61 protein-coding genes, 1 tRNA gene and 3 pseudogenes (1 of these 65 cut by a window edge) are annotated in these 56,522 nt (G+C 69.1%); 30 read left to right on the plus strand and 35 right to left on the minus strand.

The window, feature by feature from the left end:
- Window positions 1-222: 222 nt before the first annotated feature.
- Window positions 223-447, minus strand: a complete 225-nt coding sequence (locus Pflav_RS44825) for a TM2 domain-containing protein (RefSeq protein ID WP_232070971.1) — start codon at window positions 445-447, stop codon at window positions 223-225.
- A gap of 471 nt (window positions 448-918) precedes the next feature.
- Between Pflav_RS44825 and ald the strand changes: the two genes are divergently transcribed.
- The 8 genes from ald (at window position 919) to Pflav_RS04020 (ending at window position 9,521) form a co-directional block, all read left to right on the plus strand.
- Window positions 919-2,034, plus strand: a complete 1,116-nt coding sequence (ald, locus tag Pflav_RS03985) for an alanine dehydrogenase (RefSeq protein ID WP_180201257.1) — start codon at window positions 919-921, stop codon at window positions 2,032-2,034.
- The gene (locus tag Pflav_RS03990; RefSeq protein ID WP_180201308.1) at window positions 2,031-2,960 is read left to right on the plus strand and encodes a site-specific tyrosine recombinase XerD; all 930 of its coding nucleotides are present in this window, start codon (window positions 2,031-2,033) and stop codon (window positions 2,958-2,960) included. Before ald ends, Pflav_RS03990 begins: the two co-directional genes overlap by 4 nt.
- Before the next feature lie 396 nt (window positions 2,961-3,356).
- Window positions 3,357-4,286: a ParA family protein gene (locus Pflav_RS03995; protein WP_173033815.1), complete on the plus strand. Its 930-nt coding sequence runs from the start codon at window positions 3,357-3,359 to the stop codon at window positions 4,284-4,286.
- 12 nt (window positions 4,287-4,298) lie between these two features.
- The gene (locus Pflav_RS04000) at window positions 4,299-5,447 is read left to right on the plus strand and encodes a segregation and condensation protein A (protein WP_173033817.1); all 1,149 of its coding nucleotides are present in this window, start codon (window positions 4,299-4,301) and stop codon (window positions 5,445-5,447) included.
- Between the two features lie 1,063 nt (window positions 5,448-6,510).
- On the plus strand, window positions 6,511-7,584 hold the full coding sequence (gene scpB / locus Pflav_RS04005; RefSeq protein WP_173042221.1) for an SMC-Scp complex subunit ScpB: 1,074 nt from the start codon (window positions 6,511-6,513) through the stop codon (window positions 7,582-7,584).
- Window positions 7,568-8,305, plus strand: coding sequence for a pseudouridine synthase (locus Pflav_RS04010; protein WP_173033819.1), 738 nt, complete (start codon window positions 7,568-7,570; stop codon window positions 8,303-8,305). The genes scpB and Pflav_RS04010 overlap by 17 nt, the downstream gene beginning before the upstream one ends.
- 128 nt (window positions 8,306-8,433) lie before the next feature.
- A complete protein-coding gene (locus Pflav_RS04015) occupies window positions 8,434-8,859 on the plus strand; it encodes an NUDIX domain-containing protein (RefSeq protein ID WP_269474453.1) in 426 nt (141 codons plus the stop codon).
- A gap of 458 nt (window positions 8,860-9,317) precedes the next feature.
- On the plus strand, window positions 9,318-9,521 hold the full coding sequence (locus Pflav_RS04020; RefSeq protein WP_173033823.1) for a hypothetical protein: 204 nt from the start codon (window positions 9,318-9,320) through the stop codon (window positions 9,519-9,521).
- Between the two features lie 636 nt (window positions 9,522-10,157).
- Here the strand turns inward: Pflav_RS04020 and Pflav_RS04025 are convergent.
- The 5 genes and pseudogenes from Pflav_RS04025 to Pflav_RS04045 all read right to left on the minus strand — a co-directional run bounded on the left by Pflav_RS04025 (window position 10,158) and on the right by Pflav_RS04045 (window position 13,666).
- Window positions 10,158-11,057: a TIGR03619 family F420-dependent LLM class oxidoreductase gene (locus tag Pflav_RS04025; RefSeq protein WP_173033825.1), complete on the minus strand. Its 900-nt coding sequence runs from the start codon at window positions 11,055-11,057 to the stop codon at window positions 10,158-10,160.
- Window positions 11,054-11,212, minus strand: a complete 159-nt coding sequence (locus Pflav_RS04030) for a hypothetical protein (RefSeq protein WP_173033827.1) — start codon at window positions 11,210-11,212, stop codon at window positions 11,054-11,056. The genes Pflav_RS04025 and Pflav_RS04030 overlap by 4 nt, the downstream gene beginning before the upstream one ends.
- A gap of 68 nt (window positions 11,213-11,280) precedes the next feature.
- Window positions 11,281-11,529: pseudogene (locus Pflav_RS48430) on the minus strand (deaminase); the annotation flags it as partial.
- A 4-nt stretch (window positions 11,530-11,533) separates the two neighbouring features.
- Window positions 11,534-12,555 (minus strand): annotated as a pseudogene (locus tag Pflav_RS04040) (ROK family protein).
- 10 nt (window positions 12,556-12,565) lie between these two features.
- On the minus strand, window positions 12,566-13,666 hold the full coding sequence (locus tag Pflav_RS04045; protein WP_197937929.1) for a DMT family transporter: 1,101 nt from the start codon (window positions 13,664-13,666) through the stop codon (window positions 12,566-12,568).
- A 415-nt stretch (window positions 13,667-14,081) separates the two neighbouring features.
- Here Pflav_RS04045 and cmk point away from each other — a divergent pair, with 415 nt between their 5' ends.
- From cmk to Pflav_RS48440, 5 genes are all read left to right on the plus strand, one after another.
- Entirely contained in the window at window positions 14,082-14,768 is a 687-nt protein-coding gene (gene cmk / locus Pflav_RS04050) for a (d)CMP kinase (protein ID WP_173033829.1), read from the plus strand.
- A gap of 202 nt (window positions 14,769-14,970) precedes the next feature.
- The gene (gene der, locus Pflav_RS04055) at window positions 14,971-16,350 is read left to right on the plus strand and encodes a ribosome biogenesis GTPase Der (RefSeq protein WP_173033831.1); all 1,380 of its coding nucleotides are present in this window, start codon (window positions 14,971-14,973) and stop codon (window positions 16,348-16,350) included.
- A 111-nt stretch (window positions 16,351-16,461) separates the two neighbouring features.
- Window positions 16,462-16,538: transfer RNA gene (locus Pflav_RS04060), tRNA-Pro, on the plus strand.
- A 205-nt stretch (window positions 16,539-16,743) separates the two neighbouring features.
- Window positions 16,744-16,977, plus strand: a complete 234-nt coding sequence (locus Pflav_RS48435; protein ID WP_415624372.1) for a hypothetical protein — start codon at window positions 16,744-16,746, stop codon at window positions 16,975-16,977.
- Window positions 16,974-17,390 (plus strand): hypothetical protein, encoded by a 417-nt coding sequence (locus Pflav_RS48440; RefSeq protein WP_377309614.1) that lies wholly within the window; start codon window positions 16,974-16,976, stop codon window positions 17,388-17,390. The genes Pflav_RS48435 and Pflav_RS48440 overlap by 4 nt, the downstream gene beginning before the upstream one ends.
- A gap of 29 nt (window positions 17,391-17,419) precedes the next feature.
- On the opposite strand, the gene Pflav_RS04070 is transcribed toward Pflav_RS48440, so the two are convergent.
- The 4 genes from Pflav_RS04070 to Pflav_RS04085 all read right to left on the minus strand — a co-directional run bounded on the left by Pflav_RS04070 (window position 17,420) and on the right by Pflav_RS04085 (window position 22,715).
- Window positions 17,420-18,844, minus strand: coding sequence for a sensor histidine kinase (locus Pflav_RS04070; RefSeq protein WP_173033833.1), 1,425 nt, complete (start codon window positions 18,842-18,844; stop codon window positions 17,420-17,422).
- Window positions 18,841-19,572 (minus strand): response regulator transcription factor, encoded by a 732-nt coding sequence (locus tag Pflav_RS04075; RefSeq protein ID WP_173033835.1) that lies wholly within the window; start codon window positions 19,570-19,572, stop codon window positions 18,841-18,843. Before Pflav_RS04075 ends, Pflav_RS04070 begins: the two co-directional genes overlap by 4 nt.
- Before the next feature lie 35 nt (window positions 19,573-19,607).
- The gene (locus Pflav_RS04080; protein WP_173033837.1) at window positions 19,608-21,803 is read right to left on the minus strand and encodes an MMPL family transporter; all 2,196 of its coding nucleotides are present in this window, start codon (window positions 21,801-21,803) and stop codon (window positions 19,608-19,610) included.
- A 240-nt stretch (window positions 21,804-22,043) separates the two neighbouring features.
- Window positions 22,044-22,715, minus strand: coding sequence for a TetR/AcrR family transcriptional regulator (locus tag Pflav_RS04085; RefSeq protein WP_173033840.1), 672 nt, complete (start codon window positions 22,713-22,715; stop codon window positions 22,044-22,046).
- 176 nt (window positions 22,716-22,891) lie between these two features.
- Between Pflav_RS04085 and Pflav_RS48445 the strand changes: the two are divergent.
- Window positions 22,892-23,362: pseudogene (locus Pflav_RS48445) on the plus strand (ABC transporter permease); the annotation flags it as partial.
- 141 nt (window positions 23,363-23,503) lie between these two features.
- Here Pflav_RS48445 and Pflav_RS04095 read toward each other — a convergent pair.
- Entirely contained in the window at window positions 23,504-24,148 is a 645-nt protein-coding gene (locus Pflav_RS04095) for a TetR/AcrR family transcriptional regulator (RefSeq protein ID WP_173033844.1), read from the minus strand.
- A 122-nt stretch (window positions 24,149-24,270) separates the two neighbouring features.
- Between Pflav_RS04095 and Pflav_RS04100 the strand changes: the two genes are divergently transcribed.
- From Pflav_RS04100 to Pflav_RS04110, 3 genes are all read left to right on the plus strand, one after another.
- A complete protein-coding gene (locus tag Pflav_RS04100; RefSeq protein WP_197937931.1) occupies window positions 24,271-25,650 on the plus strand; it encodes a DHA2 family efflux MFS transporter permease subunit in 1,380 nt (459 codons plus the stop codon).
- Window positions 25,647-26,549 (plus strand): SDR family NAD(P)-dependent oxidoreductase, encoded by a 903-nt coding sequence (locus Pflav_RS04105; RefSeq protein WP_197937937.1) that lies wholly within the window; start codon window positions 25,647-25,649, stop codon window positions 26,547-26,549. Before Pflav_RS04100 ends, Pflav_RS04105 begins: the two co-directional genes overlap by 4 nt.
- 64 nt (window positions 26,550-26,613) lie before the next feature.
- Window positions 26,614-27,567: a GDSL-type esterase/lipase family protein gene (locus Pflav_RS04110; RefSeq protein ID WP_173033848.1), complete on the plus strand. Its 954-nt coding sequence runs from the start codon at window positions 26,614-26,616 to the stop codon at window positions 27,565-27,567.
- Window positions 27,568-27,583: 16 nt separating this feature from the next.
- Here Pflav_RS04110 and Pflav_RS04115 read toward each other — a convergent pair whose 3' ends face one another.
- A complete protein-coding gene (locus tag Pflav_RS04115; RefSeq protein WP_197937939.1) occupies window positions 27,584-28,528 on the minus strand; it encodes an MMPL family transporter in 945 nt (314 codons plus the stop codon).
- Here Pflav_RS04115 and Pflav_RS04120 point away from each other — a divergent pair.
- A complete protein-coding gene (locus Pflav_RS04120) occupies window positions 28,485-28,913 on the plus strand; it encodes a hypothetical protein (protein WP_173033850.1) in 429 nt (142 codons plus the stop codon). The genes Pflav_RS04115 and Pflav_RS04120 overlap by 44 nt on opposite strands.
- Window positions 28,910-29,272, plus strand: coding sequence for a hypothetical protein (locus Pflav_RS04125; protein ID WP_173033852.1), 363 nt, complete (start codon window positions 28,910-28,912; stop codon window positions 29,270-29,272). The genes Pflav_RS04120 and Pflav_RS04125 overlap by 4 nt, the downstream gene beginning before the upstream one ends.
- A 272-nt stretch (window positions 29,273-29,544) precedes the next feature.
- Here the strand turns inward: Pflav_RS04125 and Pflav_RS04130 are convergent, their stop codons facing one another.
- The 3 genes from Pflav_RS04130 to Pflav_RS04140 form a co-directional block, all read right to left on the minus strand.
- Complete coding sequence (locus Pflav_RS04130; protein WP_173033854.1) at window positions 29,545-30,372, minus strand: hypothetical protein; 828 nt, start codon at window positions 30,370-30,372, stop codon at window positions 29,545-29,547.
- 329 nt (window positions 30,373-30,701) lie between these two features.
- Window positions 30,702-31,019 carry a hypothetical protein gene (locus Pflav_RS04135; protein ID WP_232070975.1) on the minus strand — a complete coding sequence of 106 codons (318 nt, stop codon included), beginning with the start codon at window positions 31,017-31,019 and terminating at the stop codon, window positions 30,702-30,704.
- 165 nt (window positions 31,020-31,184) lie between these two features.
- Window positions 31,185-31,562 (minus strand): hypothetical protein, encoded by a 378-nt coding sequence (locus Pflav_RS04140; RefSeq protein ID WP_173033858.1) that lies wholly within the window; start codon window positions 31,560-31,562, stop codon window positions 31,185-31,187.
- On the opposite strand from Pflav_RS04140, the gene Pflav_RS04145 reads away from it, so the two are divergent.
- The 3 genes from Pflav_RS04145 (at window position 31,555) to Pflav_RS04155 (ending at window position 33,124) form a co-directional block, all read left to right on the plus strand.
- Window positions 31,555-31,953 (plus strand): hypothetical protein, encoded by a 399-nt coding sequence (locus Pflav_RS04145; RefSeq protein WP_173033860.1) that lies wholly within the window; start codon window positions 31,555-31,557, stop codon window positions 31,951-31,953. The two genes, Pflav_RS04140 and Pflav_RS04145, sit on opposite strands and share 8 nt — an antisense overlap.
- Before the next feature lie 166 nt (window positions 31,954-32,119).
- Window positions 32,120-32,443, plus strand: coding sequence for a hypothetical protein (locus Pflav_RS04150; protein ID WP_173033862.1), 324 nt, complete (start codon window positions 32,120-32,122; stop codon window positions 32,441-32,443).
- Between the two features lie 234 nt (window positions 32,444-32,677).
- The gene (locus tag Pflav_RS04155) at window positions 32,678-33,124 is read left to right on the plus strand and encodes a DUF3592 domain-containing protein (RefSeq protein WP_173033865.1); all 447 of its coding nucleotides are present in this window, start codon (window positions 32,678-32,680) and stop codon (window positions 33,122-33,124) included.
- A 58-nt stretch (window positions 33,125-33,182) separates the two neighbouring features.
- Here the strand turns inward: Pflav_RS04155 and Pflav_RS04160 are convergent, their stop codons facing one another.
- The 4 genes from Pflav_RS04160 to Pflav_RS04175 form a co-directional block, all read right to left on the minus strand.
- Window positions 33,183-33,344, minus strand: coding sequence for a hypothetical protein (locus Pflav_RS04160; protein ID WP_173033867.1), 162 nt, complete (start codon window positions 33,342-33,344; stop codon window positions 33,183-33,185).
- Window positions 33,345-33,470: 126 nt separating this feature from the next.
- The gene (locus tag Pflav_RS04165; protein WP_173033869.1) at window positions 33,471-33,632 is read right to left on the minus strand and encodes a DUF7668 domain-containing protein; all 162 of its coding nucleotides are present in this window, start codon (window positions 33,630-33,632) and stop codon (window positions 33,471-33,473) included.
- 13 nt (window positions 33,633-33,645) lie between these two features.
- Window positions 33,646-33,819 carry a hypothetical protein gene (locus tag Pflav_RS04170; RefSeq protein WP_173033871.1) on the minus strand — a complete coding sequence of 58 codons (174 nt, stop codon included), beginning with the start codon at window positions 33,817-33,819 and terminating at the stop codon, window positions 33,646-33,648.
- Between the two features lie 230 nt (window positions 33,820-34,049).
- The gene (locus tag Pflav_RS04175; protein ID WP_173033873.1) at window positions 34,050-34,484 is read right to left on the minus strand and encodes a hypothetical protein; all 435 of its coding nucleotides are present in this window, start codon (window positions 34,482-34,484) and stop codon (window positions 34,050-34,052) included.
- 351 nt (window positions 34,485-34,835) lie between these two features.
- Here Pflav_RS04175 and Pflav_RS04180 point away from each other — a divergent pair, with 351 nt between their 5' ends.
- The 6 genes from Pflav_RS04180 (at window position 34,836) to Pflav_RS04205 (ending at window position 41,244) form a co-directional block, all read left to right on the plus strand.
- Entirely contained in the window at window positions 34,836-35,261 is a 426-nt protein-coding gene (locus tag Pflav_RS04180) for a hypothetical protein (RefSeq protein WP_173033875.1), read from the plus strand.
- A gap of 777 nt (window positions 35,262-36,038) precedes the next feature.
- On the plus strand, window positions 36,039-36,605 hold the full coding sequence (locus tag Pflav_RS42845) for a hypothetical protein (protein WP_180201258.1): 567 nt from the start codon (window positions 36,039-36,041) through the stop codon (window positions 36,603-36,605).
- Between the two features lie 134 nt (window positions 36,606-36,739).
- Window positions 36,740-37,414: a YwqG family protein gene (locus Pflav_RS04190; protein ID WP_173033877.1), complete on the plus strand. Its 675-nt coding sequence runs from the start codon at window positions 36,740-36,742 to the stop codon at window positions 37,412-37,414.
- 174 nt (window positions 37,415-37,588) lie between these two features.
- On the plus strand, window positions 37,589-38,251 hold the full coding sequence (locus tag Pflav_RS04195; protein ID WP_173033879.1) for an acVLRF1 family peptidyl-tRNA hydrolase: 663 nt from the start codon (window positions 37,589-37,591) through the stop codon (window positions 38,249-38,251).
- 555 nt (window positions 38,252-38,806) lie between these two features.
- Window positions 38,807-40,816: a hypothetical protein gene (locus Pflav_RS04200; protein WP_173042223.1), complete on the plus strand. Its 2,010-nt coding sequence runs from the start codon at window positions 38,807-38,809 to the stop codon at window positions 40,814-40,816.
- Window positions 40,817-40,848: 32 nt separating this feature from the next.
- Window positions 40,849-41,244, plus strand: coding sequence for a hypothetical protein (locus Pflav_RS04205; RefSeq protein ID WP_173033881.1), 396 nt, complete (start codon window positions 40,849-40,851; stop codon window positions 41,242-41,244).
- A gap of 472 nt (window positions 41,245-41,716) precedes the next feature.
- On the opposite strand, the gene Pflav_RS04210 is transcribed toward Pflav_RS04205, so the two are convergent.
- The 15 genes from Pflav_RS04210 to Pflav_RS04275 all read right to left on the minus strand — a co-directional run bounded on the left by Pflav_RS04210 (window position 41,717) and on the right by Pflav_RS04275 (window position 53,731).
- Window positions 41,717-43,627: an AfsR/SARP family transcriptional regulator gene (locus tag Pflav_RS04210; protein ID WP_173033883.1), complete on the minus strand. Its 1,911-nt coding sequence runs from the start codon at window positions 43,625-43,627 to the stop codon at window positions 41,717-41,719.
- Window positions 43,606-44,697 carry a hypothetical protein gene (locus Pflav_RS04215; RefSeq protein ID WP_173033885.1) on the minus strand — a complete coding sequence of 364 codons (1,092 nt, stop codon included), beginning with the start codon at window positions 44,695-44,697 and terminating at the stop codon, window positions 43,606-43,608. The genes Pflav_RS04210 and Pflav_RS04215 overlap by 22 nt, the downstream gene beginning before the upstream one ends.
- A 32-nt stretch (window positions 44,698-44,729) precedes the next feature.
- Window positions 44,730-45,176, minus strand: a complete 447-nt coding sequence (locus Pflav_RS04220; protein ID WP_173033887.1) for a pilus assembly protein TadG-related protein — start codon at window positions 45,174-45,176, stop codon at window positions 44,730-44,732.
- Window positions 45,173-45,559 carry a TadE family protein gene (locus Pflav_RS04225; RefSeq protein ID WP_173033889.1) on the minus strand — a complete coding sequence of 129 codons (387 nt, stop codon included), beginning with the start codon at window positions 45,557-45,559 and terminating at the stop codon, window positions 45,173-45,175. Before Pflav_RS04225 ends, Pflav_RS04220 begins: the two co-directional genes overlap by 4 nt.
- 104 nt (window positions 45,560-45,663) lie before the next feature.
- Window positions 45,664-46,005: a TadE family protein gene (locus Pflav_RS04230; protein WP_173042224.1), complete on the minus strand. Its 342-nt coding sequence runs from the start codon at window positions 46,003-46,005 to the stop codon at window positions 45,664-45,666.
- 106 nt (window positions 46,006-46,111) lie between these two features.
- Complete coding sequence (locus tag Pflav_RS42850; RefSeq protein WP_180201259.1) at window positions 46,112-47,443, minus strand: DUF2637 domain-containing protein; 1,332 nt, start codon at window positions 47,441-47,443, stop codon at window positions 46,112-46,114.
- Between the two features lie 136 nt (window positions 47,444-47,579).
- Window positions 47,580-47,801 (minus strand): hypothetical protein, encoded by a 222-nt coding sequence (locus Pflav_RS04240; protein ID WP_173033891.1) that lies wholly within the window; start codon window positions 47,799-47,801, stop codon window positions 47,580-47,582.
- A gap of 34 nt (window positions 47,802-47,835) precedes the next feature.
- The gene (locus Pflav_RS04245) at window positions 47,836-48,693 is read right to left on the minus strand and encodes a type II secretion system F family protein (protein ID WP_173042225.1); all 858 of its coding nucleotides are present in this window, start codon (window positions 48,691-48,693) and stop codon (window positions 47,836-47,838) included.
- Window positions 48,693-49,574: a type II secretion system F family protein gene (locus Pflav_RS04250; protein ID WP_232070976.1), complete on the minus strand. Its 882-nt coding sequence runs from the start codon at window positions 49,572-49,574 to the stop codon at window positions 48,693-48,695. Before Pflav_RS04250 ends, Pflav_RS04245 begins: the two co-directional genes overlap by 1 nt.
- A 7-nt stretch (window positions 49,575-49,581) precedes the next feature.
- Entirely contained in the window at window positions 49,582-50,154 is a 573-nt protein-coding gene (locus tag Pflav_RS49245) for an ATPase, T2SS/T4P/T4SS family (protein ID WP_232070977.1), read from the minus strand.
- A complete protein-coding gene (locus Pflav_RS49250) occupies window positions 50,151-50,912 on the minus strand; it encodes an ATPase, T2SS/T4P/T4SS family (RefSeq protein WP_173033895.1) in 762 nt (253 codons plus the stop codon). Before Pflav_RS49250 ends, Pflav_RS49245 begins: the two co-directional genes overlap by 4 nt.
- Before the next feature lie 7 nt (window positions 50,913-50,919).
- On the minus strand, window positions 50,920-51,756 hold the full coding sequence (locus Pflav_RS04260) for a P-loop NTPase family protein (protein WP_173033897.1): 837 nt from the start codon (window positions 51,754-51,756) through the stop codon (window positions 50,920-50,922).
- A 4-nt stretch (window positions 51,757-51,760) separates the two neighbouring features.
- Entirely contained in the window at window positions 51,761-52,324 is a 564-nt protein-coding gene (locus tag Pflav_RS04265; protein WP_173033899.1) for an SAF domain-containing protein, read from the minus strand.
- Between the two features lie 98 nt (window positions 52,325-52,422).
- Window positions 52,423-53,061, minus strand: a complete 639-nt coding sequence (locus Pflav_RS04270; RefSeq protein ID WP_232070978.1) for a PKD domain-containing protein — start codon at window positions 53,059-53,061, stop codon at window positions 52,423-52,425.
- A gap of 262 nt (window positions 53,062-53,323) precedes the next feature.
- Window positions 53,324-53,731: a hypothetical protein gene (locus Pflav_RS04275; RefSeq protein WP_173033901.1), complete on the minus strand. Its 408-nt coding sequence runs from the start codon at window positions 53,729-53,731 to the stop codon at window positions 53,324-53,326.
- A 420-nt stretch (window positions 53,732-54,151) separates the two neighbouring features.
- Between Pflav_RS04275 and Pflav_RS04280 the strand changes: the two genes are divergently transcribed.
- Window positions 54,152-54,619 (plus strand): hypothetical protein, encoded by a 468-nt coding sequence (locus tag Pflav_RS04280; RefSeq protein ID WP_173033903.1) that lies wholly within the window; start codon window positions 54,152-54,154, stop codon window positions 54,617-54,619.
- A gap of 495 nt (window positions 54,620-55,114) precedes the next feature.
- Here Pflav_RS04280 and Pflav_RS04285 read toward each other — a convergent pair whose 3' ends face one another.
- Window positions 55,115-55,612 carry a response regulator gene (locus Pflav_RS04285; protein WP_173033905.1) on the minus strand — a complete coding sequence of 166 codons (498 nt, stop codon included), beginning with the start codon at window positions 55,610-55,612 and terminating at the stop codon, window positions 55,115-55,117.
- 844 nt (window positions 55,613-56,456) lie between these two features.
- Between Pflav_RS04285 and Pflav_RS04290 the strand changes: the two genes are divergently transcribed.
- Window positions 56,457-56,522 carry the start of an ATP-dependent DNA ligase gene (locus tag Pflav_RS04290; protein WP_232070979.1) on the plus strand. 972 nt of this gene lie beyond the right edge of the window, so only the first 66 of its 1,038 coding nucleotides appear in the window; the start codon lies at window positions 56,457-56,459; its stop codon lies off the right edge, out of view.

Genomic DNA, 56,522 nt, shown 5'->3' on the forward strand with positions numbered 1-56,522 from the left:
GAACCGCGCAGGGTGAGGCCGCGGGAGCGGCGGTCTGGACCACCGCGGACATCGCGGTAGCCCAAACCTCTTTCTTGGATTTGATCTTTCCCCGCGCGGCCGGACGGTGGCCGCCGGGCCCGCTTCCGGCGTGGCACGGTCGCATCACCAAGCGCGAAAAGGCCCGGAAAGACACAGAGCCGCCGGCGGGCGCCGGCGGCTCCAAGGGCGAGCGGAATTGGGTCAGCTGTCGCGGAGGCGACGGCCTTGGCCGTCGGTGCCACCGTTCACGAGGATCAGGATGCCGTCGATCACGCCCCACAGGCCACCCAGGCCACAGGTGAGGACGCCGACGAGGAGCTGAGCGACCCCGATGCCGGTGTGGCCGGTGTAGAAGCGGCCGACGCCGAAGGTGCCGAGGAAGATGCCGAGGAGGCCGGCGACCAGCTTGGTCTTGTCCGAGTACACGACGCCCGGCTCGCCGTACTGCCCGGGCTGGCCGTACTGGCCGGCGGGCTGACCGTACTGCGGAGGCTGCTGGCCGTACTGGGGCTGCTCGGGTATTGCGGCTGGTACGGAGGAGTGGTCATGAGGCAGGACCCTAGTGATCGGAGCGGATTGTGTCGGGATCAGGGTCCACTCTGTGAGACGGTAGGGTGGGAATTGTGTCCGATCGGGTAGGGCCGATGGCTGACAGACCGTCAGCCGGGGTATTCACCGGCTGTCATCGTGTCGCCTGATCAACGAGACCGGACGGCCCTAGACTTCCGCGGACGGCGGCGCCCGCCGCTACCATCGGCGGGACGAAAGCCGTGGCCGGTACCAAAAGGTACCGACGGGAAGGGTGACACAGCGTGAGTGCGGCGCGGGATCGCGGCGGCAATGGGGCCGTCGCGGCCATAGCCCGGGCGACGCCGCCCGGGGAAAGGTACTGGCAACGTGAAGGTCGGAATCCCACGCGAGGTGAAGAACCACGAGTACCGCGTGGCGATCACCCCTGCGGGTGTGAACGAGTTCGTCCGTGCGGGTCACGAGGTCTACGTCGAGTCCGGCGCCGGCCTCGGGTCCACCATCACCGACGACGAGTTCACCGCGGCGGGCGCGCGGATCCTGCCCACGGCGGACGACGTGTGGGGCACCGCGGAGCTGGTGCTGAAGGTCAAGGAGCCGATCGCCGAGGAGCACCACCGCATGCGGCCCGGGCAGGTGCTGTTCACGTACCTGCACCTCGCGGCCTCCAAGGAGTGCACCGACGCGCTCCTGGACCGCAAGGTGACCGGCATCGCGTACGAGACGGTGGAGACGCCCGACCGGGCGCTCCCGCTGCTCGCGCCGATGTCGGAGGTCGCCGGGCGGCTCGCGCCGCAGGTGGGCGCGTACCACCTGATGCGCTCCGGCGGCGGCCGGGGCGTGCTGATGGGCGGCGTCTCGGGCGTGTACGCGGCCAAGGTCGTGGTCATCGGCGCCGGCGTCTCCGGTATGAACGCCGCGGCGATCGCGCTCGGCATGCAGGCCGAGGTGCTGCTGCTGGACCGCAACGTCAACAAGCTCCGCTCGGCCGACGCCATCTACCAGGGGCACCTGCAGACGGTCGCCTCCAACCTGTACGAGGTGGAGCGCGCCGTCGTGGACGCCGACCTGGTGATCGGCGCGGTGCTGGTGGCCGGCTCGAAGGCCCCGACGATCATCTCCAGCGACCTCGTCTCGCGCATGAAGCCGGGCAGCGTGCTCGTCGACATCTCCATCGACCAGGGCGGCTGCTTCGAGGACTCGCGCCCGACCACGCACGCCGACCCGACCTACCAGGTCCACAACTCGACCTTCTACTGCGTGGCCAACATGCCCGGCGCGGTGCCGCACACCAGCACGTACGCCCTGACCAACGTCACCATCCCGTACGCGCTGGAGCTGGCCAACCACGGCTGGCGCGAGGCGATGCGGCGGGACTCGGCGCTCGCCAACGGCCTCAACACGCACGACGGCCACGTCACGTACGGCCCGGTCGCCGAGGCGCACGGCATGCAGAGCCTGTCCCTGGAGGAGGCCCTCACATAGCCGACCTCGCTCGGGCGGTGCGGACGTACCTCGACCACCTGACGGTGGAGCGCGGACTCTCCGCGAACACGCTCTCCTCGTACCGGCGGGATCTGGACCGCTATGTCACGACCTTGACGGCGGGTGGCGTGGCCGACCTGGAGTCGGTCACGCCCGCCCATGTGTCGGGGTACGTCGCCGCCCTGCGGGGCGGCGACGCCGACCATCCGCCGCTTTCCGCGGCATCCGCGGCGCGGGCCACGAGCGCGGTGCGCGGCCTGCACCGCTTCGCGGTGCGCGAAGGCCTGGTGGCCGGCGACGTGAGCCGGGACGTCCGCCCGCCGGTCCCGCCCCGCCGGCTGCCGAAGGCGCTCGACGTGTCCGATGTGGAGCGGCTACTCGCGGCCGCGGGCGAGGCCAGCGCTCTGGAGGTACGCGACCGCGCCCTCCTGGAATTCCTGTACGGCACCGGGGCGCGCATCTCCGAGGCGGTCGGTGCCGCCGTGGACGACCTCGACCTGGACGAGGGGACCGCGCTGCTGCACGGCAAGGGTGGGCGCACGCGGCTGGTGCCGATGGGCGGGTACGCCTGCACCGCTCTGCGCGGCTACCTCGGCGGGTCGCGGATCGAGCTGGCGGCGGCCGGGCGCGGCACGCCACGGGTCTTCCTGAACGCCCGCGGTGGCCCGCTGTCCCGCCAGAGCGCGTGGACCATCCTGCACCGCACCGCCGGCCGCGCGGGGCTGCCGGTGGAGGGGCCCCGAGCGGTGTCGCCGCACACACTCCGACATTCGTACGCCACCCATCTGCTGGACGGCGGTGCCGACGTGCGGGTCGTGCAGGAGCTGCTCGGCCACGCGTCGGTGACCACCACCCAGGTGTACACATTGGTGACGGTCGAACGGCTCCGTGAGGTGTACGCCACCGCACATCCGCGGGCGCGGTGAGGCGCTCTTAACGTTTGCGCTGGTGTCGCGTGCTTCGCGGGCGCCCGAGTCGGGTTAAACTGACTCACCGCTCAGTCATCCCGCAAACAATGAGCGGTGACGGCTGCCCCCTCCGGCCGGAGGGGGCGCTCGTTTTGTCGCGCCCTCCGCCTTCTTTTCGCGCCTCTCCGCCCGCGGGTGGCAGGCTTGCTATGGTGCCGTGGGCCACCGTGGCCGTTTCCACCACTGTGGCCACGCGTTGGTTAGTGTGGAGCGGCCGCCATGGCCGGAGTGTCGCCCCAGCCCTGAGCAGGGAAGTGGCGTACAGTCGGGCAACGGCCCGAGCTCGTGTGGCGGCGCAGCGGGGGTTCGGTCGGCTCCGGCGCAAAGCAGTCGTCGGGAGGGGCGCACAAGGCCATGGCTGGTAACGGTCAGCAAGTCGAGTCGTGGACCTCGACGCTGCGCGCGGAGCAGAGCGCGATGGATCTGGGTGCCGAGCTTGGTCCAGCCGACCCCGCGGCGTATACGATGCGCCGGCCCATCCCCGAGCCGATGCCCGCCGACCGCCACGGCCCCGCGCGCATCATCGCGATGGCCAACCAGAAGGGCGGCGTCGGCAAGACCACCACGACCATCAACCTCGGTGCCGCGCTGGCCGAGTATGGGCGCAAGGTGCTGCTCGTCGACTTCGACCCGCAGGGCGCGCTGTCGGTCGGCCTCGGTGTCAACCCGCACAACCTCGACCTGTCCGTCTACAACCTGCTGATGCAGGACGACGTGACCGCCGAAGACGTGCTCATCAAGACCGACGTGGCCGGCCTCCACCTGCTGCCGGCCAACATCGACCTCGCGGCCGCCGAGATCCAGCTGGTCAACGAGGTCGCGCGGGAGATGGCGCTCGCGCGGGTGCTCAAGTCGGTGCGCAAGGAGTACGACTACATCCTCATCGACTGCCAGCCCTCGCTCGGCCTGCTCGCCATCAACGCGCTGACCGTGGCGCACGGCGTGCTGATCCCGCTGGAGTGCGAGTTCTTCAGCCTGCGGGGCGTGGCGCTGCTGCTCGACACGATCGACAAGGTGCGCGAGCGGCTCAACTTCGACCTGGAGCTCGAGGGCATCCTCGCCACCATGTACGACAGCCGTACCACCCACTGCCGCCAGGTGCTCCAGCGCGTGGTCGAGGCGTTCGGCGACAAGGTGTACCAGACCGTGATCACCAAGACGGTCAAGTTTCCCGAGTCGACCGTGGCCGGCGCACCGATCACCACGCTCGACCCGGCCTCGTCCGGGGCGCGCAACTACCGGCAGCTGGCCCGCGAGGTCATCGCCGCACAGTCGGAGAGGTAAACCCGCGAGGCAATGACGTCGACCGTGGAATACGGTCGGGTGGTGAGCGAGCGTGGCGGTGCGGAGTCGCCGCACGACGACGGCGAGCCAGCGACCCCGACCAACACAGCGGAGCCGGTCGCCGAGGTCCCCGCCGGGGGCAAGTTCACGGTGCGCCTGGAAAACTTCACCGGGCCGTTCGACCTGCTCCTCCAGCTGATCGGCAAGCACAAGCTGGACGTGACCGAGGTGGCGCTGCACAAGGTCACCGACGAGTTCATCTCGTACATCCGGGCGATGGGCGACGACTGGGACCTCGACGAGGCCAGCGAGTTCCTGATCATCGCGGCCACGCTGCTCGACCTCAAGGCCGCCCGCCTGCTCCCCGCCGCCCAGGTCGAGGACGAGGACGACCTCGCGCTGCTGGAGGCGCGGGACCTGCTGTTCGCGCGGCTGCTCCAGTACAAGGCGTTCAAGGAGGCGGCCGCGCACATCGCGGCGCTGGAGACGGCCGGCGCCCGCCGGTACCCGCGGGCGGTCTCGCTCGAACCCCGCTACGCCGACGCGCTGCCCGATCTCGTGCTCGGCATCGGCCCCGAACGCCTCCTCCGCCTGGCGATCAAGGCCATGACCCCCAAGCCGGTCCCGGTGGTGTCGATCGCCCACGTGCACGACGTCCGCGTCAGCGTCCGCGAGCACGCCGCCCTCCTGCGCGACCGGCTGCGGGTCGCCGGGACCGCCACGTTCCGGGTACTGTGCGCCGACTGCCAGTCCACACTGGAGGTTGTGGCGAGGTTCCTGGCGCTGCTGGAGCTGTACCGCGAGGGCCTGGTGGGCTTCGCCCAGGTACAGGCCCTGGGGGAGCTGACGGTCCGCTGGACCGGCGGCGACGACGCGGACGGCGACCTCGACATCGACGAGTACGCCGGCTCACCGGAGGCGCCTCCTTCTCCGAACGCCACCTCCGACCCGGACGCGGCCCCTGCTTCAGACGCCGCCTCCGACCTGGGCGTGGCCTCTGGTTTGGACGCTAGTTCTGCTTCGGTGGCTGGCTCTGGTTCGGAGGCTGCGGCTGGTTCGGGGCTGGGGGTGCTTCGGGCTCTGCGGTGGCTTTGGACGCTGGGGTTGCTTCGGGTGGCGCGGGCGCTGGTGATGATGTGGAGGAGCCGCAGTGACGGGTGACGAGCGCCGCGAGTCGCTCGCTGACCAGGCCGCCGCATGGGTGCCGCCCTGGGAGCGGGCCAAGCTTGAAGCTAAAGGCTCGACAGTGCCCTCGGGCGACGCCTCCGCCTCCGAAGAACGCCAACCCGCCGTCGAACCGGCGGTCGTCGACGCACCCGCTGCCCCTGCGGCTGAGGCCTCGGCGGAACCTGCCAAGGACGCCGACGCGTCGGTGGAATCCGAGCTGACCGCGGACGTCGAGCCGGCACCGGTCGATGCCGGACAGACGGAGGCCATCGAGCCGGCAACCATGGCCGCTGAGTCGCCTGCGAACGCCGAGCCGGCTCTCTTGGACGCTGAGTCGCCCACGAACGCCGAAGCAACCGCGCCGGCGCTCTTGGACGCTGATTTTCCCGTCGACACTGAACCGGCTGTGGTCGCTGAGGCGGTCGCAGCCACCGAGTCGGCGCCGGTGGTCGAGCCAGCCGCAGAACCCGACGCTGACGCGGCCGCTGAGCTCGACCCGGCAGGGGAGCCCGATGCGGCGTCGGCGAGTCGCGAGTCGGCGGAAAAAGCCCGTCCGCGCGCGCAGGCCGAGCCGGCGGCCGAGGACGAGGCAGTCGTGGAGGCCGGGCCGGTCGCGGACGCCGAGCCGGTCGTGGAGGCCGAGCCCGTCGCGTACGCCGAGCCAGCGGCGGAGGACGAGCCGGTCGCGCAGGCCGAGCCGGTCCTGCACGCCGAGCCGGCGGCCGAGGACGAGCCGGTCGTGGAGGCCGATTCCGACCTGGCGCACTCAGCGGGCGCCGAATCCACGCACGAGGCCGCGCTGGCGGGGGAGCCCGCGCGCGCGGCGGAGCCCGTCCCGGCGGCGGAGCCCGCGCTAACGACCGAAGGTGAGCCGGCGGCGGAGGACGAGCCGGCGGGGGAGCCGTTCGCAGAGGCTGCGCCCACGCTGGGCATTGCCGCGGACCCCCAGGCGACCCCGGTCGATGCCCCGATCGCGGGCCAGCCACCGGACACCGTGGGGCCAGAGCCAGTATCGGCATCGGAGCCCGAAGAAACCCTCGAGGCGGCCGGATCCACTGTGGACGCCCCTGTCCCGGCAAAGACCGAGCCCTCCGAGGCCGCCACGCCTACCTGGCCTGAGCAGCACGACGCCGCGACGCCTGCTGAAACCGAGCGTCCTGAGGGCGCCGCGCCTCCCGAGGCTGAGCGTCCCGGCGCCGCGACGGCTACCGAAGCCGCGCGACCTGACGCCGCCACGCCCTCTGAGGCCGAGCGCCCCGGCGCTGCGACGTCTGCCGAAACCGAGCAGCGCGAGGCCGCCAGCCCCGCCGAGGCCGAGCACCCCGAAGCCGCGTCGTCCGCTGAAACGGAGCGGTCCGAAGCCGCGACAGCCACCGATGCCGAGACGGCTGCTAAATCCACCGCGGCCGCCCAAGCCGCAACGGCCGCCGGAGTCGGGACCGCCACCGACGCCGCAACCGCCACCAAAGCGGCAACAGACGCCACGACGGGCGCGGCGGGCGCGGCGACGGGCGGGGACGGCGCCGCTGCGAAAGGCACCGCGCCCACAGCCACCAAGGAGCAGTCCGCGCTCGGGCTGACCGACGACGCTGAGTTCAAGGGTGCCCTCGAAGCGATCCTCCTCGTCGTCGACGAGCCGGTCGCCGAGGTGGTCCTGGCGCAGATCCTGGAGCAGCCCACCGAGCGCGTCGCGGCCGCCCTTGTCGCGATCGCGCAGGGGTACACGGCGGCTGGTCACGGGTTCGACCTTCGCAAGGTGGCGGGTGGGTGGCGCCTCTACACCCGCCCCGAGTACGCGCCCTACGTCGAACGCTTCGTCCTCGACGGCCAGTCCGTCCGGCTGACGCAGGCGGCCCTGGAGACGCTTGCCGTGGTGGCCTACAAGCAGCCGGTCACCCGTTCGCGGATATCGGCGATCCGGGGTGTGAACGTTGACGGCGTCATCCGTACCCTTGTCTCCCGGGGTCTTGTCGAGGAGTGTGGCACGGAGCCGGAGTCGGGCGCGTTCCTGTACCGGACGACCACGCTGTTCCTGGAAAAGCTCGGGATGAACTCGATCAACGACCTGCCCCCACTCGCGCCTTTCCTGCCCGATAACGTCGAGGAAGTCGCCGATGCCAGCTCAAGCTAACGAGGAACGCCTCCAGAAGATCCTCGCCTCCGCCGGCGTGGGCTCGCGCCGGGCGAGCGAAGACCTGATCGCCCGCGGCCGCGTCGTGGTAGACGGGCGGGTGGCTCGCCTCGGCGACAAGGTTGACCCGGCCACGGCGGAGATCTACGTCAACGGGGAGCGGGTGGTCACCGACACCCGCTTGGTCTACATGGCCATGAACAAGCCGCGCGGCGTCGTGTCCACAATGGCCGACGAGCGCGGACGCGAGGCGATCTCCGACTACCTGGGCACCGTCGAGCAGCGCGTCTACCACGTCGGGCGGCTCGACGCGGACAGCGAGGGCTTGCTGCTGCTCACCAACGACGGCGCGCTGGCGCACCGGCTGACGCACCCGTCGTTCGGCGTGCTGAAGACCTATCTCGCCGAGGTGGCCGGGCCCATCCCGCGCGCGCTCGGCCGGCGGCTGCTTGCGGGCGTGGAGCTGGAGGACGGGCCGGTGAAGGCCGACGCGTTTAAGGTGGTCGACACGCTCGGCCGCACCGCCCAGGTGGAGATCACGCTGCACGAGGGGCGCAAGCACATCGTGCGGCGGCTGATGGAGGAGGTCGGCCACCCGGTGTCCCGCCTCATCCGCACCTCGATCGGCCCGATCAGGCTGGGCGACCTCAAGGTGGGCCGCACCCGCCGCCTCTCCAACCCCGAGGTCGCGTCCCTCTTCCGCGTCGTCGAGGACCGCTAGGGGCTCCGAGCGCGCGGCCGAGGGTCTTCGAGGGCGCGCGCTGCCGGGCCTCAATTCAAAGACCGAGTATGCCGGCGGCCGTTCGGCACGGCGCAGTGTCGGCTTACGACGGGTGCCACAATGCGCCTGTGTCGATCTCTGCGGAAGGCTCTCCCAAGGCTCGCATCGTGACGGCGTTGCTGCGGGACGGCAACCGGGTTCTGCTCTGTCATCGATCTCCCCGGCGCCGTTGGTTTCCCGACGTCTGGGACCTGCCTGGCGGCCACGTGGAGCCCGGGGAACTGCCTGGCGCGGCACTTGCTCGAGAGCTTCGAGAGGAGTTGGGCATCGACATCGCGGCGCCGTCGGGTCCGCCCGTGCAAGAAGTTCATGGCGACACGTTCGACATGCAGATCTGGCTGATCGAAGCGTGGACGGGGTCTCCGGTCAACGTCGCGCCAGACGAACACGATGCCATCGCGTGGTTTACCGAAGATGCGCTCGGAGAACTGTCCCTGGCTCATGACAGCTACCTTGCGATGCTCACGAAGGTTCTTGCCGAGCATCGAGCCTGACCACGACCGAAGGCTTCGGTGATGAGTTTGTGCGAGCAACGAACGGTTGTGGAAGGCCGCATGTAGTCGCTCGGCCAGCCGGCGCAGGGCTGCTGGGCCTCGACGACGGCGGGGATCCCGCCGGGATCGGCTGCCGGTGGGTCTCAGGACTGTCGGGCTCCAGTTGACGCGTTACGGATCAGTGCCAGTTGATCCGTGACACATCCGGCTAGGAAAGATCTTGTGTTGGTCAGGGTAGCGGAGGCTTGTTCGTCATGCCCAAGGGCGGACCCATTGCAGGAGTTCGGCGGCGCCGGAGGCGGTGTCGGTGTCCGGGTCTTGGGTCAGGGTGTTGCAGGTGTTCAGGAACTCGTGCACGGGTCCATTGGGGAGCAAGTGGCGGCTGACGGCGTCGTAGATGTGGTCGATGTGGCTGGAATACAAGGGTATTCGGCGTTGACGCTGGCTCGGTCCACTTGGTGGTCGACGGCGACGATGGCGCGGGCGACGAGCCGGATGCCGTGGACGTCCCCGCGCTCCAGCAGAGCAACGCAGGCGCTCTCCGTCACGAAGGTGTCGCCGGTATCCAGGACGAGTTCACGCAGGATGGCGGCGATGTCGTCGCGGTCCGCCCATGGGGCGAGCTGTTGCGCGGCCTGGGCTCGGGTCGCCCAATCCGGTGAAGTAGCCGCGGCTACGGCTGATGCTGGAGGGTCGGGGCGGGGCATGGGCTCACGTTCTCATGGGCCTGTGGAGTACGACAGAAGTAGGGAACCCGTGTAGGAAACCGCCGGCTGCCGGCAGTCGGTCTTCTTGCCGGTGAGAACTTTCTGTACGTCTTCGAGGCCCTGACCAGTCGTTCCGGCCGCCGATTGGCGGCCGATGGTAATCTCTGGCTATGGCGCCGCCGAGCAGGCCGGGGCAGCACACCCGGTTGTATGCCATCCTCGCGCTCGCCGGATTCTCGGTGTTCGCTGGGATATTTGGGCCGCTTAGGGGAGCCCTCGGGCTGAGCACCCCACTGTGGGTCGCGGCCCTTCTTGGCTATGCGTCGGTCGCGTCGATCGCGGTCGCGCTGGTGTTGCTCAAGACCTTGTGGCGGCCGCCAGCCGTCGGGGATAAGCCAGGCGAGCCCGGCGCCCGCTGACTTCTGGCAGGTAGCGCCGCCGGCGTGGGTCGGCTTTGCTCATCGCGTCCCCCACCCCGGCGGGCACGAGGCCGGGGTTGGATTGTGAAGCGCGGAGGGTGAGGCCGCGGGAGCAGCGGTCTGGACCACCGCGGACGTCGCGGTAGCCCAAATCTCCGGATCTTAAGGGGGCTTAGGGGGTCGGCTGGTCGGCGACCACCGCGGCCAGGGTCTCCCAGTCGCGTTCGGGTGGGACGCGGTCGTCGGGGTGGTCGGCGAGGGGGTCGAGCACCACGTAGGACGCGCCCAGCTCGATCAGCGTGGCGAGGTCGCGGCGGATCTGGCGGAGGCTGCCGCGGCCGAACGGGCGCCCGGTTTCCAGCAGGTCGCCGTCGGTGAGTTGGGCGCGCATCCGGGGGCAGAACGCGGGCACCGGCCGGCCTTGGCGCTCGGCTTCCTCGCGCAGTGCGGGCAGGGTCGCCTCTACGCGTTCCAGATCGAGCTGGTTGGGATGCCAGGCGTCGCCGAACTGGACCGTGCGCCGGACGGCGGCCGGGCCCCAACCGCCGATCCACAGTGGTGGGTGCGGGGCGCGCGCGGCGCGGGGGCCGGTCGCGACGTCGTGGTACGAGACGTAGGCGCCGTCGAGGGAGACCACGTCGTTGGTCCAGGCGTCCGTGATGGCCTTCAGGTACTCGTCGGTCATCCGCCCCCGCTCGCGGAACGGTGCGCCGACCGCGGCGAACTCGGTCTCCGACCAGCCCACGCCGGTGCCGAGGATGAACCGCCCGCCGGTGAACTGGTCGATGTTGTTGGCCATGCGGGCGGTGAGCAGCGGATGCCGGTACGGGACGATGGTGACCGTGGTGCCCAGCTCCAGCCGCTCGGTGAGCCCGCCCAGCCAGGCGAGTGTGGTGAACGGGTCGTAGAACGGCGACGGGTACAGGTCGGTGACGTCGGGCGTCGGCACCACGTGGTCGGACGTCATCGCCAGGTCGAAGCCGTGCGACTCGGCGAACCGCGCCCAACCGAGCAGGACGTCGGGCGTCGCGTGCGGCCCGAAGTTGGGGATGAACACGCCCAGCTTCGTCATCGTGTGCGGCCCCTGAGGTAGCGGTGGAAGGGCTCGTCGGCGCCCTCGGTCGGCACGTACACGATCTGGTCGGGCGCGGCCTCGCGGAACAGTCGCTGCATGCGCACGAGCAGCTCGCCGTGCACCGGTGGCGCGGGGTAGCCGAGGTCCGGCACGTACTCCTTGGGGCCGCGTAGTAGATCCGCTCGACGCCGGCGGTGGCCGCGACAGCGTGGCAGATCGCGCACGGCTCGCAGCTGGAGACGACGATCGCGCCGGTCACGTGTACCTCGCCGGCCACCGCGCACGCCGCGCGGACCGCCGCGACCTCGGCGTGCGCGGCCGGGTCGTGGTCGTGCAGCGCGGTGTTGACGCCGGTGGCGAGCACTTCGCCGGCGCGGGCGACAAGCGCGGCGAACGGCAGCTGGCCGGACGCGGCGTTGTCGATCGCGAGCCGTACCGCTCGGGCGGCCAGCTCTTCGACCGTCGCCACGAGATCAGGCCGCCGGTGCGCTGAGCGCGGCCAGTGCGGCGCCGCGTGCCCCGGCCATGTCGAGATCGGGTACCAACGCGAACGTGGTCGCCGTCGCCTGCTCGTCGCGCAGGTGGGTGTGCGCGCGCACCCGGTCGAGGAACCAGTCACGGAAGTCGGGGGCGGCCTCCACCACGCCGCCGCCCACGAAGTAGGCGTGGGGTCGGTGAAGTTGGCCGCGATCGTGAACAGCCGGCCGAGTGCCATCGCCTGCTGCTCGAAGATCTTGCGGGCCAGCTCGTCGCCCCGCTCGCCGAGGCCGCGGACCCGCTTGGCCGCCTCCTTGATTGGCATGTTGGCCAGCTCGTGGTCGGGGTAGCGGCTCAGCCAGTACGGCAGCAGGTTTTTCACGATGCCGGTCAGCGACGCCACGCTCTCCACGTCGCCGGCGAAGCCGCAGTTGCAGGCCGGCTGCGCCTGGCCGTCGGCGAGCAGCCCGTCCATCGGGATGTACACGTGGCCGAGCTCGCCGGCCATCCCGGTGGCACCCTTGACGACCTGGCCGGACTCGATGACGCCGCCGCCCAGCCCGGTGCCGACGATCGCGGAGACCGAGGAGCGGTGAGGCGCGTCGGCGCCGAAGTGGACCACGTGCGCGTAGAGCGCGGCCGCGTTGCCGTCGTTGTTGTAGACGACCGGCAGGGCCAGCTTCCTCTCCAGGGCGGCGCGGATGTCGAACCCATACCACTCCGGGAGCGCGAAGTTGGTCGCGCCCTTCGCGGAGAGCACCCCGTCGGCGCTGGACGGGCCCGGAGTGTCCAGGCCGACCGCGCGGACCGCGCCCCGGTCGGCGCCGGTCAGCTCCAGCACCACGTCGACCGAGCGGGTGAGCGCGTCGAGCGCGGCGGCAGGGCCTTCCAGCACGCAGCTCGGCGTCTCCACGAGCCGGTCCACCAGAAATCGGCCGGACTCGTCCACCACCGTGGCGTTCGTGGCCGTGCCGCCGACGTCGAGGCCGACGACGACACCGTTAGCTAAGGGTCGCACGCGAATGATCCTACGGACTCGACCCGGGAACGGGGGACCGGGCGGATCTTCGCGATGTGTTCCGCCCCGGTCCTCGCTTTGTGCTCCGCCTCGGTCCTCGCTTTGTGCTCCGCCCCGACGTGGCGGCGATCACGAGGCCGGCGATCACGAGGCCCGCGCCGGCGAGGCTTGCCGGCGTGACCGGTTCGCGCAGGACGAGCCAGCCGAGCAGGGCCGCGGTCAGCGGCTCGGTGAGGCTCAGCGTCGCGGCGGTCGAGGTCTGGACCGATCGAAGACCGGCGACCCACAGCAGGTACGGCAGCGCTGTCGCCACCACGCCGAGGTAGAGCGCGAGGTAGGCGTGGTCCGGCTGGGCGAGCCACGCGACGTTCTCCATCGGGTTCTCAGTCGGGTTCTCTATTGGGTTCTCTATCGGGGTGGCGAGGGTCTCTGCTGGGGAGGCCGCGTTCTTTGTCGGGGAGGCGGCGTTCTCTGTCGGTGAGGCGAGGGTCTCTGCCGGGGAGGCCAGGTTCTCTATCGGGGAGGCGAGGACGAGCAGCGCCGCGCCGACCACGAAGAGGAACGCGAGCACTGCGGTCGGTGGTACCCCGGCGAGCAGCAGCCACCTGGTCGTCGCGATGTACGCGGCGTAGGAGGCACCGGCGACCAGGCAGGCAACCACCCCGACCAGGTCGAACTGGAGGGAACCGTCACCGCGCAGCAGCAGCCAGAGCCCGACCAGCACGGTCGCGGTCGACACCCACCACATTCGGCCCGGGCGGTGGCCGGTCAGCAGCGTGCCGAGGCCGGCGAAGACGGGCGCCGAGCCGATCGCGGTGAGGGTGCCGACCCCGACGCCGGTCCGCTGTACGCCGAGGAAGAACGCCGGCTGGTACGCCGCGACGCAGAACGCCCCGAGCAGGACGACCGCCACGGTACGGCGGCTGCCGAGCGCCTTGCGCCACGCCACCTTCCGGAGCGCCACGATGCCGGCGAAGATTAGGCTCGCGACGGCGAGGCGGGCGGCGCCGAGTTGGAGCGACGACCCGCCGTACGAGGCGACCGCCTGGGCCGTTCCGGTCGTGCCCCACAGCACGGCCGCGGCCATGACGAGCGCCGCACCGTACGGCATCCGCGCCTCCCCGGGGTCTCGCTTCGCTCCGTGGTCTCGGCTTCGGGGCGGTCTTGCTGCGCTGCCTGGTCTCGGCCGCGCGGGGCGGTCTTGCTCTGCTGCCTGGCCCCGGTGGCGAGACGGTCTTGCTTCGCTCCGTGGTCTCGGCCTCGGGAGGATCTTGCTCCGCTGCCTGGTCTCGGCCGCGCGGGGCGGTCTTTGCTTCGCTGCCTGGTCCCGGCCCCTCGGGACGATCTTGCGGAAGCGTACCCAAACCGGCACATGGGGCTCAGACGGTGGCGCTGGCATGCGTCTGCGGGCGACCGGGCATGATTGAGAGTGGCTCAGGGGTTGTCCTGCGCGAGACGGCAGCGTAAACGAGCGTCGGCGCGGAGGCTGCCCACGATGCGCTCAGCGAGCGAACGATGGAGGACGGGTGTCACAGATGGTGGGGTCCGGGCGGTGTGTGGTGGCCGTGGACGGCCCGTCCGGTTCGGGCAAGTCCACCGTCTCCCGCCGGCTCGCCGGGGTGCTGGGCGCGCAGTACCTGGATACCGGCGCGATGTACCGGGCTGTGACCTGGGCCGTGCTGGTCTCCGGCGCCGACCCGCACGACGCCGAGGCGGTCGCGAAGGTCGCCGGTGAGATCGACCTGGAGATCGGCACGGAGCCGGACGCGCCCTACACGCACGTCGACGGTACCCCCGTCGACCGTGCGATCCGCGGCCCCGAGGTGACCGGCGCGGTCTCCGCGGTGGCGGCCGTGCCGTGGGTCCGCCAGCTGCTGGTGGCCCAGCAACGGAAGATCATTGCGGCCACCGGGCGCATCGTGGTCGAGGGCCGCGACATCGGCACGGTGGTCGCCCCCGACGCCGACCTCAAGGTGTACCTGACCGCGTCCGCCGCCACCCGCGCGCAGCGCCGCAGCACGGAGAACGCGACCGACCTCACCGCCACGGCCGCCGACCTCGACCGCCGCGACCGCCTCGACTCCACCCGCACCGCCGACCCGCTACAGCAGGCCACCGACGCGGTCGTGCTCGACACGACCGAGCTCGGCATCGAAGAGGTCGTGGCCCGCCTGCGCAGTCTGCTCGACCGTTCGTTCGGCGGTGTCGCATGAGCCTGCTCACTGTCGGTGGCGCCTCTCCTGCCGATGGCCTCTCTCTTGTCGGTGGCGCTCCTCCTGTCGATGGCGCCTCCGTCGTCGGTGGGGTCTTTCTTGTCGGTGGCGTCTCGGTTGTCGGTGACGCCCTTCTTGTTGGTGGTGCCTCGGTTGTCGGTGGCACCTCTTCTTTCGGTGGCGGCTTTCTTGGAGGGGCGGCATGAGTCTTGAGGCTGTCCCGCAGGAGGAGGAAATCACCGGTCCGGTGCCGGTCGTGGCTGTCGTCGGTAGACCCAACGTCGGCAAGTCCACACTGGTCAACCGCATCATCGGCCGCCGGCAGGCGGTCGTGGAGGACACGCCGGGCGTGACCCGCGACCGCGTGCCCTACGACGCGGAGTGGTCCGGCCGCCAGTTCACCGTCGTGGACACCGGCGGCTGGGAGCCGGACGCCAAGGACCGTGCCGCCGCCATCGCCGCCCAGGCCGAAATCGCCGTCGCCACCGCCGACGTGGTGCTGTTCGTCGTCGACAGCACGGTCGGCGCCACCGACGTGGACGAGGCCGCTGTCAGGATGCTGCGCCGCAGCGCCAAGCCGGTGCTGCTGGTCGCCAACAAGGCCGACAACCAGTCCGTCGAACTCGAGTCGGCCGGCCTATGGTCACTCGGCCTCGGCCAGCCGTACCCAGTCTCCGCCCTGCACGGCCGCGGCTCCGGCGACCTGCTCGACGCCGTCCTGGAGGCACTGCCCGCGCCACCCCCGGTCACCGAGCCGGAGGAGCGCGGCCCCCGGCGGGTGGCGCTGGTCGGCCGCCCCAACGTCGGCAAGTCCAGCCTGCTCAACCGCCTGGCCAAGGAGGAACGCGCGGTCGTCGACGCGGTCGCCGGCACCACCGTCGACCCGGTCGACAGCCTGGTACAAATCGGCGGCGAGACCTGGCAGCTCGTCGACACCGCGGGCCTGCGCAAGCGGGCGGGACGGGCCAGCGGCACCGAGTACTACGCGAGCCTGCGCACCGCCGGCGCCATCGACGCCGCCGAGGTCGCCGTGGTGCTGCTCGACGCCAGCGAGCCGATCAGCGAGCAGGACCAGCGCATCCTCGGCATGGTGACGGAGGCCGGGCGGGCGCTGGTCATCGCGTTCAACAAGTGGGACCTGGTCGACGACGACCGCCGGTACCAGCTGGAGAAGGAGATCGACCGCGAGCTGCGCCGCATCCCCTGGGCGCTGCGGGTCAACATCTCCGCCAAGACCGGCCGCGCGGTCGACAAGCTCGCGCCCGCGCTGCGTACCGCACTGGAGAGCTGGGAGACCCGCGTACCGACCGGGCAGCTCAACCAGTGGCTGACCGCGCTGGTACAGGCCACCCCGCACCCGGTCCGCGGTGGGCGGGCACCGCGCGTGCTCTTCGCCACCCAGGCTGGCACGAGGCCGCCGCGCTTCGTGCTCTTCACGACAGGCCCGCTGGACGCGGGCTATCAGAGGTTCGTCGAGCGCAAGCTCCGCGAGGAGTTCGGGTTCGCGGGTAGCCCAGTCGAGGTGTCGGTACGCCCAAGGAAGCGCACAGGTCCCGGCGGCCGCGGCAAGGCCCACGGCTAGCGGTCCTGCCCGTGCCCGAGGCGAGATGAGGGCGCGGCGGGGCGTGTGCGCGTGGGCGCGGCGGTTGCGCTACGCTGTACCGGCTGCCGCGGGTACGTGTGCTCGCGGCAACGGGACGTGGCGCAGTTTGGTAGCGCACTTGACTGGGGGTCAAGGGGTCGTCGGTTCAAATCCGGCCGTCCCGACCAGGGTTGACCAGGCAAGATTCAAGATCTTGCCTGGTCTCCGCTAACGGTTCCGCTAACAGTGATCGCGAAGAGTCGGTCGTGTCCTCGCCCCGTTAGCGGAGGAGATCGACCCGTGGCTATCTACAGCTATCAGTTGGCGCGCGGCCAGACCCGCTGGATGTTCACCATCGACCTGCCGCCGGCCGCGGACGGCAAACGCCGGCAGATGAACCGCAAGGGCTTCCTGTCCCAGCCCGCCGCCCAGACCGCGGAGACCGAGGCCCGCAAGAAGCTACGCCCGCGCCGACGAGGGCGACACGCGGCACCGGCGCTACGCCGCGCGCCTGGTACTGGTGCTCCAGCGCCTCGGCGAAGCCCTGCACGACCGGCGGCAGCAGCGCGATGGACATGTCGAGCACAGCCCACGGTACGCCCAGCTCCGCGGCGACCATCGGCGTGACAAAAGTCGACGACGTCGCCGACGATCAGGTCCGGGCGGTGCGCCTCGGCCACGGCATAGATGCTCGCGAGGTCCAGGTCCAGCCGGGTGTCGACGAAGAACTCGGCGATCTCGGCGAAGTCGGTGTGGCGCAGCGTGAGGCGCCCCTCCCGCCGGCGCGTGGTCTGCGCGAGCAGGTCGGGCAGCGCAGAGCCGGACGGTGTGAACGGCAGGTCGGCCGCGGTGCTAGCCAAAGCGGCGTGGGTGGACACCAGTACGTCGTCGCCGGCGGCGTGGGCGGCCCGCGCCAGCGGCAACAGCGGCAGCAGGTGGCCGTAGGCCGGCACGGCCGTGAAGAGGATGCGCACGATGTGCTCCTTGATCTTGAGGTTTGGGACGGACTGAATCCAACCGGTCCTGGACTCGGCGCATGACGTTGTGGACGTTGCCGGGAGCAGTGGGGCTACCCGGTGATGGGTGCCCTGGTGAGCGACGTGGTCGGCAGGTAGAGAGTCACTGTGGTGCCGTGGCCGACCGCGGAGTTGACGGTTATGCGGCCGCCGTGGGCGCGGACGATGGCCTGGACGATCGCCAGGCCCAAGCCCGAGCCGCCGTAGTCGCGGCTCCGGCTGGCCTCGGCGCGCCAGAAGCGGTCGAATAGTCGAGGGATGTCGGCGGCTGGTATCCCTGTGCCGTTGTCGATGACGTCGACGCGTTCTTCTTCATGGTGGTGGTGGAGCGTCAGGCGGACCTGGGTGCCGGGCGGGTTGTGCTGGACTGCGTTGCCCACCAGGTTGCGCAGGACCTGTTGCAGCCGCGCGGCGTCGCCGCGCACGAGCAGGCCGTCCGGCGGGGCCGCAAAGGTGATGTCGAGTTCGGAGTAAATGACGCGGGCGTCTTCGACCACGCTCTCGGCCAGCCTCGCCAGGTCGAGTGGCTGACTGTCGAGGGGTAGCCCGGTATCCAGCCGGGCCAACAGTCCCAGCTCCTCGACCAGCAGCCGGATCCGGCCCACCTCGTCCTCGATCCGGGCGACGGCCTGCTCGACGTCCTCGCCGCTGAGGCCGCCCTGCCGGTAGAGCTCCAGCCAGCCGGAGATCGTGGCGAGCGGGGTGCGCAGTTCGTGCGAGGCGTCGGCGGCGAAGGTTCTCGCCCGGTCCTCGGCGCGGGCCTGCGCGTCGAAGGCCCGGTTCACCGCCGCGGCCAGCACGTCGGTTTCGGCGTTCCGGTCCGAGACAGGCAGTCGTTCATCACGGGATCCCTCGGCGATGGCGTCGGCGGCCTGCGCCATCTCGGAAAGGGGACGCAGGCCGATCTGGAGTACGACCAGAGCCAGTGCCATCAGGACGATCACGGCGATGAACGCGATCGCCGCCATGCTTCCGACGAAACCGACGATGGCGTCCCTGTCGACGTTCACGTCGTTGACCAGGATCAGTTGGGCGACGTCGTCCGTGCCTCTGTCGTCATACGTCATCCGCATACCGGGCGTCGCGATCAGTACGGCCACGACGTCGTCGCTGGTCTTCATGATCTGGCCCCGGGCGGCGCTGTTCGCGAGCCGGGCGAGTTCGTACTCTCTTCCGGCGCTCGTCCCGATGGCGAACAGGATGTCGCCGTCCTCGTCCAGTCCCATGACGCCTAGGGGCGGGCCGAGCATCGTCTCGAACTGATCCGAATTGATTGTCTGCGGGCCGGAACGGACCAGCGCGGTGATCCGCCGTTCGTCCTCGCGCAGCTTGTCGACGGAGCGGTCGGAGATGTAGTCGTTGACCAGGAAGGCGGTGATGACGCCGCTGGCGCTGAGGGCGAGGACGAACAGCATCAGGAAGCCCACGAGTAGCCGGCCGCGGATGCCCGCCTGCCATCGGCGCCAGCGGCGTCTCATCGCTCGGTGGTCCGCTTGCGGTTCTGTCCCTGCTCATGCCGCAGGGCGTACCCGACGCCGCGCACGGTGTGGATCAGCGGATCGTGACCGTCGTCGACCTTGCGGCGCAGGTTGGAGATGAACCGCTCCACGACGACCGAGTCGCCACCGAAGTCGTACTGCCAGACCGCCTCGAGGATCTGCGCCTTGGACAGCACCTGCCCCGGATGGGTGATAAGCAGGTGCAGCAGTTTGAACTCGGTCGGCGACAGGTTCACGAGTCGGTCACCGCGGTGGACCTCGTAACGCTGCGGGTCCAGCGAGAGGTCGTGGAAGGTCAGGGCCGCACCGGCGGGCCGCGCGGTGCCGCGTGAGCGGCGTAGCAGCGCCTCGATCCGCGCCCCGATCTCCACGACGCTGAACGGCTTGACGACGTAGTCGTCGCCGCCCAGCTGCAGTCCACGCACCCGGTCCTCGACCGCGTCCCGGGCGGTGAGGAACAGCACCGGCACCCCGATCGACTTCGACCTCAACATGGCGAGGACGTCGAACCCGCTTCCGCCCGGCAGCATCACGTCGAGCACGATGACGTCCGGCGGCGAGGTCTGCACCCGGTCGAGCGCCTGTGGGATGTCGGCGGCGACGTCGACCTCGTAGCCGGCGAAGCGCAGCGCGGAGGTCAGTAGGCCGCGGATTCCTGGGTCGTCGTCGACCACGAGCACACGGTCGGGATGCTCGGTGCCGGCCATCGGCTTCCTCCTTCCTGGGTCAATGGGCGGGTCGCTCAGCCGACGAGTTCGGGCTCGCGGACGGTGGACCTGTTCTCAGAGACGTCGTGACCCTCGATGTCCACCTTCGGCACCACCCGGTCCAGCCAGCGCGGGAGCCGCCAGGCACGGTCGCCCAAGAGCTTCAGCACGGCGGGGACCAGGGTGAGGCGTACGAGGAAGGCGTCGACGAGTACGCCGAAAGCCAAGGCCAATGCGATCGGCATGACGTTCGGATCGTGTGAGAACAGGAAGCTGGCGAAGACGGTGATCATGATGACTGCCGCTGCCACGACGACGCGCCCGGCGTTGCGGCTGCCTGCCCGGATCGCCTCCTGCGCGTTGCCGTGACGGGCGTAATGCTCGCGCATCGCCGAAACGAGGAAGACCTCGTAGTCCATGGCCAGGCCGAAGAGGACAGCCATCACGATGATGGGTGCGAAGCTGGGGACCGGGCCTTCGAGCGGTACTCCGAGGGGCCCGGCCAGCCATCCCCACTGGAAGACGGCCACCATGGCGCCGAATGCCGCGCCCACCGACAGCAGGAAGCCGGCGGTGGCCTTCAGCGGGATTGTCCAGGACCTGAAGGCGAGCAGCAGCAGGAGAAGAGACAGGCCGACCACGACGACGGTGAACGGCAACAGGGCGTTGTTGAGTTTGTCCACGGCGTCGAGGCCGACGACGGTCAGACCGGTCACCGCGACGTAGTTGCCGGTCTGCGTGCCTATCGGTTCGAGCGCGGCACGCAGGTCGGCGACCAGGGCATTGGTGGCGCCGTCGCGCGGGCCCGTCGTGGGCACGACCTCGACGAACGCGGCCCGCTGGTCGGGTGCGATCAGTGGGCCGTTGACCTCCGCGACCCCCGGCATCGACTCGACGGTGTCGATGACCGTCTTCGCGGTGGAGTTGAGCTCGGCGACAGAGCCACCCTCGACGAGTACGGCCAGCGGGCCGTTGACGCCGGGGCCGAACGCGCCGGCGATCAGGTCGTAGACCTGCCGGGGCTCGGAGGACTTCGCCGCGGAACCGTTGTCGTTCAGGGCCAGCTCCAACTGCGTGGCCGGGACGGCGACGACGGCCAGGCCGAGCACGACGGCGACCACGACCTTGCGCGGATGCCGGATCACGGCGTCCACCCAACGGGCGGCCATGCCTCGCTTGCGGGTCTCGAGTTCGCGACGGGCGGCGCGTGAGGACGGCTTGGGCCGGAGCCGCTCGCCCGCCAGCGACATGACGGCCGGGAGCGTTGTCAGGGCGAGGAGGACAGCGACGGCGACCGCCCCAGCCGCCGCCAGGCCCATCGAGGTGAGCATCGGGACGCCGGCGAGGGTCAGGCCGACCAAGGCGATGATCACCGTCAGACCGGCGAACACCACGGCGCTGCCCGCGGTGGCGATGGCCAGCGCGATCGATTCCGCGACTGCCGCACCGCGGGTGAGCTGGGCGCGATGGCGGGAGACGATGAGCAGGGCGTAGTCGATACCGACGGCGAGGCCGAGCATGATCGCCAGGGTCAGCGCATTCTGCGAGACGTCGAACAGGTTGGCGGCCAGAAGCGTGCCGGCGGCCGAGCCGCCCACACCGAGAGCCGCGGTGAGCATGGGGAGTCCGGCCGCCAGGACAGAACCGAAGGTGACCAGCATGACCAGCAGTGCCACACCGATACCGATGGTCTCCGGGACGCCGAACGGTTCGAGCTCCTGCTCGAAGGCGTCGCCGCCGAACAGCACGCGTCCGCCCTGATCGCCGAACTGCTCGTTATAAACGCCACCGGTCGCCCGTACCGCCTCCTGCAGAACGGGGTCGACCTCGGAGTCCGATGGAAGGTCGAAACTGACGGACGCGACCGCTATCCGGCCGTCCGCCGAGACGTCCTCCAGCGGATCACCCACCTCGGCGACCACATCCTCGGCCTGCATCCGTGCGACGACGGCGTGCATCTGCCGGACGACTGCCTCGTCATTGACCTGTGCGCCGTTCGGAGCGGCGAAGAGCACGACACCGCTGACACCGCCATCCTCAGGAGAGTGCCGATCCGCTTTTTCCAGAGCGACTTGCGCCGGGGAACCAGGAATCGAGTGACCGGGCGCGAACGAGCCGGCTGATCCGAACGCGAGCAGGAGCGCCGCTGCCAGTACGGCCAGCGATGCCCCCAGGAAGATGAGTCGGCGACGGGCCGCGACGGCCCCGAGCCGATACAGGAACTTAGCCACCAGAGTGCCTTTCGTGACAGGTGTTGGAGACCTGCTCAGCCTCACGTCCGGACTTGATGGCCAACCCCCACCGACCTTGACGACCTCTTGACGGCTCCCTGCTACATCGTCAAAGTCCCGCCGAACCGCTGGAACTGCACGTCACGCCGCACACGACAGTCCAGAGGATCGATCTGGACAGTGTGAGTATTGCCTCGGGTGTCTGCGGCCGTCAACCTCAGGACGCCGACCGAGGAGTTGTCACGCTCGGGGCGTGGTCAGTCCCGCAACGAGGACGCTGAGGGCGTCGTCGATGGCCGCGTCCTTCTGTTCGGAGGCCAACTGCGGCAACAGGTCAAGAAGCATGATCGACAACCCGTGCACAGTGGCCCAGCTCGCCATCGCCGCTCTGCTCGTGTCCTCCGGACGCAGGCATCCCACGTCGACGAGCCGGGAGAGCGCGCGCATCAGGAAGAACCTCGGCTTGGGTCGATCGTCGTCGCCCGCCGCGGTCGCGTCGTCGGGCGCTCCGGGGACCTGTATCCCGGCGGGGTCACCGCCCATCGCGGTGCGGAACAGGCCCGGCTCGGTCAGGGCGTAGTGAACATAGGCCCGGCCGACCTCGCGCAGGTATGTCTTTGCCGCCTCCTGCTGATCAGGGGGTTCGGCCGGGGCAACGGCGTCGAGGTGGGCGCTCATGGCCTCGGCCATGTCGCCGCGCGCCCGCTGCGCGACAGCCTTCTTCAGCGCGGTCAAGGTCGAGAAGTGACCGTAGGCGGAGTTGGGTGCGACCCCGACGACCCTGGCAACCGCCCGCAGGACGACCGCTTGCGGGCCGCCGTCACGGGCAAGGGTGACTCCGGCCGCGATCAGGGCCGAGCGCAGGTCACCGTGGTGATAGGTGGCACGTGTACGGGGGCGCTTCTCGACCATTGCCAGATCCTGGCACGGGCCTGGGCACCCGAGGAGCTCGTGCGCGCCGCGCGCGCTGGTGACCGTCGCGCCCGCGGGCGGGGTGGGGCCGGCCGACCTGCCAGGCGTGCACTACCCCATTGTCTTCCTGCTCATGTTCACGTTCCTCTTCGGCGGGGCGGTGTCCGGGTCGACAGATGCCTACCTTGACCGAGCCTTCCCCGGCATCCTCGCTACGACGCTGGTCTTCATCACCATGTATACGGGGCTCAGTCTCAACCGCGACGTCACATCGGGCGTGCACGACCGCTTCCGCGTCCTTCCCATGTGGCAGCTCCGCCATTGTCGGACCGCTTCTGGGCGACATGATCCGCTACCTGATGGCCGCCGCCGTCATGATCGGCCTCGGCCTCGCTCTGGGCTTTCGACCCGCTGGCGGCCCCGTTGGTGTCGCGCTCGCGCTCATCCTTGTGTTTGCCTTCGGCCTGTCGTGGCTGTGGGCACTGCTCGGGCTTCTGGTGCGTGCGGAGAGCACCCTCAACACCGCCAGCATGATGGTCCTCATGCCGGCCGCGTTCTTGAGTGATGTCTTTGTGCCCCTAGACACGATGCCGAACTGGCTCCAAGGCTTTGCCGGCTTCAAACCGATCAGCGCCCTCGCCGCCGCGACTCGAGGTCTCATGGCTGGCACAGGCGCCACCGCTGACATCATCCTCGTGCTCACCTACAGCGCGGTCCTCGTTGCGCTCTTCGGCCCCTTGACGATGTCCGCTACCGGCGCATGTCATGACTGCAAAGGTCCGGGCCGGTCATACGTGCTGGTCGCCGAAGGCCAGCAGGAACGTTCGAACGGCGGCCTCGGCCAACTCGCGAAGTTCGGAGCCGCTGATGGGACGGGTGCCCATCTCGGACCGGGCCTCCAGTGGTCCGACGACCAACGCGATGAACTGTTCGGCGGCCCGCGCCGGGTCGCCGGTCGGGAGGCGGCCGGCCAGCATGAGTCGCGCAAGGCGGTCGGCCAACGCCTCGTTGAGGCGATGTGGACCGTACTGCCGGACGATGTCGAGGGAGTCGGGAAACTTGTTGATCTCTGAGTAGAGCAGCCGTCGCAGGGCGCACGAGCGGTCGTCGCAGTGCAGCTGAAGCAGGCGGTAGGCCACGGACGTCAGCGTTTCGCGTAGCCCTTCGGCCGAGCCCTGTAGCGGGCCGAGGGCGGCCAAGCGCTCTTCCAGGACGGTCCGGGCCGCGGCCTCCAACGCATGCCGGAACAGGGTCGCCTTGTCGGTGAGGTGGTTGTAAACCGTGGGCTTGGCCACGCCTGCCTCGTTTGCGATCTCCTGCACGCAGGCTTGCGCGTAGCCCTGGCGGGCGAAGACGCGGAAGGCGCCTTCCAGGATCGCCTGCCGCTTGTCGATCCGCCCGTGCGAGGTGGTCGATGGTCGGGCTGGGGTCATGGCACGACTGTACCGGCTGGTTCAAGAACATGGACAACCCAGTTGTGCTAGCCATGCCGGACCACTAGTTTGAACCAATGAGTTCAGATCGGTTGGATCGGCACCTGCGGTGGACGATTGCCGTGGTCCTGCTCGGCGGGCTGCTCGGCATCCTCAACAGCACCATGGCCGCCGTGGCCACCGACACCTTGGCCAAGGCGTTCGACACGTCGCTCAGCACAGCCGGCTGGACCTCGACCGGCTTCCTTCTCGCCGTCACGGCCACCATCCCGTTCACCACCTGGGCTGTCGATCGGTTCGGCGGCAAGCGGCTGTGGCTGATCGGCCTGGTGGTGTTTGTCGCCGGATCCATCGCCGCTGGCCTGGCGTGGAACGTCGGTAGCCTGATCGCCTTTCGCACTCTCCAGGGCGTCGGCGCCGGCATCCTCGACCCCTTGGTGCTGATCCTGCTGGCCCGCGCGGCTGGCCCGCACCGAGCCGGACAGGTGATGGGGCTGATGGGCGTCGTGCTCTCCCTCGGGCCGGTGCTCGGCCCTATCGCGGGCGGCGCCGTCCTCGCCGGCCTGTCGTGGCGCTGGATGTTCCTACTCAGCGTCCCGGTTGGCGTCATTGCGTACGGCCTCGCCCGGCGCGTGCTTCCCAACGCCGCGACGACCCGACAGCCAGCGGGAGTCCGGCTCGACGTCCTCGGCCTGGCGTTGCTCGGGCCGGGATTCGCCGCGGTGGTACTGGCGCTGTCCGAGAGCGCCGAGCAGAACACATTCCTGGCGGGGCCGGCCCTCGTTCCGCTAACTGCCGGAGCCGTGCTGCTGATCGGCTACGCGGTCCACGCGCTCCGTGTCCGGCGCACCGCACCCCTGATCGATCTGCGCCTGTTCACCAGCCGGGGCTTCACAGCCAGCGTCACCATCATGGGAATCGGCGGTCTGGCCAACTTCGCCACCCTCTTCGCGCTGCCGCTGTACTACCAGCACGCACACGAGTACGGCGTGTTCGCCACCGGACTCTTGATCGCACCCGCCGGTCTTGGCGGCGCCATCGCCATGCCCTTGGCCGGCCGGCTGTCGGACCAGATCGGGGCTCGCGGCCTGGCTGCGGCCGGCGCGGCCGTGGCCGCTGCCAGCGGACTGGCCTTCACCAGGATCGGGGCCGACACCGCGCTGATATGGCCGATCCTCGGCGCGTTTGCCATGGGTCTGGGCATTGGTTGCTTCAGCGCGCCCACCATGGGATCGCTTTATCGCACCCTGCCGCCCGCCATGGTGGCCCAGGGCAGTTCGGTGCTGTACATGCTCAACCAGCTTGGTGCCGCGCTCGGCGTCGCGCTGGTCGCATTCGTCCTGCAGACCGCCAGCGGCCCGATCACCGGTTTCCGCGGCGTCTTCTGGCTCGCGGTCGCCATGATGGCGATCGTACTGGCCGTCATCCCGCTGTTGTCCGGTCGACCCGAGAAGCCAGCCGTGCCTGGCGAACTCGCTACCTCCGGAAGGCCGTCCCGATGAAGACCATAGTGATCACCGGCGGTACAGACGGTCTCGGCCGAGGGCTCGCCGACACCTATCTGCGACGAGGCCACGCCGTTGCCATCATCGGCCGCGACGAACGGAAGGCAGCATCGCTTCCGGGTGCCCATTTCATCGCCGCCGACCTGAGCCTGATCGACGAGAACCGCCGGGTGATCGAGGAAATCAACGCGACGTTCTCCACTGTGGACGCCCTCGTATTGTGCGCTCGGTACTTCCGTTCGACCCGCTTCGAGACCGCCGAGGGCATCGAGGGGACGTTCGCATTGGATTACCTGAGCCGGTTCCTGCTCAGCTACGGCCTGACCAATCCGCAGCTCATCGTCAACGTATCGGGCGCCGGTCTTCCGCTCGACCTCATTCACTGGGACGACCTCATGCTGGCTCACGCCTACGACGGAGTGTCGGCGCAGCTGCAGGCGGGCAAGGCTAACGACCTTCTCGGCGTCAACTACGCGGCCCAACCCGGGACGGGCCGAGCCCGGTACGTGCTCCTCGACCCGGGCGCCGTGTCGACCAGCTTTGCGGGGAGTACGACGCGTCGACCGAGGCCCACGTCGCCTTGCTCAAGCGGCACGGCCGTCCGGTGCGGGAGGGTATCGAGCCGATCGTCGCCGTCATCGACCATCCGCCCACCGAACCGCTCAGCGCGTTCCGGCGGGACCAACCGATCGGCTTGTACCACCCGTTCTTCGACCGGGCGGCCGCCGACCGGCTCCACGTGCTCACCCTGGAGGTCGTCCGATGACGATGTCGTGGATGGCGGCTTTCCGTTCCGCGCCGGTCAGCCCGCAGGAGCAGATGACGCTCGTCCACCCGCCCCGCGGATTCCACGACGAGACCCTGCGGCAGATCGTCCGCGTCCGTGGTGGCAGTGACCGACTCCGGGTGCGGATCAGCAACCTCTACGGCAACCGGCCGCTCACCATCACCCGGACCCAGGTGGCCGCCCTCGAGAGCGGATCCTCGACCGCCACCAGCACCGACACTGCCGTCACCTTCGCCGGCGCCGTGTACGTGACGGTCGCCGCCGGCGAGGAGGTGGTCAGCGACCCGGTCGAGTTCGTAACGACGGCCGAGACTGACCTGGCGATCAGCACCTATCTCGCCGGCGAGACTGGACTGGTCACCTACCACCCTTTCGCCCTGCAGACCGGATACGTCGCTCAAGGCGACATGGCCTCTGCGCCGATGCTGCCCGGCGCGCATGAGGTCGCGTCCCGCTTTCATCTCAGCGGGATTGACCTTTGGCGCCCGGAAGGCGGGGGCCTTGTCGCCGCGTTCGGTGACTCGCAGACCGATGGGGTGGGCACCACGCCCGATGCCAACCGGCGATACTCCGATCAACTGGCTCGCCGGTTGAGCCCGGCGAACCTGTCCGTGGTCAATTTGGGCATCGCCGGCAATCGCCTACTCACCGACGTCTTCGGCGAGCGTGGGATCGCCCGGTTCGATCGGGACGTGGTCGCCTTGCCGGGCGGTGTCACGCACCTCGTCCTCGAACTGGGTCTCAACGACATCGGGATGCCGGGGATGTTCGGACTGCCCGCGGTATCGGTGGCCGACCTCACGGCCGGAATCACCGCGATCGTCGAACGAGCCCGGCGGCACGGGATGACGACGATCGTCGCGACCCTAACCCCGTTCGGTGGCGCCGCCGCCATCGTCCCAGGGTTCGACACCCCGGAAAACGAGGAGAAACGCCAGCAGGTCAACCAATGGATCCGAGCCACCCCCGACCTGGGCGGGATCGCCGACCTGGACCGCGCGGTCGGCGATCCCGCTGCCCCGACGAACCTTTTGCCTCACTACGACAGCGGCGATCACATCCACCTCAACGACGCCGGAGCCGGCCGCGTCGCCGAGGTGGTTGCCCGGGCAATCCTGTCCTCATAGAACCGTTGAGGGATTGTCAGCCGGTTGCGACACGGGCTGGTGCAGGCCGCGGATCGGCCCTGGGTGGCGGGTCGGCGCCCTCGCGGAGGCCGTGGCGGGCGTAGAAGCGGCGCAGCGGCGCCGGCGCCCACCAGTTCGCCCTGCCGAGCAGGCGCATCGTGGCCGGGACCAGCAGTGCCCGGACGATCGTGGCGTCGACGAGGACGGCGATGAGCATCGCCACGCCGATCAGCTTGATGAAGGTGATGCCGGAGATGGAGAAGAGCCCGATTACGACCAGGATGAGCAGCGCGGCGCTGGTGATGATCCGGCCGCTGCGCTGGAGTCCGAGCGCGACCGCCGTGGTGTTGTCGCCGGTCCGGTCGTACTCTTCGCGGATGCGGGACATCAGGAAGACCTCGTAGTCCATCGACAGCCCGAAGACGACGGCGAGTACCAGGATCGGCTGGGTCGCCTCCAGCGTCCCGGTGGAGGTGAAGTCCAGCAGGCCGGACAGGTGGCCGTCCTGGAAGATCAGGACCAGCGCGCCGAACGAGGCGCCGAGCGACAGGACGTTCATCACGATCGCCTTGATCGGCAGCACCACCGAGCCGAAGGCGAGGAACAGCAGGACGAACGTCGCGCCGACGATGATCAGGGCCATCCAGGGCAGCAGTTTGCCCACGGAGTCGAGCTGGTCGGCCAGCCGCGCGGTCAGGCCACCCACCAGGACCTGGCCGTCGGGCGGTGCCGGTACGGCCCGGATCCGGCTCACGAGGTCTCGCGTCTGCGCCGATATGGGGTCGCCCTGGCGACCCACGAGCCGCCACGCCACGAGGGCGCGGCCTCCGGGCCGACCAGCGCGCTTCCGCCCACCGCCAACGACGCCACCAGCGCCAGCACGGTTCCGTGGACGCGACGGCCACACGGATGCGGACGTGCTGCCCGGGGCGCCGCCGCCGGCCGACGAGCACGCCGACATTGAACGTGTCGTCGCGTACTGGGACGGCTCGGCGGCGGTGCGGGAGCGGCTTCACGCCCTCGCTCAGGCATCGGCGAGCGTGCTGCTGTTTCTTGAATACATCCCGCAAACCCTGGACGTCTGGTTGACCAGCCACCTCGCCGCCGGTCCAGACGCCGTCGCCGCCGCCTGCGCCATGGTGCATCGACAGCTGCGCGCGGACATCGCCTTCATGAACACGAACGGGCTGCTGCACTTCGACGCCCCCTTCCGCAACATCCTGACCGACGGCCACCGTCTCTACCTTGCCGACCTCGCCTGGCCAGCTCCCCGCGCTTCGACCTGTCCACCGGCGAGCGGGACTTCCTGGCCCTCAACGCCGGCCACGATGCCTGCTATGCGGTGAGGGAGCTGCTCAACTGGATGGTCGCCAACGTCGTCGGGATCCCCGCTCCCGACACTGGTGGACCGGTCGAGCGTTACGACTACATCCGCCGCTGCGCCGCGGGAGCCCGACCCGTCGGCGTCCCCGAGCCGGTCGCGGAGCTGATCAGCCGTTACGCGCCGGTCGTGGCCATCCTGAACGACTTCTACTGGAACTTCTTCGGTGAAAGCCGGGCAACGCCATACCCGGCCCAGCAGATCACGCAGGCGATGCCCCTGATCCCCGGCTTCGCGCCCGATCCACCGCCTCACAGCCCGCAAACAGCCGCCGTAAACGAGGATCTGGCGCCCTCCGCCTCACCACAGATGTCGAGTGGCTGAGCAGCGGGCCTCCACCAGCGACAGGATCAATGAGACAGCTAGCTATGCAGTCAGGGTCCGCAACGGTCGCGTACGGGCCTGGGGTCCGTGTCCTCGGCATAGCTGATCTCGAGCCGTACGCGACCTTGCGGAGTTCGTCGCCGAGCGATCCGGGCATCCGCGCAAGCTCCCTATGATGATGTGTGGCGCGCAGATCGCGGCGGATTTGGCGTGGGCGAGATGGCCAAAGGCGGGTGCGGTGCATCAGTAGCACGCAGGCCGTATTCCGGGTATTAGGCGTCTTGGGCTGGGGTCGGGAGGCGGTGGAAGCCGAATTCTGGGTCGCGGCTGTCCAACAGAGGTGACCATCCCGAGGTTAGGAACTGCGCCAGCGGGCCCACGGCCATCTGGCGACGGTTCACGATGGTGGTGCCCTCGTAGGTGGCGACCAGGATCGCCACACTGCGATCAGGCATGGTGTGGAATCCTTCGATGCGATCGTCGGGTGGCATCGCCGCGACCAGGGTCAGCTGGGTGCCTGCCGGATCGGCTCGGAAAAGCCCGTCCACGCGGCGCGGCCCGCGCTGCTCGGTCAAGGTCGCGCAAAACCACACATCGTCGCCGGCCACCTGAACATCACCGTAGAACTCCCACAGCCGATCGGCCGGCAGCTCGGCCAACTCCTGCAACAAGGCCGTGGCCCCCGATACACCCGCACGAACGTGGCCGCGCAACCCCATCCCGAACCTGCCCGTGTCACCGGACGAGATGTCGAGCAGGCGAGGACCGCCACCGTGGATATAGATGACGGTGTGCCGGTCCAGCCACGCGTAGCGGTACACGCTCGTACGGAACTGCGTCGACCCGCCCGGCTCGACCGGCTCCACACACAGCCGGCGGCTATCACCCCGCCACCGCACCCACCCCACCACGTCCCCGCCAAGGTTGACAGACAGCGACGGCGGACCCCAACCGAACCGCCCCACCTTCACCTCACGGACCACCACACCGTCCTCGTCCAGTAGCGTCAGTCCGGCGCCGCGATGCACCACAAAACCGCCCTGCGGCAGACACACCGGATCATGCGCGTACCCCGCGTACACCTGCTCCCAGACGCCCACCCGCGGGTCGCACCGGAACAGACGCAGCTCACCGCGGTCGTTCGCCCTCACGTCCGGAACCCGCCGACCGACCCGACTCGCCGTAGCGATCAACTCCCGACGATGTCCGCACCACCGGATCGCTGACACGAACGAAAACCCCCGCAACGGGACCCGCCACGACTCGGCCTGCGGGCCCGACGTCACCACCAGCTCCCCATGACCGCCACGACGAAACACCGCAACAGCATGCCACCACGGCTACTGCGTCCCGAGGCGCAGACCGCACCGGGTCGCGGCATGAGCGGGCGTTGGCCGATCTTCACGGGTAGCCCACGAATTCATCTTCGCTACGGGCGCTTGTCCTCCACATGAACGACCTCAAGCTCGCGCCCGTCCCGGTCACGCTTGCTACGCCCGCAAAGCCCAACCGCAAGATCGGTGCTATCGGGCACCTCATCCGGCTCGACATAGGTCAAGACATCGTTGTGGTGGCCGTAGACAACCCAACCCGGCCCAGGATCGAGAGCAACCACGCCGAAGTCACCAGCGGGCCCGCCGGCACGAGCAGGTCCGTACTCACGCAAGATCTCCACCGCCTGCTCGGCCAGATCAGCCGCCGGACCTGGACCGGGAAACACGACGCAGGTGCCATGCGCGAACACCACCCACGACTTCCTCTCACCTCGTATGACCCGACGCCACACCGCCGCGAGTCCATGCTCCGCCACAGCGACGATCATTCCCCAGCCAGCTCACCTGGGCTACCCGGACAGCATCACAACCCGCGCCATATCAGCGGCAGGTCCGGATACGGGTGGTACAAGGCAGGGTTAGCCGCCTGGCCGTCCGGTCGTCGGTGAGCCCGAGATCAGGGACGTCACAACCTCATCGACGGTGACGCCGCGTTCCTGCGCAAGTAGGCAAACCGCGCGTTGGGCGATGTCGACGACGGCTGCCTGAAGTAGAAACGTGTCGACGCGGCTGACCGCGTCGTCCACGCGCGCTTGCTCGCCGGCTATCCCCGCGAGCAGGTACTCGCCCGCTGCTTCCATCGCTTGCCGCTCGCGAGCCGCCTGCCGTTCGGCCCTACGCCTGCCGAGCACATCATCCTCCTGTTCCAGCGCACCCATCCGCGCCCGCACAGCGACCCGCCAGGCGTCAACGCCCAGATGCTGCACGCGCCCACGCATGATCGTAAGCGTGACCATCTGGGATGAGCTGACCTTGGAGCAGTACGCCGTGATGATCGCCGCGATCGAGGAGGCGTACCTCGTCGACGTCATGGACGAATACGGTATGCGCCTGCAATGGGCGAAGACCGGCGACCGTGGCCGGTCGTCCAATCTCGACGACGACGCCAAACGACGACTGGTCCCCCACTTCGCCACCGTGGTCGCCGACATGGTCACCCGTAACTGGATCGAGGTACGTGAGCCGAACTCCGGCAACGGAGACGACGCAGAGCCCATGACACCCGCCCAACTGCACGACGCGCTGCATGACCCTACGAGCTGGCTGGGCACGCTGGACAGCACACACCGAATGGTCATGCTCATGCGAACCGACGAATGGGATCACTTCACGGCGGGCATCCACTGAGCAAGTCCACCGGTAACGCATCTCCTGGCCGCTGCTTACGCGACTGAAGCCCGCCCACAACGCACGCTGACGCCGAGCCCGGCGCCACGCACGCCCGGATCGCGGCATGTGCGGAGGTCGCGGTCATAGTTGAACGTCTCGCAGGGCGTGGCGGGTAGGGTTCTGCGTGGAGGACTTCAACGTGGCAGGCCAGGCACGCGAGGACGTCGTTCGACGGATACTGCTGGAGATGGCGGATCTGGCGCTCTCGGTCACCGACGGACGGGGTGTTTCACGGACGCTTACCAAACTGGCCGCTGACCTCGACCGTGCGGGCGACGACAGAGCGGAACGCACGTCGGTCTTACGGATCATCCTCGCCATGTATCAACAGGGCATGGGTGGGTTTCAGGACTTCACCCTCCAAGACCAGAACGGCGTGCAGCCTGAGCAGGTTGCTTTCCAACACCTACGGGATCGCCTGTTCGCGCAGACGCTGCATGAGCTGTGACGGAACGTCGCAGTGTGAGACGACTCAATTTGTGGCCGGACGATCAATACTGTGTCGTACTTGCCTCGGGCGACCGAGCGTCGACGGACGTACACAGACCGGCTATCGGCCGGGCACCGATGCCGTCGCGATGCGACGAATCGGCGGCGGAACCACCAACACGTCGTACACGGACGGTAGTCAAATCTTCGGCACCGCCTGTGTAAGCTGATCCCTGCGCGACGGGAGGGCTAAGTGAAAACCTACTGGCGCAGCGGCACGCCGTTTGCGCAGCGTCCTGCCTTCAGTTGGCTCCTCCTGGCGGTGTCGCTGGTCGTGATGGCTACCACGCTGGTCCTGTTGTCCCGCGCCTCTGCCAGCGACCGGAGCCTGCGGCGCGATGGAGTTCGGATTACGGCCACCGTGGTGGGCGAGCGGTTCGCCGGGCGAGCTCAGATCTGGATTTTCCAGTACGAGTACGCTGGTACCACTTTTGAGAAATCGATTCAATGTGCGGTCTGCTATGCGGTGGGCGGGAAAATAACGGTCTATGTGGACAGGGATGATCCAAACCGGTTTGTCACCGCGGAAGGTGGGGGTAGTCGCAGTCGGTCGGAGGGTGCTGGCTGGGTGCTGATGTTTGTCCTGCTCATCCCACTGGTCTGGAGCGTCAGGTCTCTTGTGCCCACGCGGGCGCCGTGACTAGAACCGATCCGACCCGACCCGCCCTGATCCGCGCAGCCGTGCGGTTAATCTCCTATCAAGGTCGATCAGGGACCTCGCCAGAACGTTTCAGCAGAAACGTCGTGCCCAGCGTGCCGAAGACGGTCAGCAGCCCCAACCTCCGGGCCGTCGACGATCCTGGTTGATCCGACGCTGCCTGGTCTTCGACCAGACGCGTGAAGAGCTCTTCGGGCAGCACCGACAGGACGGTACTCCGCAAGCGGTCATCGACACATCTGGAAGCCGAGCCCTTAACCGCCGGCGACTACTGTGATGGCCTTCGAGTCGCCGGTATCGATCGACTAGCCGCCACTGGCACGGGTGGTCACAACACGTGGATGTTCTCGATCGCAATGAGCCAGAGATGTGGAGCGACCTCGGTGAACATCATCTCCACGCTAAGGTCAGAAACCCCTTCCTCCTCGGTCATCAAGGGCAAGACGACGAACAGGCGACGCGGCGAGCCCTCCAGCTCGATCACGTCCACGCCAGCTGGCAACTCACCTTCCGGCGGCCCGCGCCAACGTCCTCCCATAGGTCTCCACGGCCGCCCGCATCTCGACCGCAGCCAGGTTCTTGGACTTGGTCATCGACTCCAGGGCCGGGTACTCACCGTCAACGAGGAGTCCGAGCACGATGTTCAGCTCCGTGGTGATCTCAGCCAACAGGCTCACGGCAGGTTCTTCCGGTTCGTAGAAGTTGAGCGGCCGTAGTCTCACACTCGCCCGTAAGCGCATCCGCGAGCTGGAGCGACATCGACATGCCGTGACGTCTCGTAGCGAGCGGATCGCGGCAGGTCCGTGCATGTGACCTTGGCCGGATCGCCCGGTTCAAGTACTACAGTCGCCCGATGACAAAGGGAACACTTGGACACGCCCCGTAACGGCGAACACGTCCCACGCAGTCATGGCCGATAACCGGTGAAGACGTCACGGAGAAACAACTTGAAAAAGGTCCCTTGGTCGCCAATTTGGTAGCCGTCACCTCCGCCCGATTCTCGGATCATCCGGCCGACACGAGTATGCGTACCGCCCACCACGATCACGGTCGGTATTAGAACAAACATGAAGATCGGCATCAGTTCCAAAATGCTTTCTGGCAAGACTTCGAGCGCAACCAATCCTATGAGACTACACGCTCCAGCGAAGCCAACAAGAAAGACCCGCCAGCCCACCACAGTCACTCGATAGGCGGTCGTCCGCCGGATTTCCGGAATCGCGCTCTTGTCCATGGCCGTCAGTGCCCCTAATACCACATCCACGCCAACCCCGCCACGAGCGTAAGTCCCCGGCCTTCCAAACCCATTGCCGCCAACAGCGTTCGCGGTCCGCTGCGCCACCGACCTTGCGCCTTGAGCCCGGCCGTCTCAAACGCCAACGAAGCCAAAGCAGACTCCCAGCCACTCACCAAATCCTGGCCCTCAGCGGCGGCAACGTGCTTCGCCCGAGCCACGATGCCTCGCCACTCTTCGGACAAAGCAGCCATCACTGGTTCGTCGGCCGACACAGCCAGCCACCCTCCCAAGAGACTGCATCCAACCTGTTGAGACCGTACTGAACCCGACCGATCCAGCACACCCACGATCATCCGAACGTGCATCCGCTCATCGGCATGACAGCCCGTCGGACGGTCTGTCGATGTACGGTGGCCTAAGTCTGCGGACGAGCGAGGGATTGGCGAAGGACTGGCGATGGATTACTACGCCGAGGGCTCGCGTGAGGTGCCGCTGGTACGCGGCCACGACCAGCAGATGTGCGCGCTCACGTGGGCTTTTCGGCGCGATGGCGACTACGAGTTGACCATCCAAGCCCCAGACGGAGCCGTTCGCGCCGTCGGCCGCGACCTCTTCTATGTGCTGCAACTGCTCCGTCGCCAGCTGGAACCGTCGGGCTGGCAGGTGGCAGTTCAAGGCGGCCGTCGTACCGCGTGGGCGTCAGGGATGCAGCGAAACATGACAGGTGGGAGACGGGTCTACATCTGCGAGCTGGGGCGCGAAGTGAAACCACGCGAGGCTGTCGATCTCTTCGCCCCGGCCCAGGATGGGGACATCGACACGGTCGACGCGCAGCTGGCCTTCCACGAAGAATGGAAGGCCAGCCGTCACTGGCCCGCCTGACAACAGAGCGAGAAACCTCGGCCCGGCCCACCATCTCTTGGTGCGCCATGCATACGCCTACGCCCGCTCATCGGCAGATCCGGATACCGCCCGAGCACCACCGCGACGCGCGTAGCAGTGCGCGGTCACGTTCGGTCTGTTGTGGCGCTGGCGATTTGGACGCCGTATCCGGCGGCGCGGATTCAGACGCGAGCCTGGTGGCCGATGTGATCGTGGTCAGTGTGCGGCATTCTGCGCGGCATGTCCTTCGGTGTGGTGGTGGCAGTGGTGGCGGCCCTTGATCCGCATCCGCGCGTGCGGCGGTGGGGAAGTCTTTCGTTTGTGTTCTCGATGCGGTGTGGTCGATTTCCAGCCGGTATGACGAGGTGGTGGTCCCGCTCGTCCATCGGGTCGCTCGGGCCAACGGTGTGACGCATCTGCTTGTCGATGCCGCTGTTCCGCTGCCCGCCGATTAGCTACCCCTGGCGCTGTTCTTGGACCGGTACCCCACGGCGGAGGCGTTGCAGGCTGTCACGAATGGCCAGCTCACGTCAACGCGGGGTGGCATCGCGAAGTCTGAGGCGGTGCTGCGGTACGCGCGGATTCTGCTCGAGCACGGCGTGCCTGACCTCGCCGCGGTCGCCGGCATGATGGCCGAGCAGGCGCGTTGGGACGCCGTCGAGGCCGCCTTGGCGAAGATTCCTGGAGACGGGCAGGAGGGCGTGCGGCGTGGCTACCTGTGGATGCTGTGTGGACGCGATGATCTGATCAAGCCGGATCGGATGGTTCTGCGGTGGCTTGCTCGGCACGGGTGTTCTGTCACCGTGCTCGAAGCTCGTGATCTTTTTGGCAAGGGTCGCGCGAGAGCTCACCGTGCGGCTGCACCGGCCGGTGATGCCGTGGATGGTCGATCATGCCATTTGGAAGGACGAACGTGCTGGGTCGTCGGGCGGACAAGTCCGTCCGACGATCGTGTTCGACGTCGGCGGCCCTCCTCCGGTCAAGAACGAGGCGCTGTCGTTGTTCGCCGCGAATCATGGCCAGCGTCAGCGGGTTGAACATCTTCTGGTGGCCGCCGCGGCTGCGGCGAAGCGCGTGGGCTGGGTGAGTGTGCGCGACAGTGTCGAGCTCGATGTCACCGTGCGGTCGCCGTCGCGACGGCCATCGGGTGACGCCACGAACTTTCTCGGTGGGATCGCGGACGTGTTGCAGGGCAGGAAGGCCAGTCATCGGATAGACCTGTCCCACCTCGGCGAGTTGGCTGGGTTCGCGCTGTTCGATGACGACAGCCAGATCCAGGAGGTCGCCTACCGGGTCGTGCAGGACAGCGCCCCGTCGTACACGGTGCAGGTGACGCTGCGGTAGTTCCAAACGCGCTATCTGCGGCAGTTTGGTGTGCGTGGCCTCATGCGTAACGGAATGCTTGCACCCCGCCGATGCCCGTCTCTCGTTCAGGTTGTTCCGGCGCGGAGTGCAGGGCCTTTGCTACGGTCTGCGCCATGGTTGCCGTATGGCGGATCGCGAACTACCACCGGGCCGAGGCGCCCGTGACCGAGCCGATCACCAAGTTCGGCGGTCAGCCCACCTGGCTTGAGCAGCCACAATGGCCACTCAGCGCGGCCTGGGGCACGCCGATGCGCTTCCTGTGCCAGATCGTGCTGGAACCCGAACTCGTCGGCGACGGCCCGGGACGGCTCGCGTACGTCTTCGTCACCCACGGCGACCACGGGCGCGACGTCGAGGAGTTCGACCCGGACGTCATCTTTCCCGACGGCGGCGAGAACGCCGTGATCGTCCAGCCCGGTGCCTTCGCCGGGCCAACCAGCTCGCTGACCAGCGGCCCGACGCTCTACCACAAAGATGGGTCACCTGCGGAGTACACGGTGGACCTGGTCCGTGGCGAGGATCCCGATCCCATGTCGTCCGACGCATACCTGGCACTGCCATCCGAACAACAGGACCGCTATTTCCAGGCGGTCGACCACGACAAGATCGGCGGGACAACCCTGCTGATCAACAACCATGACTGGCCTGCTGGCGGGCCTTGGCGGCCCCTCCTGCGCCTGGCAACGAACTGGACGCCGTTCTACCTCAATCTCGGCGCCGCACCGGTGGCATTCGCCTTCCTCTCCACCGACGGCCGCGAAGGCTGCCTACTCGTCCAGGACTCCTAGCGCGGCCGCTGCGCAGGTCTGAATCCAGGACCCATTCGTCCCAGCCTGTCTCCAGGGCGCATCGTCCGCTCATCGGCAGATCCGGTCGTTGCCACCCGTCACGAGCGGCGCCCTGTTCGCGGCATGTGAGCATGGCAGGGTGCAGACCGGCCGTTCTCGACAGGTGGGGTTCGCGTGGTGATGGCGCGGCCCGCCGCGGGTGGTGGGCGGTGGGTGGAGATCTCGCCGGAGCGGATTCGTGGTTGGCTTGACGGCTTCTACGGCCGGCACGACGGCGCCATCGAGCAGGGTCTGGTGTTGACCGGGGTGAGCAACGGCGATACAGCCACTCTGTATCCGCCGCCGGGGCTTGCCGACGTACAGGATGTCGACATGCTGCTGGCTGGCGTTCTCCGACCGCCGCGGATCGCCGTGTTGCTGGCGCGCAAGGGCGCGGTCGCCGCCGGTGTCGCGGACGGTACGACGTTGACTGTCTCCAAGGTCGAGCGTTTCTATGTGCAGGGTCGCACCGCGGCTGGCGGTTCGTCGCAGCAGCGCTACGCCCGTCGCCGCGCCAACCAGGCCGGGGCTGCCACCCACCGGGCCACGGACATTGCCGCCCGGGTCCTGCTGCCCTACGCGCCTGGCGTGCACGCCGACCCGCACGACGATGCGGTTAGTGCCTTGGTCTGCGGCGGCGACCGGTCGATGATCGACGCGGTGCTGACAGACCGGCGTCTGTCTGCACTGGCGCGACTGCGTCATCCGCATCTCCTCGAATCCGCCGAGCCGCGGTTGGCCGTACTGCAGGATGCGGCGGTCACAGCCAGGCGGATCCGTGTCCATCTGATGCCCTGACCACGAGCAGGTTCAAGCAAGGCCGACAATCACGCGACCAGGTGACGCGCGACAGCCAACGGCGCTGACCTGTGCCCAACGGTCCGTAGGCCGCGCGCTTGCGGCATGAGCGAGCACCTGATCAAGCGCGCGTTCACACGGTCCCTCGGTGCGAGCCTGGCGTGCTTGAGAGGTTGTTCGAGATCCGCTACTCGGGTCAGGTCTCAGGCGACCCTCTCGATCTCGGCACGTAGTTCGAGCGCGAGGACACCGGTCTGCAGAGTCGGCGGAGTTTGTTGGTGACGAGGAAATCATCATGCGGAGCATGCCCCGACCACCCAGGCCTGCCGGTGCCCGGGAAGGCAACCACGGTGGTGGGCTGGGATCTGCTCAACGGCGCCGCCGGCCAACTGGCGGAACTGCTGACCGCCGGCTCGGCACCCCACCGCCGTACGCGAATCCGGTCGACTGACCGCCGGCCACCGGCGCCGTCCGTGACCGTGCGGACAGCCGGAAATGCGTTTCTCCGATTGCAGGCACTTCGTAGGATCTCCGGTGATCAAGGAGGATGACGCAGTGGGCGATTTCCAGCAGTTCGTGACGGATGTGACTACACGTCTGTCCACGATGTCCAAGGGCGAGTTGTACGTCGTCGGCGACGGTCTCGACCGGGACTCACTCTGGCTCACCTTTCTCGATTCCTTCCCCGCCGGCACCAATCTCCGGTTCCGCGAGCGGTCCGAGTACGACTGCTCGACCTGCCGTGGGTTCATCAAGAACTTCGGTAACCTCGTCGAGATCCACAACGGGCAGGTCCGCTCCGTCTGGTCCGGGGTGTCTGCATCCGACCCGGTCTTCTCCGTCGTCGCCGCCGCAATGGACGAATTCGTCGGCACGCTGCCGTTGTCCACCATTTTCCGGTCCACCGAGGAGCAGTACGGGACAAGGACGACTCGGACGCTGCGCGACGGCCAGGTCGAGGTGTGGCACCACCTGCACGGTCGGGTGGAGAAGCGGCATCGCATCAAAGACGTCGGCGCGGCACGGGGCGCCTTCAACGCCGCGGTGCAGGTGTTCCAGCGTGGCCTGGCCGAGCTGACCCAGCACGCTCTGGACACCGTCGTCGACCTCATCGACGACAACGCCCTCTACCGCGGCACGGAGCATCGTCGGGCGGTGACCGAGTTCCGGTCACTGCAGAACCGGTGGACGAAGGCGACCGACGGACAGGCCTTCATTTTCGCCAACGCCATGAACCCGGCGGCCCGGTTCCGCAACACGGTGATCGGCACCCTCGTCCAGGATCTCTCCGCGGGCGTCGACCTGGAGCAGGCGGTCCGGTTGTTCGAGACGAAGGTGGCACCGCAGAATTACCAGCGCCCCACGGCGTTGATCACCCCGGCGATGGTCAAGGCTGCCATGAAGACCATCGACGAGTTGGGCATCGAGGAGTCGTTGCAGCGACGGTTCGCCCGGCTGTCGGACGTGTCGGTCACCAACGTGCTATGGGTCGACAACGACACACAGTCGCGGATGAAGGACGGCATCGAAGGGCTCCTCATGCAGGTGGCCACCATGAGGTCGGCAGGTGCGCGCCTTCGTGACGCGAAGCCGGAGGAGATTCCCGTGGTCACCTTCATGAAAGACATCCTGCCCGGCGCCGCGACCATCGACCTGTGGGTGGCCAACAGCCACGAACCGCAGTTCGTCAGTCTCACCACCGGCCGGCACCCGGCCGCCCCGCGGCTGTTCACCTGGGACAACGATTTCGGCTGGTCCTACAACGGCAACGTCACCGACTCGATCAAGGAGAAGGTCAAGCGGGCCGGCGGCAACGTCACCGGCAAGCTGCGGGTGAGCCTGTCCTGGTTCAACCACGACGACCTCGACCTGCACGTGTTCGAACCCAACGGCGACCACATCTGGTACAAGGACAAGCGCGACAAGCTGGACGTCGACATGAACGCGGGCGGGACGTTCTCGCGCGAGCCGGTGGAGAACGTCACCTGGACCGACAACGTCCCCGACGGCGAGTACCGGATCGAGGTGAACCAGTTCAACAAGCGGGAAAGCGCCGAGGTCGGCTTCGTGATCGAGACCGAGAGCAACGGGAAAATCGAGCATTACAGCCACGAGCGGGCGGTCGACCACAAGGAGACCGTCGACGTGGGCCGGATGACGGTCGCCGACGAGGTGATCACCGCTTTCCGGCCGGGCAAGGGCATGCAGCCGGGCAGCGCAGGCAAGGACCTCTGGGGAATCACCACCGAACAGTTCGTGCCGGTGTCCACCGTCATGTACTCGCCGAACTACTTCGACGACGGCGAGGTCGGCAACCGCCACTACTTCTTCATCCTGAAAGGGTGCGTGAACGACCAGCCGACCCGGGGAATCTACAACGAGTTCCTCCGCGGCGACCTGCAACCGCACCGCAAGGTGTTCGAGGTTCTCGGCGATCGCACCAAGTGCGAGCCGTCCCCGGATCAGCTGTCCGGCCTCGGCTTCAGCTCCACGGTCCGCAGCTCTGTGGTCGCCAAGGTGACCATGACCGGCGGCCGGCGCCACCTCATCAGTATCCAGTTCTGATTTCCTACCCGGAAAATCGGAGAGAGGCCATCGTGACCATTTTTGAAAAGGCCACGCGGGAGAAATTCCGCTACCCGTCGGCCAAGGGACTGCTGACCACGGAACAGTTGTGGGAGCTTCCGCTGACCGCCAAGTCCGGCTTCAGCCTCGATGACGTGGCCAAGGCAGTCAACGCCGAACTCAAGGCCATCGACACCGAGTCGTTCGTGGCCACCGAGACCAATCCGGCCAAGGCGACCTTGGAGACCAAGTTGGAGGTCGTCAAGCACGTCATCGCCATCCGTCTGGCGGAGGACCAGGCGGCGAAGGCAGCGGCAGCCAAGAAACTGGAGAAGGAAAAGCTGCTGGCAGTCCTGGGCCGCAAGCAGGACGCGGTCCTGGAAAACCTGACCGAGGCAGAGCTGCTGGCCCGAATCAACAACCTGTAGCCCGCCTACAATCAGCGTCTGCCAGCAGGCCCGCACATCGCCGAGAAGTACGGTCGCCATGCAAGACTTGCGCGACCAGGCCGGCGCCCAACGGCCACTTCTCGGCGAACTCACATCGGTACGACAGCGGGCGCGACGTCCGCTCATCGGCAGATCCGGTAGCCGTCTTCCAACTGGCTTCCGCTACTCAACGTAGCTACGACCTGGCCGTCGTGGCTGGGCCTATGAGTCGCGGTGACTGTCGAGGCGATCGGCACGGCGTCGGTGGCTTCGAGCACATTCCCGGGCCCGGCGCCGAGCAGCCGTCGGTGAGGATCTTACCGCTGCGCCGATGAGGAACACGGATGCTGTCGATCTGAGTCATCGTCTGCGTGGGCGGTGTGGTCGGCCGTGTAGATCGGGGGGCATGAGGACAGCCTGTCGACTGAATGCCTGGCCCGACAAGGACCTCCGCCCAGCGTCATATCTTTGTTCACGAGCGGCGTAGCCGACCGTTGGTGGGTTCGCCGGAGCTGTGGATGGTTCCGGCGATTTCGCGCTGCAGTTGGGCGGCGAGCGCGATGGTTTCGTCGGAGGGTTCGACGTCGGTCTCGGCGAGCGCGTCGCGGAGCCGTTGCAGTTGTGTGCGGATGCCGGCGGCGTCGCCGGCGCGGGCGAGGACCCGCATGACCTGCCGGGCGACGTGTTCGTTGTAGGGCTCGAGGGTTGCTGCGGCGGTGGCGAGGTCGCGGGCCTGTTGGGGGTCGGTGCCGGCGACGAGGTCGGCCAGGTGCAGTCTGGTGCGGAATCCTTGGCGGCGTAGTTGTTCGCGTGGCCGGTCGATCCAGTCGTAGTCGAATCCGGCGGCTAGGTCGCCGGTGTCGGCCTCGACGGCTTGTTGCAGGGCGGTGATGCGGGCGGTTGGGTCGGTGGCTGCGGCGGCGGTGCGGTGGGCGTCGACGAGCCGCCAGAGGTCGATGTCGAGTAGGTCGGGGTTGAGGTGGTAGCGGCCACCGGTGTTGATCACTGGCTGGACGTCGTTGTCGCCGGCGGCTTGGCGGATCTTTCCGCGGAGGTCGCCGACCTCGGTTTGGAGGCGTTCGCCGGCGCGGGTCACGCTGGCGTGTGGCCAGATCACCTCCATGATGTCGTTGCGTTTGGCGCCGTTGCGTTGGACAGCCAGGTAGACGAGCAATTGCCGGGCGTGCATGCGCAGTGCTGGCGTGGGCTGATCGTCGCGGTCGGCGATGGTGACGCCGCCGAGCAGTTGGATGCGCACGCGGTTGGCTGCGGTTTGGCGCGAGGGTGCCGGGGCAGATGTGGGTCTGGTCGTGGGGGTGTCCGTGTCCGGGGCGGGGGTGGCCGGCAGGCTATGGGTGGCTGGCTCGACCGGGTCGCCGGGCGGTGGTGTTTCGGAGTCGGCCGTCGGTTCGGCTGGTGGGTCTGGCTCCCGTTCGTTTTCCGGTGTGACGGGCGCGGCGGTTGGTGGGAACACGTTCGGGGCATCTTCGATGGGGCCGGTTGTGGTGGGTTCGCCGGTGTGTGCCTCGCGGAGCGCGTGTAGCAGGTCCACTGTGGTGGAGACGTCGAGCACGGCGAGGCGTTCGTTACGGCTGTCGGTGTGTCCGTCGGCGCGGACGGTTCGGGTTTCGCCGCGGGGCCATTGGCCGAGCAATGCGGCGTTGATCCTCAAGGGAGCGCCCAGATAGAGGGTGTTGGTCAGTTCCGCGCGTTGTTCCCCGTCGGGCACCTCGGCCAGCAGGACGACGGGTGGCAGGGGCGGGTGGTAGGGGTCGGCGCGCAGGCTGTCGAAGTCGTCGGCCTCGTTTTCCTGCAGCGTGCGTTGTCGGTTGACGACCAGTTGCAGCAGGTGGCTGAGCGCGTCGGGCAGGTTGGTGGTGATGTGTAGGCGGGGGATCGGTCCGATTTGGACGGCGTGGGCGCCGAGCAGGGTGGTGAGCGTGTCGGCGGGGATGACTACCTCGCCTTTGCTGTCCGGGTCGTTGGGGCTGCCGGTGGACAGGGTGGCTACCAGCAGCGCCCGTGCGGCGGCTTCCGCGTTAGGCCCGGTCAGGCCGAGCCCGCCGGACGGGATGTCGCTGATGCCGGCGAGGGTCGGCCCGGTGGGTCCGCTGGGCGGCGGCTGCCAGTCAGTGTCGCCGCTGGCGTACTGCGAGACGGTGGGCTGTGGTGGGGGCGGTTCGAGCAGCTGCGGGGCGCGCTCTTGGACGGCCCGGCGCAGCCGGGCGACCGGGGGCGGCAGCGGACGCAGGTCGGAGTCGTCGGTATCGGCCGCGTCGACCGGCTGCGGCCGGTACCGGTGCCGGCGGCGCAGCCAGATCATGGCGCCGGCGGCGGCCAGCGCTGCGGCGAGGGGCAGGCCTACCCAGCCGCCGCCGGGCAATGTGACGCCCTCGCCGCTGTCGGCGGCGCGGTGCTGGGCGGGTGGGTCGCTGCTGGGCGAGGCTGGGCTGGGACTTGCCGTGTTCGGGCTGGTGGAGGTGGAGGGCGTGGTGCCAGGTGGGGGACCACGCCGTCGGGTTCGGTCGGGGAGATGGCCGGGCTGCTGGACGGGGGAGTGGGGATGTGCGTCGGACTGGCGGAGGCGGGGGGCGACATGGGCGGTGGCGTGGTGGTGGCTGGACCAGGCGTGGTGGGCCTGGGTGCGGCCGGGGCTGGTAGTGCCGGGGTGGCCGGAGGCGGTGCTGGATCCGCGGCGGTGATGAGGGTGCCGGTGGCGTGTGGTCGCGGGCCGCGGTCGCGGGCGTCGGCGGGCAGCACGACTTCCCAGCCCGGCTCCCAATGGTCAGGGAAGCGGGCGTCGCGACGCTCGAACTTCGGGTTGAGGTTCTCGATATCGGTGTAGCGGCCTGGGGCGCCGAGGAATCGTTCGGCGACCATCACCATCCAGTCGCCTTGGGCGACCCGGTAGACCGGGCGGTCGGCGTGGGCGATGTTTGTGGGCGTCGTCGTGGCGGCGATCGGTGTGGTGGCTGGCGAGGTTGTTGCCGTGGCGGTGACCCAGCTGGCGGGCGTGGATGCTGATGGGTGGGCGGGTGTGGTGGCGACCGCTGGGGTGGAGTGTCCGGCCACGGCGATGACGGGGGCGGCGACCAGCACGCTGGCGGTCACGCCGGCCACGAGCCAGCCGGCGAGGGTCTGTAGTGGCGAAACCAGCCGTAGGCGCGGTGCGGGGACGCCTCGGACAGCGGCGGCGATCTCGAGCAGGACGCAGGCGGTGAACGCCGCCCACAGGATCCACGCCGCGACGGCCAGGACGTCCAGGATGAGGGTGTCGGACACCGGCTCGGTCAGCGCGTTCAGGACGGCGTTCCCGGTCGGCGGGGTGGCCGGCAGGGGCGAGCCTATCTGGGTGAGCAGGCCGTACGGGATGCCGGCCAGCGTGGCCAGCAGCAGCACTGCTTTGACCGCCCGCGCGATCAGGCTGCCGATCCCGCGGGTCAGGGCGGACATGACACGCACCTTTCACCCTCCTGTTTGTGTCGTCAGGGGCTGGTCGCGGGTACCGCGGTCGCGGTGGCCTTCATGGAGATGGATTCGATGCCGATGGCTTGCAGGAGCAGGGTCGGCTGGTCGCGGGTCACGGTCACCGTGATCTGGGTCGTGGTGGCGGTCGCGGTGCCGTTCGCGCCGGCCTGGTTCAGGAATTGCTGGGCGGCGTGCTGCGCGGCGGCGGGGTCGAGGCGAACAAGGCCGTTGTCCCGCAGCGTGGCGAGGTCGAGCTGGTTGGCGCCGGCGCGGGCGGCCTGCTGGGCGATGTCGAGCGCGGCGACGCGGGCGGCCATGGCGTTGCCGCCGTCGAGCACGGCACCGGACAGCAGTCCGACGATCAGGACGATGCCGATTGCCCAGGCGGTGGCGGAGCCGCGGTCGGACCGTGCGCCGCCGGTAGCTTGGGCGAGCCGGCACGGTAGCCGGCGGGCCGCTCTCACGAGCCACCGCCTGCGTCGAGGCCGCGGTAGGTGTCGATGACAGCGTGTGTGGTGGCGGAGCCGGTCAGGCTGCCGGGCAGGCCAAGGCCGGTCAGGCCTGCGGTGCTCATCGTGCAGGTGATGGTCACGGCGACCTGGCCGCCGCGGACGAAGTGGCTGGTGTCCACAGTGACCTGCAGCGGATCACAGGTGCGGTGGTGGCTGGCGAGGTTGGCTTGGGCGGCCTGCGTGGCGGCGACCTGGGCATCCTGGGGGCTGCGGGCCATGGACGCGGCGCGGGAGGCGGCGGAGGCGGTGGAGTTGAGGTCCATGCGGGCGCCGGCTACCTGGGTGCAGAAGATGGCGAACATTGCCATCAGGGCGGCCAGGGGAAGCACGAGCATGGCCATCTCCGTCGTCACCGACCCCGCGTCCACGGGCAGGGGAGAGCGTCGGGCCCGGCGCTGCGCCGGACACTGTCTGCTGTGGACGGTTGGGGTGCTGGCTGTCATGGCACCGGATCCAGGGTTTCGACGGGGCCGTTGACGGTCGTGCCGACCGGAATACGCAGGAAGGGGATCACCTTGATGGCGGTGCCCTTGACGGTGACGGTCGCGGTGGCGGGGCCCCGGGTCACCGAAACGGTTGGCTGTGTGACGAGGTTGGTGTTCAGCTGTGCGAGCACGGTGGCGGCGTCGGACTGTCCGGCGGCGGCGGTGCCGCCCTCGACCCGGGTTGCCTGCAGGGCGTGGTTGGCCGCGTACCTGGTCGCCAACTCGGCTAGCCCCCACGCGGCTGCCTGCACCCCGACCAGCATCGCGGCCAGCATGGCGGCGTAGTAGCCGACCATCTCCACGGTAGTGGACCCGCGGTCCGGGCCCAGCCGACCGCGGCGACCTGACGCACTGCCGGGCGTCCCGGCTCGACGCCGCGTCACCGGGTGCTTCCCGAGGGCGTTAGCCGGTGCCCGTTGTCCAGCTGGGGTTCCGCTGCGCCGTTCGATGCAGCTGCGGTAGGCGGTGTCGGATCGTCGGAGGCTGACTGGTCCGCGGATCGGGAAGCGTCGCGGGCTTTGGCGTGTGCTTCTCGGTAGCGGCGGGCCGCGCGGCGGCCAACCCCGGTGGCATCGTCGAAACGCCCGGCCGCGCGGGCCAGGTCGGCGCCGGACGGTTCCTGGCCGGCCGCCACGCCCTTGCACCATGCCGCGTACATGGCCGTGTCCTCGTTGCTGCCCGGCTCGTACACCGCTGGCGGCGGCCCGTCGTCGGACGGCAGGTTTGGTCCGTCCGGAGCCACGGGGGAGCCCCGGACGGGACACCGGAGGCTGGCGGCTGGACTGCCGTAACCGGCGGGGCGGGCACGGCTGCCGGTTCGGGCGCCGGATCCGCGGCCGCGCCAGCTGCTGCCGCGGCGGCGACGATCTTCGGGAGTGGGCCGTTCTGCTCGCCCGGGCGAAGGTCAAGGTCGGTAGGTGCGGCTGCAGGGGCCAGCCGGGCTGGAGCCAGGTCGGCGGCGATGAGGGCCGTGAGGGTGTCGTAGTCGGCCTGCCGCGCCAGCCGAACGGCGATCTCATCGAGGTCATACACCGCCAGCGCGATGTCCGCGGTTGCCGGGTCGACGGTCGAGCGGATCTTTCGGTGCAGAACCCTGGAGATGGACCGCTGCCGGCGTTCGCGGCGGACCTCGTGGCGGGCCGCGGACAGGGAGCCGTACAGGCCCAGCCGTGGGTTGGCCTTGGCGATGGACTTGGCGCGCAGCGTCAGCCAGGGATGGCGTATCCAGTGGCCGAGCAGCTCGTAGGCGGGTGTCGTTGGCGGCAGGTCACCGGTGGCCCGCAGCCGGTCCCGGCGCTGGTTTTCCGCGTGCGTGAGCCACACCAGGTAGCCGAGCGCGGACATCCCGGCGAAGAAACCGCCGAGGAGCCGGTCGTCGTGGGCCAGCCAGTTGAACGCGACGGCCCAGGCGGCGATGAGCGCCGAGAGCAACCGTGAGGCGGCGGCGCGTTCGCCGAGGCGTCGGCGCACGTCGGCGTTGGCGAGCACGACGACGCCGCCGAGCTCGAGGCTGACGACCGCGGGTATCGCCCAACCCACCGGAATGTGCAGCGCCTGGACCGCGCCGGAGACCTGACCGGCGAGGGCGACCACCAGGACGACGATGTAGAAGCACTGCCGCATCAGCGAGGTTCGCCGCAGCGCAAGCTGCAGGTCGGCGTCGAGGTCGACGCCGCCAGCGGTGACCGGGCGGTCAGGTCCCGCGGGCGGCTGATGGACGGGGGTGGACGTCACCGGACCTCCGATCATGCGCGACAGGGAAGCGGCCGTTGGTGTCTCTGGCTGATTGAGGCGGGGTGAGCCTGTTACCGAGGAGATCAGCGGCCGGGACGGGCCACCGTCGATGCCGCGTCCTGGCTGCCGCGCGGAGCTACCAGCCGAGGGTGACAGTCAACGCGTTGGCGAACCCGCGCAGCTTGTCGCGGAAGATGGCGCCGACGCCGCTGACCACGACGGTCGTGGCGGCGGCCCAGAGGATCTTGTCGGCGGTTTCCATCCCGGCGTCTGGGGCGCGGCGCAGCCTGCGCACCTGGTCGGTGATCAGCAGGGCGAGCCGGATCGCCAGGTGGAGCGTGAATCGGTTGAGCATCATCGTCCTTCCACAGCGGTCGCGATGGTTGGCGGACTCACAGGCTTGAGGTGATGGCGACGATCGGCGGATACAGCAGGAACAGCAGATAGCCGAGGCCAAGTACGAGCAGCGGGAGCGACATGCGGGAGCTGGCTTTCTCGGCTTCGGTTTCGGTTTCCGCGGTGGCGGCCGACCGCATCGCCGCGGCCCGCGCCGCCAGCGACGCGCGGACGCGGGCGCCTTCGGTACCGGCGAGGGCGATCGCGGCGGCCAGCTCGGCCAGCTCCGGCACGCCGGTGTCGTCGCCGAGTTCGCCAAGGGCCTGCCACGGTGGTTGGCGCAGCACCCGCGCGGTGGCCAGGACCTGCCGCAGCCGGTCCGCGGCCCAGCCGGTGCACACGCTCGACGCCTCGCCCAGGGCCTGCTCCAGGCCGGCGCCGCGGGCCAGGCTGATGGTCAGCAGGTTGAGCAGGACCGTAAGGGTGTGGCGCAGCTGCGCGCGGCGCCGCTGCGCCTGAGCGTGCAGGTTGGTGTCGGCCCACCGGAACCCGAGCGCGGCGCCGAGGACCGCCAGCCATAGCGGTATCTGGCCGCCGAAGCCGAGCATGGTCGCGCAGATCGGGATGATCAGCGCGCCGAACAGGGTCGCCGTGGTTTGTTCGGCGAGGTGTTGGGCGGTGTCCTTCTGCAGCGTGGCGAGGTCGTGGCGGACCTGGGCGCGGGGCAGGCCGAGCCGTCGCGCGGGCGCCGCGAGCAGCTGGTAGGCGCGCAGCCGGCCGCTGGTGTGCGGTTGCGGTGGGCGGCGCAAGGTTTCCAGGACCTGCCTCAGCGGACGGCGGGGTGGGCGCAGCCCGTAGGCCAGCAGCGCCAGGCCGAGGCCGGCGCCGCCGCCGGCGAGGATGGACTGGGTCATCATCGCGTGCGCACCGCCTCGCCGGCCGCCGATGGGGCGGTGTCGAGGTCGAGCACCCGGGGCAGGGGTTTGGCCTGGGACAGCGTGTACAGCCAGCGGAACCCGACCGCGAACATCACGCCCACCAGCGCGAGCACGATCTGGCCGGCGGCGCTGTCGTACGGGGTCAGGTAGCCGCGGTTGAACACGACCAGGCCGACCGCCATCGCGAGCGTGGTGCCGATGATCAGCCGGGCGTCGGCGGCTGCTTTCGCTCGGCCTTTTTCCACCCGCCGCTGGGCGGCGACGTCTTCGCGGGCGGCGGCGGCGAGCAGGCTGAGCGGTTCGGCGAGCCGGCCGGCGCCGTCGCGGGCGGCCAGCAGCAGCGCGGCGACCACGGTGTCGCCGACCGGGTCGGCCAACTCGGTGCCGAAGGCCCGCAACGCGTCCGGCAGTCGCACGCCGCGTTGCAGCGCGGCGGCGAGCCCTGCCACCGGCGCGCGGATCGGGGCCGGCGCGGTGGGGGCGGTGGCGATGATGGTCTGCTCCAGCCCGGCGGCGCCGGACAGGGTGGCGACCAGCGACTCGGTCCACGTGGCGATGCCTTCCAGGCGGCGCAGCCGGGTCTGCCGCGCATGTTCGGCACCCATCAGGATGCCCGGCAGCAGCCAGACCGCCAGCCCGGCCCACAGGCCGCCGACCAGCCAACGGGTCGCGAGCGCCACCAGCGCGGCGGCGACCAGGGCCGCCGCGACATGCACCGGGCCGCGGCCGGCGGCGACGCGGCGCAGCCCGCCACCGCCGGTTGCGGTAATGGGGCGTGGCTGGCGGCGCAGGCCGAGGATCAGCAGATACCCACCCAGCCCGAACCCGGCCCCGAACACGATCGCCAGCAGCCTCACCCCGAATTCACCACCGATCCCATTCGAACTGGGCGGGGTTAAAGCCCACCGTGGCCAGCGTTTCGAGGGTTTCGGCGCGTAGCGGGGTAGCCGGCACGGCCCGTTTGTCCGGGCCCGGCCGGTACACCTCGTTGGAGATGATCTGGTCGCCGTCGGTGCCGGCCACCTCCCGCACCGACGACACCACCCGCACACCCTCGGCCGTGAAATCCAGGTGCACCACGAAATGCACGGCCGAGGCCAGCAACGCGACCGCGGCGCCGCGGTCATACCTGGCCGGCGGTTCCATCGCATAGGCCACGAGCCGCAGCAGCGCCTGCGCGGAGTCGCTGGCGTGCACCGTGCACATCGACCCGTCGATACCAATCGACATGGCTTTGGCCATCCACACCACCTCGGCGCCGCGGACCTCGCCGACGATGACCACGTCCGGGCTCATCCGCAGGCTGGACCGCAACGCCCGGGACATGTCGAACTCGCCAGCGCCTTCGGTGTTGGCCATCCGGGTTTGGATCGCCACCATGTCCGGGTGATCCGCGCGGTCAAAGCGCAGCTCGGAGGTGTCCTCGATGAGGATCACTCGCCGTTGCGGGGGATCGCATACCCCAACGCGCCCAGCAGGGTGGTCTTGCCCGCGGCCGGGCCGCCGGACACAACGATGTTGCGGCGGGCGCGGACCAGCGCCTCGAACAACGCCGCCATCCCCACGGTCAGCTCACCCTTGCCGACGAGGTCGCGCAGCGTGTCCTGGCGTGGCGGGAACAGCCGGATCGACGCGGCGACCCGGTCGGAGACGTCCATCAGCGCATGCAGCCGGGCCCCGTTGGGCAGCCGCACCGACAGCTCCGGCTCGGCGCGGTCGAAACGCCGCTCGTGCCCGCCACGGCGGGCCGCCGCGGCGCCCTGCTCGCGCAGCAGCGCCTCCAGCTCGGCATCGGACGACGCGACCGGGCCGACCCGTTGCTTGCTGCCGTCCCGGCGGCGGACCCACACGTTGTCGAACCCGCTGATGTTGATCGTCTCGATCGTCGGGTCGTCCAGCAGCGCCTGCAGCCCGCCCACACCGGTGAACAGGTCGCGCAGGGTGCGGTGTACCCGGGCTTCGGCGGCGGCGTCCAGCGGTGGCCGCCCGGCCTGCAGCCGCTGTCGGGCGTACCCGTCCAACGCGTCAGCGATCGCGGCATCGACGGCCGCGCCGCGGTCGCCGGCCGGCAGCTGTTCGCCCGCGGCGGCCGCTGCGGCCAACCGGCGGCCGACCACGTCCCGCAACGCCTCCACCGCTGCCGCCTCAGCATCGTCCACCACGCTGGCCGGCCGGTGCAGTACCAGATCGGTCATGGCCGGCTCACCACTGCTGCCGCCTGCTTCGGCAGCGGGGGCCGCAGCACCGCCGGCACGGCGCGCCCACCACCGGGGCCGGTGCGGGCCTGATCCTCCGCATGCAGCGCCAGCGCGATCGCCCGGGCCGCGCGGGGCAGCTCGAGCCGCGTCCACCCCACGCCGGGGTGGCCCGCCCGGCCAACACGGCCGCGCCGCGCTGGTCCTGCGGGACCTGCCCGGCCACCGGCAACCCCACCGCGGCGGCGATCTCCTCCACCGGGCAGGGCGGTCGCCCCGCCACAACCAGCCGCACCGACGCCCGCATGCCCGGCAGCGCCAGAATCCGGTCCCGGCGCACCTGCACCGCGTCCACGGCCTCCACCCCCGGCCAAGTGGCCAGCAGCAGCACGTCGGCCGCGCACACCAGCGGCAACGCCGGTGACGCCCAGTCCAGCCGGCCGGCATCAACCACCACCAGCCGGTCGGCCGCGGCCCGGCGCAGCAGGCCCAGGCAGTTACGGGCCACCATCTGCACCACCTGCACACACTGGCCCGGCGCCCGCCCATGCGGGCCGGCAGGCTCGTCGACGAGCTGATCGGCGGGTGCGAACACCACGTCCACGCCCAGCGCGATCCGCTGGGTGTAGGCGGCCAGGTCACGTCCCTGGTCACCGGCCCGGGTGTCGGCCGCCAACTCCGACAGGCCAGGCTCGCGCCGGTGACCGAACCGGAACGCCAGATCACCGCCGGCCGGATCGGCCTCGACCACCACCGCACCCGGCACCGGCCAGCGGGCGGCCAGCGCCACCGTCACACTCGTCACGAACGGCGAGCCCTTAATCGACGCGACCGCGACCAGCATCGCCTCACCCCGCCCGACCCTGCACGACCAGCACCGCGTCCCCGGAGGCGCCGGCGATGCGCACCGCGTTGGCCGACGTCATCAGCAGCGACACCACCGTCGTTCCGCTGGTATCAGCCGGCGCCGCCGACACCACCGCGGCCTCGGCCTGCTCCACCTGCCCGGCGGGCGCCCCGGCGTTGCCCGACGAGGCAGGCACCACCATCACCAACACCTGAACACCCGCCGCCACGCCGGCCGGCGCGCGCCCCGGCTTCAGCGACACCGCGATCACCGACTGGCCCGCCGGCGGCCAGGCCGCCGGCCCGAGCAGCGTGTCGGACAACAGGCTGTTCGCGGCCAGCGGCAGCCGCAGCGTCCGGCCGACCACTGTGGACCTGTGCGTCTCCGCCACAGTGCTGATCGCCGCGTCCGGCACGATCTGCACGACCATCAGGTCCGCATCAGTCAGCGCATGCCCGGCAGGAAGCGGGCGGGCCACCGCCAACACCGCGGTCCGCGGATCCACCCGCACCGCGGTGACGCCGAACGCCAACGCGCACACGACCACCAGGACCGCGCCCAACAAGATGTGCGGGGCGCTCCGCCGTCCCTTCAGCCCACCGGCGGCACCGACACCCGGCCGGGGTTGGGCCGTGGTGTGACCGTTTGCAGCGTCGTCATCGTCTAGCCCGTCCCGCTCGAGTTGAGTGCGCCCGCTTGCACCACCCGCAGCTGGGCCTGCGCCGTCGTGGTCAGCGCCGGCCGGGTGCCGGACTCGCCACCGCCCGACCAGCTGATCTGCCACGTCACCGTCGCCCGCACCGGATACGTTCCGCTCGGCGGTGCTGCGGTGTAGGTGTGGCCACACGACGGTGACCGCAGGCTGGGGTCCATACCGGACCGCCACCGGGTACCCGGGCCGTGACAGGTCACCTGCTGCCCGTCGCCCATCGACCACACGACCGTTGCCGGCGTGGCGGTCGCCGAAATAGTCAGGCCACCGGCCGATGCCGTCGCCGACCGCTCAACCCACGAACCGGGATCCACCCACAGCCAGGTCGGGACGAACACCACCTGCGGCGCGGGCGGTCGCGGGTTCACCTCGATCAGCGGAGCCGGCAGCCGCAACCGGCGCACCGCCTGGTCCGCCAGCAGATCCCGGCTCGGCCCCTGGCCGGCGAACTGCCGGAAACGCACCAGGCTCGCCGGCCAAAAGTTGGTCAACGGGTCGCCGCACGAGCCGATGTACCAGCGCTGCGGCGGAACCGCCTTACCGCCCCCGCTTCGGCCGCCGCCAGCTCGTTCCCGGTCGCCGGCTGCCACCAGCAACCGTCCCCGCCGAACCAGCCCTTCCCTGGGATGTGGCACGGGACCACCCGGCCGCCGAAGTCACGGCATTCCGCCGCGTCCGCTGCCTGACTTCCCTCGCTACCTGAAGTACCGGCGACTCTCGGGGCGACCACGCATCCTGGCGCCGTCGGAGTCTGCTCGCAGTCAACGAACTCTCCTCGATGTGCTGGCGCTGGTGTGGCGATGCCGATCGTTGCGACGACGAGGATGCTGACAAGACCTAGTCTTCGTGCGGCTACGCGCATGTGCCTACCTCGTGAAGTCCGAAGCTGGTGACCTTCCACGAGCCGTCCGTCTGCCGCTCAACGGTCGCCAGACACAGGCTCGGACCGCCGGGCTTGTCGCTGTATGCCGGGCCGGGTGAAGCTCGGACGATGCGGCTCTTCGCGGTGTTGACGCAGTCCTTGATCTCGATCTTCGTTGGGGTGCTTGCTGGTGCCAGCTCGGTTACGTGTGGAGACAGGACAAACTTGCCCTCGCCCTTGAGGCCCTGATCCCGCACCTGCCGCACACCGTTCCGCAGTGTCTGCAATGCATCGGCGGTGGCGTATCGAGCGAGCTCCGGGCTGTCCGGGTCCGGGGCGACCAGAACACGCATGTACGCGTCCCACATGCCGCGGTACGCGCCCACCGCCGCCTTCATCGCAGACGCCGGATCAGTTGGCGCCGCGCCGGTTGGCGTCGTTGCGGTGGAGGGTGCACTCAGCGACACCGGCGCAGTCGGGGATGGGTTCCCGTCCGGGGGCGGCGACGAGCAACCGGCCAGCAATACAGCGGTCGCTGCCAATGCCAGCCAACGCGCTCGACGGCTTAGCCTGCCCATCAGTCGTCCTCCCCGAGACCCGTTGGGAACCGTCATACCCCACCTCCGACAAGATTCGCTACTGTCAGTGTGCGTGCACATACCGTGTGCGCAAGTGGTGCGTGTTGTGTCCACGTTCAGCCTGCGCCCGCCAACCGCACGCGCAAGTTGCGCGCACGTTGGCGACCGTCAAATGACCAGGAGCTGTGAAGCGCCTGCTTACTTGCCGTGACGGCGCGCAGGGTCCACACTGGCAACGCCTTGGCGGGCGGCATCCCCTACTCGATTCGAAGCTCGGCGTGCGACCAACCGGGAACGCATATGGCCTGGTCACCAAACCTGGATGACATCACACGAATACTTGACCTCATCGGCACGCCGTTGGCGCTGGAGGTACTCGATGGTCTCGGTCACCACCAGAGCACGGTGGCCAGCGTGCCGCCAAATTGCGATCCAACGATCATCCAAGCCGCATTGGAGGTTCTCTTCGCCGCTGGGGCGATCGAAAGTTACGCCGGAGGGAACCTTTTGGTTGGTCCAGTAGGGCTGACGCAGGCAGGGGAGCGCCTCCTCGACGCCCTACGCATCGTCGATCGAGCATCTGATATCAAATATTTTCCGGCCTCTTATTGGCGGCGGGAATTCCGGCACGAAGTAGACACTTTGGGTCGTCGTGGCGTGCAATTTGCAGAAAATCTTGACAGTGGCGCCCGGTTCGGTGAACCCTGATCCCGGATTTGTCGTATAGCCGACATCGACAGTTTCTGCGCGGAATCCAGGGATGGTGTGCGAGGGTGCCGTGGGTGAAGGGGTGAACTTCCAGAATCTTCGCCAGCTCAACGATCTCTTCCGGCACCGCCACGATGCGCTGATCTTGCTATGCCTCGTCCGGGCCACCATAAAGGCACGACGGCCAGTCCATTTCCGGGAACTAGCCAGGTCGATCATGGAGCAGACGGGCAGCTACATAGCGGACAGTGACCTGAGTCGGAGCCTGCCACGTCTCAAGCACAGCATGCTGGTGGCCGTCCACGACGAAGGCACCCGGCGCCCGTCCTATGCGCCCACCCCCTTGGCGAGAAACAGGCCGCCCTACTCACGTTCATCCTTGATGCGGTCGAACACCGCACCCAAGAGCTCAGCAGCAGCCAAGCGCGGCAGAGCACGCCGGAGTAGCGCTTGGAGCACAAGGTCGCCGGCACGAGCCCTGGTGCGGCCAGTTTCTCAGGAGTCCGGGTCCGCCTTTGTGTGGCTGCTGTCGTGCTGGGGCGGGGCGGGTTGGCGTCGGGGGAGGCGGACGGTGTGACCGTAGAAGGTCCGGATGTCGGCGAGCACTTCTTCGAATTCGTCGAGGTCGATGGGTTTGGTGACGTAGGCGTTCGCGTGCGCGGTGTAGCTGTCGTCGATGTCGCTGGGTGTGGCGGAGGTGGTGAATACCACGACCGGGATGGCTTTGAGGTCGTCCTCGGATTTGATCACGGCCAGCACCTGCCGGCCGTCCATCCGGGGCATGTTCAGATCGAGCAGGATCAGGTCTGGTCGAGGCGCGTCGGTGTATCCGTCCTGCCGACGTAGGAACGCCAGCGCTTCGGTCCCGTCTTCGACGTGGTCCATGCTGACCGGGGCCAGGTGGTCTGCGAAGGCACTTTCCACGAGGGCGAGGTCGCCCGGGTCGTCTTCCACAACCAGTACCCGCAACGGTGCCGTCTGGCCATCTGTCAAGGATAAGCAACCTTCTATGCGTAGCGACGCCGGAGTGGGTGGTTAAGGCCCGAACGGCGTGCTGGCGGGCCGCGGTGAGCGTACGCCGCGCGGCGGTCGCTCGCACGATCTGCCCGCACGATCCGCTCTGAAGATCGAACCGAGGTGCGAACTCGTCGCGGGACTTCTAGGCTGGCGCTGATGGATCGTGATGACCCCTGTACACAGTGTGGTGGCCTGGTCGGCAGCGAACGGACCAGTGCCCATCCGAGCGGTGTCATCGTCGAGTACGGGCGTTGTTCGTGTTGCGGTGCTCTGTATCGACGGGTGACCGAGTTCGGAGAATATGACCTTTCCTCGCGACCGTGGGTGAAGATGACGCCGCCACCGTCGCCGACATCGTTGCCGTTTCGGCGGCGCAGACACCGCTTCGCCGGACCCCCACGACGGCAGCCTGGGACGGTTCGCCCTCGCCGCTGACGGCCGACCGCCGGGGCAGGTACATGCCATCGCCGCCTTCGGCGTCCTCGCTACCGGCCATCCCCTCCGCTTCTTGCCGCCACGCAGCACGACGTGGAAGCGGCCAGACCGTCCACCGCCAGACCTGGGTCAGGCGCCCGAACCTGGCGCACCGCGAGCCTCGATCCCATGCACAGCTCGTACATGCCGAGCAGGCCGTTGCAGCCGCCGCACAATGGCCCCGCACGACTACCGCCGTCCGGGACAGCACCGGTGGTCGTGGTCGACAGCGAACGCCTTGCCATCGGCCGCAGCGAAGAGTGGTAAGGCGCCCAACGCTGCGTGGATTCATCCGTGTCGGCAAATCTTCCTGCGACGGGCCTTGTGACGCGGTGACGATCAGGGCATGGCGCCCCGGCGCGTCCGGGACGCGCCTGAAGGTCTCCGCCCGCCGGTGGAGCCGATGCACGCT

This window comes from Phytohabitans flavus (assembly GCF_011764545.1).
GTDB lineage: Bacteria > Actinomycetota > Actinomycetes > Mycobacteriales > Micromonosporaceae > Phytohabitans > Phytohabitans flavus.

Bases quoted from the DNA above. Each gene is read 5' to 3' on its own strand.
- Pflav_RS04010 (WP_173033819.1), top strand. From the start codon at position 7,568: ATGCCAGCTCAAGCTAACGAGGAACGCCTCCAGAAGATCCTCGCCTCC.
- der (WP_173033831.1), top strand. From the start codon at position 14,971: ATGAGTCTTGAGGCTGTCCCGCAGGAGGAGGAAATCACCGGTCCGGTG.
- Pflav_RS04140 (WP_173033858.1), bottom strand. From the start codon at position 31,562: ATGGTCACGCTTACGATCATGCGTGGGCGCGTGCAGCATCTGGGCGTT.
- Pflav_RS04075 (WP_173033835.1), bottom strand. From the start codon at position 19,572: ATGGCCGGCACCGAGCATCCCGACCGTGTGCTCGTGGTCGACGACGAC.
- Pflav_RS49250 (WP_173033895.1), bottom strand. From the start codon at position 50,912: ATGACCGATCTGGTACTGCACCGGCCGGCCAGCGTGGTGGACGATGCT.
- Pflav_RS04240 (WP_173033891.1), bottom strand. From the start codon at position 47,801: ATGATGCTCAACCGATTCACGCTCCACCTGGCGATCCGGCTCGCCCTG.
- Pflav_RS04045 (WP_197937929.1), bottom strand. From the start codon at position 13,666: ATGCCGTACGGTGCGGCGCTCGTCATGGCCGCGGCCGTGCTGTGGGGC.
- Pflav_RS04275 (WP_173033901.1), bottom strand. From the start codon at position 53,731: ATGAAGGCGGCGGTGGGCGCGTACCGCGGCATGTGGGACGCGTACATG.
- Pflav_RS04085 (WP_173033840.1), bottom strand. From the start codon at position 22,715: ATGGTCGAGAAGCGCCCCCGTACACGTGCCACCTATCACCACGGTGAC.
- Pflav_RS04095 (WP_173033844.1), bottom strand. From the start codon at position 24,148: ATGACCCCAGCCCGACCATCGACCACCTCGCACGGGCGGATCGACAAG.
- Pflav_RS04070 (WP_173033833.1), bottom strand. From the start codon at position 18,844: ATGAGACGCCGCTGGCGCCGATGGCAGGCGGGCATCCGCGGCCGGCTA.
- Pflav_RS04025 (WP_173033825.1), bottom strand. From the start codon at position 11,057: ATGACGAAGCTGGGCGTGTTCATCCCCAACTTCGGGCCGCACGCGACG.
- Pflav_RS04115 (WP_197937939.1), bottom strand. From the start codon at position 28,528: ATGTCGGCGTGCTCGTCGGCCGGCGGCGGCGCCCCGGGCAGCACGTCC.
- Pflav_RS04230 (WP_173042224.1), bottom strand. From the start codon at position 46,005: ATGGTCGGCTACTACGCCGCCATGCTGGCCGCGATGCTGGTCGGGGTG.
- Pflav_RS04260 (WP_173033897.1), bottom strand. From the start codon at position 51,756: ATGCTGGTCGCGGTCGCGTCGATTAAGGGCTCGCCGTTCGTGACGAGT.
- Pflav_RS04180 (WP_173033875.1), top strand. From the start codon at position 34,836: ATGGATTACTACGCCGAGGGCTCGCGTGAGGTGCCGCTGGTACGCGGC.
- Pflav_RS04000 (WP_173033817.1), top strand. From the start codon at position 4,299: ATGACGTCGACCGTGGAATACGGTCGGGTGGTGAGCGAGCGTGGCGGT.
- Pflav_RS04225 (WP_173033889.1), bottom strand. From the start codon at position 45,559: ATGCTCGTGCTTCCCCTGGCCGCCCTGATGGCAATGTTCGCCATCTTC.
- Pflav_RS04245 (WP_173042225.1), bottom strand. From the start codon at position 48,693: ATGACCCAGTCCATCCTCGCCGGCGGCGGCGCCGGCCTCGGCCTGGCG.
- Pflav_RS04190 (WP_173033877.1), top strand. From the start codon at position 36,740: ATGGTTGCCGTATGGCGGATCGCGAACTACCACCGGGCCGAGGCGCCC.
- Pflav_RS04105 (WP_197937937.1), top strand. From the start codon at position 25,647: ATGAAGACCATAGTGATCACCGGCGGTACAGACGGTCTCGGCCGAGGG.
- Pflav_RS48435 (WP_415624372.1), top strand. From the start codon at position 16,744: ATGAACCGCAAGGGCTTCCTGTCCCAGCCCGCCGCCCAGACCGCGGAG.
- Pflav_RS04215 (WP_173033885.1), bottom strand. From the start codon at position 44,697: ATGTCCGCCCTGACCCGCGGGATCGGCAGCCTGATCGCGCGGGCGGTC.
- Pflav_RS03995 (WP_173033815.1), top strand. From the start codon at position 3,357: ATGGCTGGTAACGGTCAGCAAGTCGAGTCGTGGACCTCGACGCTGCGC.